Genomic DNA, 55,783 nt, shown 5'->3' on the forward strand with positions numbered 1-55,783 from the left:
CTTTCATGATCACCGGCAGGACCACGCCGTAAATGAACAGGTCATAGCCGTCGAAGATCAGCAGCAGGCCGCACCAGGCCATGACCATCCAGTGAAAGGGCGTGAAGCGTGCGTTGTCGATGATCGCTTGGACGTCGAGGGTTCGCATGGCATCTATCTCTGTTGTTTTTGTTGTGTGAAGAAAACCTTGCCGCAGGCGATCTCAGCCGAGATCGCCACCACCGACCGGCAACGTGACGCCGGTGATGTAGGAGGCCTCGTCGGAGGCCAGGAACAGGATCGCGCCGACCTGCTCGTCGATGGTTCCGTAGCGCTTCATCAGGCTGCTGGCGACGGTCTGGTCGACGATCTGTTGGTACCAGGCCTTTTCCTGCTCGCTCTGCTCAGTGCTGTTACGCGGGATACGCCGCGGTGGCGCCTCGGTGCCGCCCGGTGCGGTGGCATTGACGCGCACCCCGCGGCCGGCGGTTTCGAAGGCCAGGCAGGCGGTCAGCGCGTTGACGCCGCCTTTGGCTGCGCCATAGGGCACGCGGTTGACGCCACGGGTGGCGATGGAGGAGACGTTGACGATGGCGCCGCTGCCGCGCTCGAGCATGTACGGCAGCGCCGCGTGGCAGCACCACAGGGTCGGGAACAGCGAGCGCCGCACTTCGGCCTCGATCTGCTCGACCGCGTAGTGCTCGAACGGCTTCGCCCAGATGGTCCCGCCGACGTTGTTGATCAGGATGTCGAGACGGCCGAAGGTCGCCACGGCCTGGGCCATCACCTGGGCACAGTCGGCGTGCTGCTCCAGGTCGGCGATGAGGGTCAGCACGCCCTCCCCGGCCAGCTCGTGGACCAGCTCGGAGCGGTCCACCGCAACCACCTGGGCGCCCTCGGCCTTGAGCCGCCAGCACACGCCGCGGCCGATGCCTTGAGCGGCGCCGGTGACCAGGGCGACCTTGCCTTGGAATCTGTTGTTCATCTGCACTTCTCCGATGCGCCGCTGCCACAGCGTTCGCGGACGAAATAAAAAGGGGGCCGCCCTCACCCGCACGATGCGGGCAGCCCCGTGAAACCTCAGGCCGCCGCCGCGAACTTCTCGTAGTAGAAGTTCGCCGGCGTTATGCCTTGCTCGCGGATGTACTGGCTGACCGCCTCGACCATCGGTGGCGGCCCGCACAGGTACACGTCCACGTCGCCGTCATTGAGGTGGCGTGGCTCGATGTGCTGGGTCACGTAACCCTTTTGTGGGTACTGGCTTTCGGGGTTGGCCACACAGGCGCTGAAGGTGAAGTTGGGAATCTGCGCGGCGAAGGCCTGCAGGCGGTCCAGCTCGACCAGGTCGAAGTCGTTGGTGACCCCGTAGATCAGATGCAGCGGGTGCTCGCTGCCCTGTTCGGCAATCTTCTCCAGCATTGCCGTGAACGGTGCTAGGCCGGTGCCACCGGCCAGCAGCAACAGGGGCCGCTGGATCGGGCGCAGGTAGAAGCTGCCCAGAGGGCCGGCCAGGGTCATCTGGTCGCCCGCCTTGGCTAGGCTCGTGAGGAAACTGCTCATCAGGCCACCCGGCACATTGCGGATCAGGAAACTGACCTCGCCGTCCTTTTGCAGCGAACTGAACGAGTAGGCGCGGGTCTGTTCGCTGCCCGGCACCTTGAGGTTGACGTACTGCCCCGGCAGGAACGCCAGACGGTTCAACGCCTCGCCCTTGATCGACAGGGCAATGGTGCTTTCGGACAACTGCCGCACATCGGCGATGGTGGCCTCGAAGCTGGCCTGCTCGGTCTTGCACAGCTGCGAGGACGCCGGAACGCGGATCACGCATTCGCTCAACGCACGCATCTGACAGGTCAGGACATAACCCTGGGCGATCTCGTCCTCGTTCAGGGCGTCTTCGATGAAGTTGTCGCCCAAGTCGTAGCGCCCGGCCTCGGCCTGGCACTTGCAGGTGCCACAGGCACCGTCGCGGCAGTCCAGCGGGATGTTGATGCCTTGGCGGTAGGCGGCATCGGCGACGGTCTCGTGGCCGTCGGCCTGGATGAAACGGGTGACCCCGTCTTCGAAATTCAGTGCGATCTGGAAGCTCATGGCGTACCTCCGGGGCGAGCCTGGCCGCGGCGCGCCTTGCGGCACCCCGAACGGCCCTCGCCGTGACCTGGAATCAGATGTGGTAGATGTCGATGACCTGACGGACGTAGTCGTTCTTCAGGACCACCTTCTTGGCCAGGATCAGCGGCTGCTCGCCGCGCAGATCGAGGGTGTAGAAGCTGGTACCGAAGTAGCTGTCGGTGGTCTTGTAGCGAAAGCTCAAGGTGTGCCAGTTGAAGCGCACCTGGCATTGGCCATCGCCCTGTTCGACGATCTCGATGTTGCTGATGTTGTGCGAGGTGCGGGTGTCGGGCACCGTGGCGCTGGAGCGCTCGGTCTTGATCCGGAACACCCGGTCCTCCAGACCGCCACGGTTGCCGTACCAGATCAGCGAGATTTCACTCTGCGGGTCTTCGGTGAGCGTGTCGTCATCGTCCCAGGACGGCATCCAGAAAGTCGCATCGGCGGCGTACAGCTCCAGCCATTGGTCCCACTGGGCATCGTCCAGGTAGCGCGCCTCGCGGTAAAGGAAATCGCGCACGGTCTCGTAAATGCTCATTGCACGGCCTCCACGGGGATCAATCGCTGTTCCTGCTCCAATGCCTTGAGCATGGTGTCCTGCCAATACTTGTGCTGCAGCACGAACAGGCCTTCATCCTCGGTGCGCACGCCCGAGAGCAACGGCTTGAGTTCGATCTCCTTGGCCGCCTCGTCGGCGCCCTCCACCCAATGAGTCGCGCCCCGCGACATGTCGTTCCAGCCGGTGCCGGCGCCGTAGCCGGTCTGGCAGGAGCGGAACTCTTCCAGATCGTCCGGGGTGGCCATGCCACTGACGTTGAAGAAGTCTTCGTACTGGCGGATGCGCTTGGCCCGCGCCTCGGCGCTTTCGCCCTTGGGCGCAATGCAGTAGATGGTGATCTCGGTCTTGTTCACCGAAATCGGCCGGGCGACACGAATCTGCGAGCTGAACTGATCCATCAGGTAAACGTTGGGGTACAGGCACAGGTTGCGCGAGTTCTCGATCATCCAGTCGGCGCGGGCCTGGCCGAAATCGGCGGCCAGCTGCTCGCGGCGCTCGTAGGCCGGACGGTCCTCAGGGTTGGCCCAGCGGGTCCACAGCAACAGGTGGCCATGGTCGAAGGAGTAGAAGCCCCCACCCTGCTTGGCCCAGGCGCCGGCGCTCATGGTCTTGATCTCTTCCCCGGCCTCGCGCTGCTTGCGCTGGTTCTGGGTGGCGGCGTAGTTCCAGTGCACGGAGCTGACGTGGTAGCCGTCGGCACCGTTCTCGGCGGTGAGCTTCCAGTTGCCTTCATAGATGTAGGAGCTTGAGCCGCGCAGCACTTCCAGGCCTTCGGGGGACTGGTCGACGATCATGTCGATGATCTTCGCCGACTCGCCCAGATGCTCGCTCAACGGTTTGACGTCCGCGTTGAGGCTGCCGAACAGAAAGCCTCGGTAGGACTCGAAGCGGGCGACCTTGGTCAGGTCGTGGGAGCCGTCGCAGTTGAAACTGTCAGGGTAGCCGGCGTTGGCCGGGTCCTTGACCTTGAGCAGCTTGCCGCTGTTGTTGAAGGTCCAGCCGTGGAACGGGCAGGTGTAGCTTGAGCGGTTGCCGCGCTTGTGCCGGCAGAGCATGGCGCCGCGGTGGCTGCAGGCATTGAGGAAGGCATTGAGCTCACCGTCCTTGTTGCGCGCGATGAAGATCGGCTGGCGCCCCATGGTCAGGGTGAGGAAGTCGTTTTTCTCGGGAATCTGGCTTTCGTGAGCCAGGTAGATCCAGTTGCCCTCGAAGATGTGTTTCATCTCCAGGTCGAACAGGCGCGGGTCGGTGAACATCTCCCGCTTGCAGCGGTAGACACCTTTTTCCCGATCGTCCTCGAGCATGGCATTGACGTAGTCGAATCCCAGGGACATGGCCAGGGTCTCCATTGTTATTGTTCAGGCCAGGTCAGGTTAGGGATTGGGCGGCGGGGGCAATATCCGGATCGTGCAGAGTGCTATCCAGTTTGTGCACGCAGTTCGGTGCGCAGGGTGCAGGGCTTGCGCAATCGCGGGCAAGCCCGCGAGCACAGGTCAATTGCGGCGCTTGAGAGTCTCCGATGGCAGCTCGCCAAAGCGCTGGCGATAGTGCTCGGAGAACCGACCGAGGTGCAGGAAGCCATAGTCCATCGCCAGTTCGGTGACATTGCGGACCGAACAGCTGGCGTCGCGCAGGCAGGCATGCACCTGCTCGAGCTTGCGCTGGCGGATGTACTGCTTGGGCGTGGTGCCCAGGTGGCGGTCGAACAACGCATACAACGAGCGCAGGCTCATGCAGGCCTGCTCGGCCAGGCCTTCGGCGGTGAGTTCAAGCTTGAGGTTGCGGTCGATGTGCTCGAGGATGCGCTCCAGGCTCGCACCCGCCGCGCCCAAGGGTTCGCGCTGGACATTGGTGCTCATCAGCGTCAGCAGCTTGCTGGCGACGATCTGGCTGTAATGGCCCTGTACCCTGGGCAGCGAATCGCTCACCTCGGCTTCATGGCACACCATCGACAGCAGGTTGACGAAGCCGTCGAGTTCTTCCAGCCGGTAGTGGTTGCGCAAGAAACGCACCCCGCCGCTGGGCCGCTGCCAGCGTTGCTCCTCGCAGATCGAATCGAGCAGATGGGTGGGCACCTTGAGGATGAACTTCTCGCAGTCCTCCGAGTAGGTCAGGTCCACCGGCTCGTCCGGGTTGATCAGCAGCAGTTCGCCCGGCACCAGGTAATGTTCACGCTGGTGCCCACGCCACAGACAATTGCCGTTGAGCAGGATCTGCAGGTGATAGATGGTCTCCAGCGCCGGCGATGTGACCCTGACGCTGCCGCCGTAGCTGATGCGGCACAGGTCGAGCTCGGCCATCTTGCGGTGGCTGAGGCTCGATTGGGGATGGGTGGTGCGGGACAGGCCGATGCAATGCTGGCCCACGTGCCGGTTGACATAGTCGGACACGACATAAGGGTCGGCGCGATGAAACACGCTGCTGCGCTCGCTCAACAGGCGGCTTTCCATAGGCAAGGCACTCGGCTTCGTTATTGTTCTGGTCGCCGCGTCCTACGGGCACTGGGGCCAGTGGTTGCGGTCGTTCACGGTCAGTCTATCGAGCCGGTGGAGGGAACATGGAGGCAGGCGACCACCGGCTTGGTGCTCGCCACACACTAAGCAAAAAGCGGGACCTTGGGCAATGCGACTTAAGCAAACGACGTGCGGATAGCGAACGCCCCGCAAGCGAGACGTGTTCGGTTATCGGACAGCGCTTCGCGGGTAAACCCGCCCCCTGAAGGTTACCTACCCTTGTCGACTTCACAACGCTGGCTACTGCACCGGCAGGAAGTTCAGCAACAGCAGGCTTTGCGCATAGTTCAGACCGATCCGCCGGTAGCGTTCGTCAAGCATCTGGGCCAACAGGTCCAACCGCGCGACGATCTTGCCGAACTCCACGGCAAAGCTCAGGTTGCTGCCCTCTTCGGAGATTTCATTGGAAAACAGCAACAATACGCCATTGGCGTCCTGGCGCTGGCTCAGCATCCAGGTGGCCTTCTCGATGTTGCGGGCGGCGTTGTTGACGAACAGCGGGTCGATGGTGTCGGTCATGTAGAACTCGGTGCGCCCGCCATGAGCGGTGATCAGCATGCTGCCAATGGCGTAGATGAAGGCGCCGACACGGTCGCCGCGAAATTCCGGGCTCAAGGCGTAGCTCAAGGCCGCCAGGTCGCGCCGATTGCCAAGCTGTGCCAAGGGTTGGCGCTGCTCGATGGCCAGGCGGATCTGGCGCTCGGCGGTGGCGGCGTCGAGGTAGCCCGATTGCTTCCACTGGTTGGGATTGCGCTGGTAGAGCTTGTTCATCAGCAGGTACAGGCTCTGCAGATTGTCGCGCATGGCGATCGTCGCCATGCGGTCGACGCTGGTCTGGAACAGCTCGCTGGGCTTGCCGTCACCGAGCTGGGTCAGGACATCGCGCCCCTGCTGCTGGGTGCAGGCGCACAGAGCGGTCAAGGCACCTGCCAGAAGCACGCGAGAGAAGGGTTTGGGCAGTGAAACAACCATCGGCACCGGGGTCTGGGATCAACGGCTGGGTCGGGCATCGGCTCAGCCTGGCCATCGATAGAGCGTGCAAATGGAGAAAAGTGCGGCGGGTAAGCGAAACGCTTGTAGTGCAGGGACGCTTCACAGGCCAAACAGCAGACTCAAAGACAGCGCTGCACCGTGGCAGCACCTATCTTGTGTTGCTTGCAATGGCCTGTTCGCGGGTAAACCCGCTCTACAGGGACTGCCGCGTTGTTAACAGCGCCGCAGCACCCCGTGGAGGGTTCACCCGCGAAGCGATCACATGGCGTGACGCAGCATCTCGATGACCTGGGCATGCAATGCCGGATCGCCACAAGCCACCACGCAACCGCCATGCTGCGCCGAGGTGCCGTCCCAGGCAGTGATCACACCGCCTGCGCCCTCGATGATCGGCATCAGCGCCTGCACGTCATACGGCTGCAGGCTGGCTTCGACGATGACATCGACAAAACCCGACGCCAGCATGCAGTAGGCGTAGCAGTCACCGCCATAACGCATCAGCCGCGCCTTGCCGGCAACCGCCTCGAAGGCCGCCTTGCGCGCGGGCGTGTCGAACATGTCCGGAGTGGTACACATCAAGGTCGCCGATGCCAGGTCGACGCAGGCGCGGGTTTTGAGCGGCGTACCGCTGCGCCAGGCACCCTCAGGGGTGCCGACGAAGCGCTCGCCGGTAAACGGCTGGTTCATCACCCCGACCACCGGACGTTCGCCGTCGTTCAGGGCGATCAGCGTGCCCCACAGCGGCAGGCCGGTGATGAACGCGCGGGTGCCGTCGATCGGGTCCAGCACCCAGGTCAATGGGCTGCTGCCCTTGGCCACACCTTGCTCTTCACCGAGGATGCCATGGGCCGGATAACGCGCCTGGATCAGCTCACGCATGGCCTCTTCGGCAGCCTTGTCGGCCACGGTCACCGGGTCGTACAGGCGCCCGCCCTTGTCCTCGACGTCCAGGCTTGCACGGAAATACGGCTTGATCGCCGCAGCGGCGGCATCGGCCAACTGCTCGGCGAAGGCGCGGAATTCGCCAATCTGTTCAACGCTCAGGGACATGGATCGGGCCTCGATGTAGGAGAAAAGGCTCGCATCATACCCCAGTCGCCGGGCACTGGAGGCATCGACACAGGGCCTACCAGCCACCAGGGTCTAGACTGAGAGAGGAACTTGGGCGCCGCTTGGCGCGTAAACCGGCACGGGCGGTTTGGGGGCCGCCACACGTGGAGGTATGAGATGAGCCAGTTCAAGCGATTGTTCGTGATGCTCGGCCCGCAGATGCGCCATACACCTGCCCTGCAAAGGGCCGCGGCGCTGGCTGAATCCAGCGGCGCCCTGCTGGATATCAACGTGTTTGTTGACGATGTCGACACCTTTGGCTTGATGAGCGATACCCGCGAGCGTGAGCGGCTGCTCGAGCACAACCGACAGTGGCTGGCCGACGAAGTCGAACAGCTGCGCAACGCCGGACTGGATGTGTCCACCGAGCTGCTGCTGACTCGCGACCCGCTGGGCAGTGTGCTGGAACAAGTCGAGCGCCTGGGATGCGATCTTTTGATCAAGGACGTTCAGCACGAACCGGTGCTCAAGCGCCTGCTGGTGACGCCGTTAGACTGGCAACTGCTTAAGGACAGCCCTGTCGCCGTGCACCTGGTCAGCGACATCCGCCTGCCCCTGCCCCGGCAGATCGCTGCCGCGGTCGATCTGAACTGCCATGGCGCAGGCGAGCATCTGGATGAACAGGTCATCCGCTGCGCCCATGCCCTGGCCCTGCAGTGCAACGCCGAACTGCACCTGCTGCATGTGTGCGACGCGGCCAAGACCCACATCGCCGACTTCGGCGCCGGCACGGTGACCATGCCAGGCTTTGACGGTAGCGTGCGCACGGCCCAACGCGCCGCTTTCAATCGTCTGGGCGATCACCATCAGATCGATCTTGAACGTCGGCACTTTTTGGAGGGGCCGGCCACGCGCGCGATTGCCCAGTTCGTCAGCCATAGCCGAATCGACGTGATCGTCATGGGCAGCCATCGTCATGATGCGATGCAGACCTTCCTCGGCGGCACCACCGCCCATGTGGTGGAGCATCCGTTGTGCAATGTGCTGGCGATCAAGGCGGTGCGCTGACATGCAGAGACGTTGCAGGCGTGCAGAAGCCGTTGTCTTGCGAGCCTACGCTGGCCAATTCGCGGGTAAACCCACCCCCACAGGATTGGCGGTGATCCCTGCAGGAGCGGGTTTACCCGCGAACACCGGCGCAGCCGGTGCCAGGCAAAGCCTAGCGCTCCTACAGCCGCACTCTCCCTCAACGGGTATCAGAAGCCCTTGCTGTAGTACAGCGAGTAGGACTCGATGCCGTCGTTCGGCTGCTTGAGACCGGCGTTGGAATAGTGCATTGCGCGCACACCGATCTTCTGTTCGGCCGGCAACTTCAGGCCAAAGCCGATGCGGTCTTCGAAGTTGACCGAAGAGCCCAGGCGCTGATCGCCCACATCGGTCTTGGAAAATGCCGCAAGACCAATACCGGCTTCGATGAAGGGGGTGTAGGTAAAGCCGCTGAACTCATAGACGAACACCGGGCTGAACGACAGCGAGTGTGCGCCGCTGGCCTCGCCGCCCTCCCAATAGGTGTAGGCCGCATCCCAGTAACCGGTCAGGTGGCCAGTGTTGCTTTCGAACCACTTCTTGTCCCAGTCGAAGGAAAGGCCGATACGGTAGGTCATATCGCCTTGGCCGGTGGCGCCAACGGCACCAGACACTTGTGCGGCCTGGGCCATGTTGGCGCCGGCCAAAGCCAGGACGGCGGCAGCCAGCGAAGCGGCGAGACGGGTTTTCATCTATGAATCTCCTGATGGTCTTCACGGACAAGCCAGCGCAATGCCTGCCGGCTTGATTCCAGATTGGGGGCTTATGCCCCTCCTTCTTAGTGCCCTGAACCGGGTGCATCCAACCAAGTTACAAGACGTAATACTTTTTGGATTATCGGCCAACCTAACAAAAAGTTGAAAGGCTATTTGCCGCTTGTTGATAAAACACTCTGTTGCATATTTGTAAACAATTGAGCATGTCGCACTGAATCTAATACCGCAGCGTCCGAAGGTCGCTCAGAAATATTTTAAACATGCTGACGAATTCCCCCTCGCAAATGCTGTCGGCAGTCCCCGTTCAGTCATACACCGACTCCTCGTGTTCCCCCAACAAGCGCCGCTGCCTGGGCGTCGCTTCTTCCAGCACTTCAGGGTTGAAGTGCCAGTCCAAGTAGGGAGAGAACTTCTGCGCAACCATGCGCCGGCCGTAGTGCACTTGCAGCATGTCGCGCATTGCGGCGCTATGGTTGGCACCGCCGCCATGCCACAGGTCACTGCGAAACACCAACGCGTCGCCGGCGTGACACAGCACATCTCTGGCACCTTGCCCCTGCCAGCTGTTCTCGCCCTCCTGGGGCGGTCGACCGGCGAAATGGCTGCCCGGCACGACCCGGGTCGGGCCAACGGACTCATCGATATCGCACAAGTACAACTGGGCGGTGAGAATCTGGACTGGCTGGCTGTAGTCCTTCCGAGCGCGGATCCAGTCCGGCAACTCGATGGGCAGGTAATCCAGGTGCAGCTCCATGCCGGGGTAACCGGGATGACTGCGCCAGGCGGTCTGGCCAATCACATGACAATCCTGCCCCAGGACGGCCTCGGCCAGATCGATCAAGGGCGCAAGATCCAGAAACGACAACCACAGCGGATTGCGGTTGAACACACATTTGTAGTGTTCCAACAGGCCTTGGTAGTCCCAGTGAAGTGGCTGCAGGTCGTCGATGGCGCAGCGCAGCAAGGCAATGCGCAATGGCTCCAGGACGCCCGGAATCAGCACGTAGCCGTATTCATCTAGCGATTTCAACTGAGTTTCCAGGTTCATGGCCATGCTCCGGCAGGCGCTCTGCTGAAATATCAGAAGGAGGCGGAATCAAGATCGTTCAAAAAAAATATAGGCCCGATCGGTACCTCCAACAGGCAGCCACGATCAGGCCTGTGGTCTGGATCCGACAGGAGCACAGATGTACTCCTGGATATTCAGGGACGCTTTACCGCCAGTGCAAACTCACGTTGGCGGGGGATTTGCCGCTCACGCTCACCTGCTGCTGCACGGTCTGGCCGTCGGCATTGCCGGTGACCCGGTATTGCCCTGGCGGCAGTTGCACGAACAACAGCGGGCCGACGTCCTGCAACGCCAGGACCTGCTGGCCTTGGGCGTTCTGGATATCCACCGTTGCGCCGCTCTGGAACTTGCCCTCCGGGCCGACAGACAAGGTGACATGCAGGTCATAGCCGGGGGTGCGACGCAAGGCATTGGCTTCATCCTGGCCGATCCCGCCTTGCAGATAGCGCACGCCGTTCTGCTCTTGCGGTTGCAGTTGCACCGCTTGCGGATCGATCGGCGCATTCAGGTCGGCAGCGGCCGCAAGGGTCCAAGGCAAGGCCATGGCCACCAGCAAGGCGGCGCATAGCCCGTAATGATGTTTGCGCATGGTGCATTCCTCCCTGCGAGGGATGGTCTACACAATGTTCGACGCCATAGGGCCAGGGGTGTTCGAGCAGAGGACAGCCGTCGGTCAGGCCGCGCGCCGCTCCTCCAGCAGCTTGACGAACATGCTCAGGCTGCGCGAGACCGTTCCTCGGCGCCACACCAGCCAAGTCTTGAGGTAGCGAAAATCCTCGGACAGCGGCCAGACGCTCACCGTGCTGCATCCCGGCATGCTGTCGAGCATGCTGCGCGGCATCAAGGCCAGGCCGGCCCCGGCGCTGACGCAGGCCAGCATGCCATGGTAGGACTCCATCTCATGGATCTTGCCCGGCACCGCCTGGTCCTGGACGAACCAGTTCTCGAAGTGATGCCGATAGGAGCAGTTGGCCCGGAAGGCATAGATGCTCTCGCCGTTCACATCCCGGGCCCTGCCCACCGGGGCATGGTTGAGCGGTGCGATGATGACCATTTCCTCCTCGAACACCGGCATGCCTTCCAAGGTCGGGTGTAGCACCGGGCCGTCGACGAACGCCGCCACCAGGCGCCCGGACAGCACACCCTCGAGCATGGTGCCCGACGGCCCGGTGGACAGGTCCAGGTCGACCTTGGGGAAGCGCTGGTTATAGGCCGCCAGCAGCCCTGGAATGCGCACCGCCGCGGTGCTCTCCAGCGACCCGAGGGCAAAAGTGCCCTGGGGGTCCTCGCCAGCCACGGTCAGGCGCGCCTCATGTACCAGGTCGAGAATGCGCCGCGTGTATTCGAGAAAGTTCCAGCCCGCCGGCGACAGCCGCAACCGGCTTTTCTCGCGGATGAATAGCTCCACGCCCAGGTCCTCCTCCAGCTGCTTGATGCGCGTGGTCAGGTTCGAGGGGACCCGATGGATCTGCTGCGCCGCAGCGCTGATGCTGCCGTGCTCGGCCACGGCCTTGAAGATTTCCAGTTGCACCAGGTCCACGGTCTTTCTCCATTCGTGAATGTTTCACTCATTATTATTCAGTTTTCATTAAAACCGCACACCACTAGTCTGGGCGCCAGTCGGATACAACAACGAGGAGCCCGCCATGAGCGAGATCAGCAGCCTGACCCATGCCATTTCCGTCGACCCGCACAGCGGTGAGCGGATCGGCCATTACCCCTTCGACACCGACGCCGCACTGGAAGCGGCGCTGCAACGCGCCAAGAAAGGCTATGGCCAGTGGCGCCAGGTGTCGCTGGGTCAGCGCAGCGAATACCTGCTCGCCTTGGCAGATGCCCTGCAAGCCAATCATGAAGCCTTCGCCCAGATGATCACCCGCGAGATCGGTAAGCCGATCACCCAAGCCCGCGGCGAAGTCACCAAGTGCATCGGCCTGTGCCAGTGGTACGCCGAACACGGTCCGGCCATGCTCGCGCCAGAACCCACCCAGATAGAAAAAGCCCGCATCGAATACCGTCCGATGGGCCCGATCCTGGCGGTGATGCCGTGGAACTTCCCGATCTGGCAGGTCCTGCGTGGCGCGGTGCCCGCGTTGCTGGCTGGCAACACCTATGTCCTCAAGCACGCACCGAACGTGATGGGCAGCGCCTACCTGCTGCTCGACGCCTTCAAGCAGGCCGGGCTGCCCGAGGGCGTGTTCGAAGTGGTCAACGTCACGCCCGAAGGCGTCACCCGGGCCATCAATGACCCGCGCATCGCCGCCGTCACCCTCACCGGCAGCGTGCGTGCCGGCATGGCCATCGGCGCCCAGGCGGGTGCGGCGCTGAAAAAATGCGTACTGGAACTGGGCGGATCGGACCCGTTCATCGTCCTGGCCGACGCCGACCTGGATGCGGCGGTCAAGGCGGCCGTGATCGGCCGTTACCAGAACACAGGCCAGGTCTGCGCAGCGGCCAAGCGCATGATCGTCGAACAAGGCGTCGTCGAGGCATTCACCCGCAAGTTCGTCGAGGCCACCCGCCAGCTGAAGATCGGCAACCCCCAGGACGACGACACCTACATCGGCCCCATGGCCCGCTTCGATCTGCGCGACGAACTCGACGGCCAAGTCCAAGCGACCCTGGCCGAAGGCGCCACGTTGCTGCTCGGCGGCAACAAGGTCGAAGGCGTGGGCAACTACTATGCACCCACTGTGTTCGGCGACGTCACCCCCGAGATGACCGCCTTCAAGCAGGAGCTGTTCGGCCCTGTCGCGGCGATCATCACCGCCCGGGATGCCGAGCATGCGGTAGAACTGGCCAACGACAGCGAGTTCGGACTGGCCTCGACCCTCTACACCGCCGACCTCGCCCTGGCCGAGCGCATGACGGCCGCCCTGGACACCGGCGGCGTGTTCATCAACGGCTACTGCGCCTCCGACCCCCGTGTAGCCTTTGGCGGTGTGAAGAAGAGCGGTTTCGGCCGCGAACTGTCGCACTTCGGCGTGCGCGAGTTCTGCAACGTGCAGACGGTGTGGCTGGATCGCAACTGATCCTCTGCCGTACCCTTTGGTTGCGCCGGTTCAGCCCCGGCGCAACCAGTCGATGAAGCGGGCGAACAGCTCCGACTGGGAGTTGATCTCGAGTTTGAGGTAAAGGTTCTTGCGGTGCATACGGACCGTTTCCGGCGAGATGCCCAACTCGATGGCCGTGGATTTCACCGAGTGCCCACGCAGGATCATGTGCGCCACCTCGCGCTCCCGGTCGGTGAGCACCTGGCAGCCAAAGCTGTCGAACGCTGCCTGCAAACCGCCCGGCTCGGCGGCGTGCGGGGCTTCCAGCAGGTGCGCGCGGGCATAGCGCCCCAGCAGCTCACGCACCATCGGCTCCACCGCCCGCAGCACGTCCAGCTGCGCAGCGCTCAGGCGTGTGCCGCTGCAGCCCTGGAACAGGCTCAGCGAGACTTTGCGGTCCTCGGCGATATCGGCGATGAAGTAACTGTCTTCGCTGCAGCCGGTACCCAGGTAGTAGGCCTTGTAGTAGTCGCTGTCGAAGAAGTTGTCCGGCGCGATGTCTTCCAGGTGATAGAAGCCTTCAGCCAGCCCGTTCTCCACCGCCAGGCAGAACGGGTCGAGCAGGTAGCCTGCGGCGAAATAGCGATTGAGCACTGCATCGCGATGGCATTCGGGAATGCCCTGCTGGTACAGCAACCGCGGCGCCCGCCCCCGGCACTCCAGGCTGATCATCATCGACTCCACGCAAACCAGTTGGCCGATGGCGGCGGCCAGATGGGCCAAGGCATCGGGCGTGTCGCTGTGGGCGAACGCGTGCTGCAAGGCCGCATGCCACTGCTGCAGGGCGCCGAAAGTCAGGGTGATGGGGGTGTCGGGGGTAGGCTGGGTCATGCCCGGCAGTCTAGCCTGCCGGACATGCTCGCGCACAGCCTGTCTCAGGTGGGTCATTGGCCGTGGTACAGCCCTTCGCTGCGCAGTTCCTGGGCGGTGTCGAGTATGCACTGACGGAGGATCTCGACGATCTCGTCGACCTGGGCATGGGTGATCACCAGCGGTGGTGACATCACGTTCAGGTGCATGATCGGCCGCACCAGCAGCCCCTTGGCCTGGGCTTTGCGGTGGATGCGCTCGCCGATGTTCACCGCGTCGTCGAACAGCGCCTTGCTAGCTTTGTCGGCCACGAACTCGACACAGGCCATCAGTTTCAGGCAGCGCACATCCCCCACCAGCGGCAGGTCGCGCAGGCTAGCCAAGCGCTGCTCCAGGTAGCCACCCACGTCATTGACGTGATCCAGCAGACGCTCGCGCTCGATGATCTCGATGTTCTTCAACGCTGCGGTACAGCACACCGGGTGGCCGCTGTAGGTGAAGCCGTGGGTGAAGCAGCGGCCTTTGCCTGGCTCGGCGATCACCTGCCAGATCCGCTCGGAGAAGATGCATGCCCCCAGCGGCAGGTAGGCCGAGGTCAGGCCCTTGGCGGTGGTGATGATGTCCGGTTGCACGCCGAACAGCTCCTCGCTGGCGAAGAAGGTGCCCAGGCGCCCGAAAGAGGTCACCACTTCGTCGGCGACGAACAGGATGTCGTAGGTCTGGCACAGTTGCCACATGCGCAGGAAGTAGCCTTCGGGCGGGATGATCACCCCACCTGAGCCCATGATCGGCTCGGCGAAGAAGGCCGCGACGTTGTCCGGGCCCAGCGAGAGGATCTTGTCCTCGAACTCGGCCACCAGGAAGTCGAGAAACTCGGCCTGGTCCATGTCATCCGGGGCGCGGTAAGGGTTGGGGTTGGAGACGTGGTGAATCAGCGGGTGTGCGTAATCGAACTCCGGCACCCGGTCGGCGGCCTTGTTGCCGATCGACATGGTCAGGGTGGTGGAGCCGTGGTAGGCGTTGTAGCGGGCGATGATGTGCTTCTTGTTCGGCTTGCCACGGCAGTTCTGGTAGTACTGGATCAGCCGGTAGGCGGTGTCCACCGCGGTCGAGCCGCCGGTAGTGAGAAACACATGGTTCAGGTCGCCGGGGGCCAGCTGGGCGAGCTTCTGGCACAGCGCGATGGCCACGTCGTTGGCCATGTCGGAGAACGGGTTGGAATAAGCCAGCTTGCGCACCTGGTCAGCGATGGCCAGGGCCATTTCCTCACGGCCCAGGCCGATGTTGGTGCACCACATGCCGCCCACGGCATCGAGGAAGCGGTTGCCCTCGGTGTCGCGGATATAGGCGCCCTCCCCGGCCACGATGTTCAACGCGCCTTGCTCACGGTGCTCGTCGAACATGTGATAGCCGTGCATGTAGTGGGCCTTGTCGGCCTCAACCAATGCGTCCTGGGCAGGTGTCGAAGCGAATGCTTTGCTGGGCATGGCCATAGGGCAGCTCCTTGGCAGAATACGAAGAAAGAGAACTCAGTAGCCGGTCTTGACCGTGCTCCACACCCGGGTAATGGCACGCATGTCCCGAGGGGCTTGGGTCTTCTGGGCGAACAGACGCCCACGGGTGGCGTCGTCGGGGTAAATAGCCGGATTGTCACGGATGTCCGCCTGCACCAAGGCCGTCGCGGCGCCATTGCTGTTGGCGTAGTGGATGTAATTGGTCACCTTGGCCATGGTCTGCGGCTGCAGCAGGAACTCGATGAAACGGTGCGCATTGGCCACGTGGGGCGCGTCCTTGGGCAGGTAGAGGTTGTCGAACCAGATCAGCGAGCCTTCCTTGGGAATGAAGAAATCCAAGGTGATGTTCTTTTTCGCCTCTTCGGCACGGGCCTGAGCGGTGGCGTAGTCACCGGACCAGGTCAGGGCCATGCAGACATCCCCGTTGGGCAAACTGGTGAGGTAGTTCACCGAATCGAACTTCTTGATGTAGGGGCGGATGCCCATCAGCAGCTTCTCGGCGGCCTTCAGGTCAGCGGGTGCGGCGCTGTGCGGGTCCTTGCCCAGGTATTGCAGGGCCAGCGGTATGACTTCGCTGGGTGCGTCCATCAAGGTGACGCCGCAATCGGCGAAGCGCGAGACGATCTTGGGATCGAACAGCATGGCCAGCGAGCCGATCGGCGCGTCGGGCATGCGTGCCTTGATCTTCTCGACGTTGTAGGTCACCCCGGAGCTGCCCCAGGTGTAAGGCGCCGAGTACTTCAAGCCTGGGTCGTAGCCTTGCAGCTCATCGACCACCTTGGCATCGAGGTTGTGCCAACTGGGCAATTGACGCTTGTCCAGAGGCTGGAACACCCCCGCCTGGATCAAGGGCGGCACCAGGGAGGCATTGAGCATGACCAGATCGTAGCCAGAGCGGCCGGTGAGCAACTTGGTCTGCACGGTCTCATAGCCATCGAAAGTGTCGTAGATCACCTTGATGCCTGTGGCCTTCTCGAAATCGGCCAGGGTGGTTTCGCCGATATAGTCGGTCCAGTTGTACAACCGCAGCGTATTGCTGGTGTCCTCTTGCGCCGCTTGCGTGGCGGTAGCGGCGCACGTCAGCAACAGACTGCCAATCACCTTCAGTGCCTTGCCCATAGCAACTCCATCGTGTGACTGCTCGGGATGAGCCGGTGGACCTACTATCGGGACAATCGGCGAAGGGGAACATACCCCGAATGTGTGGGTCACCCGGATTCTGGGGGCGCTGCGCGGCCCATCGCAGGCGTGGCACCGGTATTTTCATTCCCACCGCGAGTCGCGTAGAGTTTTTCCAAGCGACCAAGGGCTGCATCACTCATGGACAAATACACGCCGCGCCAGTGGCTCCCCCACGAAAAGCCCAGCCTGCCAGGTTCGCCCTCCACTCCCCTGCACGCCCCCGGCAAACGCCTGGCCTATGGCGCGGTCGGTCTTTTGGTGGCGATCACCGGTGGCCTGGGCAATGCCCTGGTCACGGCCAATCTGTCCTTCCTACAAGGTGCCCTGGGCGCGACCAGCGCCGAGATGGCCTGGCTACCCGCCGCGTTCGTGATGACCAACGTCTCGATGAACCTGCTGCTGGTGAAGTTTCGTCAGCAGTTCGGCCTGCGTGCCTTCACCGAAGTGTTCCTGGTGCTCTACGCCCTGGTCACCTTCGCCCATTTGTTCGTCAACGACCTGAACTCGGCCATCGCGGTGCGCGCCGCCCACGGCATGGTCGGTGCGGCCCTGAGCTCGTTGGGTCTTTACTACATGATCCAGGCCTTCCCCGCCCAATGGCGACTCAAGGCCATGGTGTTGGGCCTTGGCGCCTCGCAACTGGCGGTGCCCCTGGCCCGGGTGTTTTCCGAAGACCTGTTGCAAATCGCCGAGTGGCGGGGCCTCTACATGTTCGAACTCGGCCTCGCGCTGGCCGCGCTGGGTTGCGTGCTGCAGCTCAAATTGCCACCGGGCGATCGCTTCAAGACCTTCGAACCTTTGGATTTTCTGACCTTCTCGCTGATGGCCAGCGGCACCGCCCTGCTCTGCGCCGTGCTTTCGCTCGGGCGCATCGACTGGTGGCTTGAGGCGCCCTGGATCGGCGTAGCCCTGGCGTCGTCCATCGCCCTGGTGTGCTCGGGCCTTGCCATCGAGCACAACCGCACCAACCCGTTGTTGATGACGCGCTGGCTGGGCAGTGGCGCGGTGGTGCGACTGGCCTTGTGCGTGGTGCTGATCCGCATGGTCACGTCTGAGCAATCCACCGGCGCGGTGGGCTTTCTGCAGGCCCTGAACATGAGCAGCGAACAGATGCGCAGCCTGTACTGGATCATGCTGCTGGGCGCAGCCACGGGCCTTGCCACCAGCGCCCTGACCATCAACCCAGCGCACCTGGTCACACCACTGTTCATCTCGCTGGCGGCGATGGCCACCGGGGCCTTCATGGATTCGAGCTCCAGCAACCTGACCCGGCCCGAGCAGATGTACCTGAGCCAGTTCCTGCTGGCCTTCGGCAGCACGTTCTTCCTCGGCCCATCCATGGCCCTGGGCATCAGTCACGTACGGGCCAACCCGCGCAACCTGGTGAGCTTCTCGGTGATGTTCGGGATCTGCAACAACCTCGGCGGGCTGATCGGTGCAGCGTTACTCGGCACCTTCCAGACCGCGCGGGAGAAATTCCATTCCAGCAACCTGGTCGAACGCCTGAGTGCGCTCGAACCGCTGGTCAATGCCAGGGTCCAGGGCGGCGGTGCCGGTTACGCCGGCCTGATCGCCGACCCCGCCTTGCGCACCGAAGTCGGCACGCGTCTGTTGGCCAGTGCGGCGACCCGCGAGGCCAATATCCTGGCCTACAACGATGTGTTCATGCTCATCGGTGCCATTGCCGTGGCGACCATGATCTGGATTCTGATTCGCAGCTACTGGCTGCGCCGCGCGGCGCAGCCTATAGCCTCCCCCGACACCTCCAGTGGCGCTTCGACCTGATGACCCAACCCACCCAGTCCACCACCACCACCGCCATCGCCGAAACCCCGGAGGGCACCGCCCCGCCCAGCGGGCCGGGCGATCAGACCCGCACGCGCCGTGTGCGCCTGCTTTCCTCACTCAGCTTCGCCTGCGTGGCGCTGGCCGGCATCCTGCTGGTGCTCTATGCCTGGCGCCTGCCGCCGTTCAGCAGCGCCATCGAAAGCACCGAGAACGCCTTGGTCCGTGGCCAGGTGACGATCATCGGCCCACAACTGCCCGGCTATATCGTCGAGGTGCCGGTGCACGACTTCCAGTTCGTCAAACGCGGCGATTTGCTGGTACGCCTGGACGATCGCATCTACACCCAGCGTCTGGCTCAAGCTATCGCACAACTGCAACAGCAACAGGCGGCGTTGGCCAACAACCTGCAACAGCGCAAGAGCGCCGAGGCGGCCATCACCCAGCGCGAGGCCGCCATCCTCGATGCCACCGCCCAGGCGGACAAGGCCCAGGCGGACCTGCGCCGAAACCAGGCACTGGTCAGCGATGGCTCGGTGTCTCGCCGGGAACTGGACCTGAGCCGTGCCACCCACGCTGGCGCAGTCGCCAACCTGGAACAGGCCAAGGCGGCACTGGAAATCGCCCGGCAGGACAAAGAAACCGTAGTGGTCAACCGCGCGGCACTGGAAGCGGCCGTGGAAAACGCCAAGGCCTCGGTGGAGCTGGCCCGCATCGACCTGGACAACACCCGTGTGACCGCCCCGCGCGACGGTCAGCTGGGGCAGATCGGCACGCGCCTGGGCGCCTATGTCAACTCGGGAGCACAGTTGATGGCGCTGGTACCCGACACGCTGTGGATCATCGCAAACATGAAGGAAACCCAGATGGCCCACGTGCGCATCGGCCAACCGGCCACCTTCACCGTCGATGCGCTCGACCACCTTGAGCTGCGGGGGCAAGTGCAACAGATCTCGCCGGCCACAGGCTCCGAGTTCGCCCTGTTGCAGGCCGACAACGCCACCGGCAACTTCGTGAAGATTGCCCAGCGCATTCCAGTGCGCATCACCGTCGATCCCGACCAGCCGGATGCCAAGCGGCTGCGGCCGGGGATGTCGGTGGTGGTGAGCATCGACACCCGCGAGTGATCCGCCCGCTCAGGGCGTCCAATCCACAGCGTGGTCCTGCAGGTAGGTGTCCACCGCAGCGCCCACCGTGGGCTGGAAGATGTCGCTACCGATGTGGCTCAGCACTTCAAGGCGCAGCAGCTTGTCCCTCACCGGGTCCTTGACCTCGGCAAAATGCAGCTCCACACCGGCCTCGCGCAGGGTCTGCTCAAGTTCCACGAGCATGTCGGCGGAGGTAACGTCCACGCTGGTCACCGGTTCCGCCGCGACCACCACCCGCCGCACCTCGCCGTCCGACCGGGCGACGGCCTCCAGCACGCAGCGCTGGAACAGCTCGGCATTGGCGAAAAACAGCGGCGCATCCCAGCGAAACAGCACCAGGCCCGGCACTCGGCGTGCATGGGGGTAGCGGGACACATCGTGGTAGCCACGGATGCCGTCGACCCGGCCCAGCACCGCGTAATGCGGCCGCCAGCCGTCCCAGAGAAACTCGATCACCGCGATGACCACCGCAAGGCCGATGCCCGGCACCGCGCCAAACACCGCCACCCCGACGAAGCAGGTGATGGACAGCCAGAACTCCCAGCGTTGGATGCGGTAGATCCGCGCCAGGTCCTTGAACTCGAACAGCCCGATGGCCGCGGCGATCACCACCGCCGCCAGGGCGCTTTGCGGCAGGTGGCGCAACAGATCAGGCGCAAGCACCAGCAACGCCGCCACGCCCAGGGCGCCGAACACACCGGCCAGCTGGCTGCGCGCCCCCGCCGCCTCGGCCACCGGCGTGCGGGACGAACTGCTGCTGATGGGAATGCCCTGGAAGAACCCCGACGCCAGATTGGCCAGCCCCAGCCCGACCATTTCCTGGTTCGGGTCGACCTGGGCGCGGGTCTTGGCGGCGTAGGTGCGCGACAGCACGCTGGTGTCGGCGAACGACACCAACGCCACCGCCGCGCCACCGATGACCACGGTGGCCAGGTCATTGAAGCCGATCAATGGCAACGCGAACCCTGGCAGGCCCTGGGGCAACGATCCCACCACCTTCACCGCGTGGGCGGCCTCCAGCCCCATCAGCCCGGATATCACAGTCGCGACCACTACGGCGATCAGGATGCCCGGCAAGCGCTCCCAGCGCTTGAGCAGCAGAATGATCACCAGCGTACCCGCCCCCAGGGCGAAGGCATGCCAGTTGGCCTTGCCGTCCAACAGCGCGTTGACCAACTGCAGCGTATCGCGCAGCGGCCCGGTGCTCTGCCCGGAGATGCCGAACAACTTGGGCGCCTGGCTGACCAGCACCGCCAAGGCGATGCCGTTCATGTAGCCATAACGGATCGGTTTGGACAGCAGCTCGGTGATGAAGCCCAGGCGCAACAGGCCCGCGCCGATGCAGATCAGCCCCGACACCAGCGCCATGGCCGCTGCCAGGGTGACCGCCCGCCCCGGGTCGCCCGCCGCCAACGGCAACACCACGGCCAGGATGATCGGCACCAGCGCCGAGTCCGGGCCCAGCACCAGGATGCGGCTGGGCCCGAACAGGGCGTAGGCCAGCAAAGGCACGATCGTCGCGTACAGGCCATGGATGCCCGGTACGCCGGACGCCTGCGCGTAGGCGATGCCGACCGGCACCAGCATGGCGGTGAGCACCAGCCCTGCGACCAAGTCCTTGGGCAGCCACGCCATCGGGTACTGACGCACCACACGCAAGCCCGGTATCCAGCGCTGCCAGCCACGGTCGACCGGCTGCGCCGCATAGGCCAAGGGCTTTGGCGGTGGTGTCGAGGTGTCCATGCCCGCCTGGCCTCAGTATCGCTCGGAGACCATCTTGAACGGGTACGGCACCGCCTTGTACTTGCCGATCTTGCCGCGCTTGGGCAGGGCGATCTTCTGCTTGGCACTCAGATCCTGGTAAGGGATCTGCTGCAGGAAGTGGCTGATGATGTTCAGTCGCGCCTTGCGCTTGTCTTCGGAGCGCGCCATGAACCACGGTGCCCAGGACGAATCGGAGGCTGCGAACATATCGTCGCGGGCGCGGGTGTAATCGTCCCAGCGGGTGTAGGACTTGATGTCCATGGGCGAGAGCTTCCACAGCTTGCGGCCATCGTTGATGCGATCTTGCAGGCGGCGGGTCTGCTCCTCGGCGCTCACCTCCAGCCAGTACTTGATCAGGATGATCCCCGAGTCGACCATCATCCGCTCGAACAGTGGCACCACGGCGAGAAACTTGTGCGCCTGCTCTTCGGTGCAAAAGCCCATCACCCGCTCGACGCCGGCGCGGTTGTACCAACTGCGGTCGAAGATCACCACCTCGCCGGCGGCCGGCAAGTGGGTCAGGTAGCGCTGGGCGTAGATCTGGGTTTTCTCGCGCTCGGTCGGCGCCGGCAGCGCCACCACACGAAAGACGCGAGGGCTGACCCGTTCAGTGAGGGCCTTGATCGTTCCGCCCTTGCCGGCGCCGTCGCGCCCCTCGAAGACCACGCACACCTTGAGCCCTTTGGCCACCACCCACTGCTGGAGTTTGACCAGCTCCACGTGCAGGCGCTTGAGCTCCTGTTCGTAGGTTTTGCGCCCCAGTTTCTCCGGCAGCTCGTCCTTGTGCTTCTTGTTCACAGCCTTGGCCATCGCCTACTCCCCTTGCAAACCGTTGGTTGTCCCGGCAGCGCCGGTGACGCCTGAGCCTGGCCCCTGAGTGCGGCAGGTCAGTGGAGTATGGATGAGCCGTGGCACTTTGCCTGTGGGCAGGACAGGATGCCGCAGCCGCGGCCTATAGCCACCAGGCCAGCACCGCTGGCAGCCAGGCGAAGGACAGCACCGTCGAGCACATCACCAGGTTGGCCACCTGTTCGGGTGACCTGTTGGCGCGCACCGCCAACAGGTAGTTGAACACCGCCACCGGCATGGAAGACTGCACCACCAGCACCGCACGCTCCAACGATTCCAGCCCCAGCGCAGTACCCACGCCCCACCCCACTGCCGCCCCCAGCACGATGCGCAGACCACCCAGTAACAGGCCACTGCCCACGTGGTGCAGGCGGATGCTGGCCAGGGATACGCCCAGGGTGAGCAACATCAAGGGGATGGTCATGCCGCCGAGCAGGTCTGCAGTGTTGGCCAGCCAGCGCGGCAGCTCCAGGTCCAGGAAGATGATCGGCAGGGCCCCGGCCAGGCTGATCACGATCGGGTTGCGCAGCAGGGCCTTGAACGACGCGCTGGCCCCGGACATGGCGATGCCTAAGGTGAACTGGAAGATCGACAAGGTCAGAAAGAACGCCACCGCCAGCGCCAGGCCATGTTCGCCGAAGGCATACAGGCTGATCGGCAAGCCCATGTTGCCGGTGTTGGGGAACATGAATGCCGGCATCAGCACGCGCCAATGCTGGCCCGAAGCGCGGCTGACGAGAAACCCGGCCAGCGCCATGCCCAACATGCACAGCACGCACGCGACGGCCATGCTGGTGAAGGCTGCAGGGTCCAGTTGCGTGCGACTGAGGGTCGAGAGCACCAGTGATGGGGTGCCGACCGTCATGACGATGCGGGCGATGAATTCGGTGGGGTAGTCCAGACCACGGCGGGCCCAGCCATAGCCGATGCCGGCGACGATGAAAACAGGCGCCAGGACGGCGAACAACGAAGCCAGCATGAAGCGGATCCCCCAGAAGTCGAAGCGACATTATGCGGTTTTCCTCCCAGAACGGTGAAAACGCGTTGGCCCAGACCCGGTCCGGTGCGGCTTCTGGTCGCAGGGCCCGGCCACCGCCCAGGCTTTAGAATCGCGCCTCCTTTTCGCCCCCCGGCCATGCCGTCAATGCAGACGGTTGAGCCGCACCTCGCTCGCACCGACAGCCAGGCATACCCGCGCAGCCCTTGCGCCCACCGAAAAGGCACACTTTCGGCGTTTTCCAACTAGAGGTAACTATGTCTCCGCGTTTGCTGGCCATGGCGCTGGCACCCCTGCTCGGGCTGTTCATCATTGCCCTGGGCAACGGCTTCCTGTCCTCCCTCACCACGTTGCGCCTGGGCTCCGCCGGCGAATCGGCCACCATGATCGGCATCGTCTCGTCGGCCTATTTCATCGGCCTGACACTCGGGGCGGTCTTCAACGACCGGTTGATCCTGCGCATTGGTCATATCCGTGCCTACACCAGCTTCGCCTCGCTGATCGCCGCGACCATCCTGCTGCAGGGTCTGTTCTACGACACCACCTGGTGGTTCGCTTTGCGCCTGATCAACGGCTGGGCTGCGGTCGGTGTGTTCCTGGTCATCGAGAGCTGGCTGCTGCTGGCCGGCGATCCGAAGATACGTGGCCGTCTGCTGGCGCTGTACATGATCGCCTTCTACGGCGCCGGGGTCCTGGCCCAGGCGACGCTGGGCGAAGTCACCGGCTGGGGCGAGACCGCACCGTTCATGGTCGCCGGCATGCTCGCCACCCTGTCGGTGCTGCCGATCGTAATTCTGCCGCGTGTCTCGCCGCTGCTCGATCAGGTCGAACCGCTCAAGCCGCGGCAGCTCCTGGGCATCGCCCCGACCGGCTTGGTCGGCTGCTTTGGCTCGGGTGTGGCCATTGCCGGGATCTACGCCCTGCTGCCGCTGTACCTGCAACGCATCGGCCTGGGCGTAGGCGAGGTGGGCAACATGATGGCCTGGGTGATCCTCGGCGCCATGTTGCTGCAATATCCTGTTGGGCGTTGGTCCGACCGCAAGGACCGGCAAAGCGTGCTGGTCGCCCTGGCGGCGATGTGCACCGTACTGTCGGTGGTGATTGTGCTGCTACCGGCTGAGTCGCAGTGGTTGCCAGCGATGCTGTTCTTGCTCGGCGGCGGCGTATTCGCCTTGTACCCGGTGGCGGTCAGTAGCGCGGCCGACCGTGCCCCAGCCGATGCGCTGGTGCCCATGATCCAAGGCCTGCTGCTGATCAATTCGCTGGGCTCGTCGATGGCCCCGCTGGCGATCTCTCCGGTGATGAACGTCTACGGCGAGACGGGGCTGTTCTGGGCCTTTGCGGTGATCAACCTGGCGATGGTGGGTTTCTTCCTGTGGCGCCGCGGCAAGCGCCCGGCCCCGGAACACCCCGCGCCCTTCGCGCCGACGGCCACCTTTTCACCCACTGGCGCCGAGCTGCGGGTGACCGAAGAGCTGATGCATGCGGCCCAGGAGCATCCGCCGATGGGCGAGACAGCGAACGGCGAGACCCCGTCGTCGCGCACAGAACCCTCCTCCTGATGGGCTGACCCGGCAAGGCCCTGTGGGAGTGTCAGGCCGACGCTCCCACTTGCCCCCTCTCCCCTTACCATCCGTCGCCTGAAGGGCACCCTGCCCCGTCTCCCATGGCCGAACGCAGGACAATCATCCCGACAGGAGATTCGCCATGGTTCGTTTCCAGCCCCTGTTCCTCGCCCTGTGCCTGGGCCTGACCACCACTGCCAGCCTGGCCGCCACCGATATGAACGGCACCGACACCCACCCCAAGGCCGACCACTCCTCCGGTGAGCATTCCCAAGGCACCACCGGGAGCCAAGGCAACAGCGTCAACGACCCTGATAGCACCCGCGATAACGACAGCACCGATACCAACTCCAGCTCTGACGTGCCCGATGGCACTACCGGGGGCTCCAATAACACCGGCGAGGCCACCGGCACCGGTGCAGGCGCCTCGGGCGGTGCTGCCGAGGATCAGGACAGCCGCTGAGCAGACGTTGGATTGGCCTGGGATAGATGCCGGGCCAAACCCGATGGCATGAGGTGCCGCTCTGGATCGTGTTGTGGGTTCAACCGCCAAGAGGGCACCTCAGGGCCGCCCCACAAGGGTCACCGCCAGTAGCGCGGGTCGTCCACCACCTGTTCATGGGCCTGGAACAACACCGGCAACTGCTCCTTTAGAAAATCCAGCCAGGTGCGGACCTTGGCGTCCAGGTAATGCCGCGACGGGTAGATTGCATAGATCTCCCGCTGACGCAGCCGATGGGGCGCGAGCAACCGGCACAGGCGGCCTTGCTCGATGGCCTGGGTAGCCGAGTAATACGGCAACAGGCCGATGCCCATGCCAAGCTCCGTCGCCTTGAGCATGGCGTCGGCCACATTGGTCAGGAAGGTGTCCTGGGGCACGATCACGCAAGGGTCTGCCCCTTCGAACGACCAGTCCTCCTCGAACAACGGGTCCACTGTGCGCAAGCACACATGTTGGTGCAGGTCTTCCGGGCGCTGAGGCACGCCATGACGTGCCAGGTAATCGGGCGAAGCGCAGAGAATGCTGTGGATGCTGCCCAGGGGGATGGCGATCAGTTGCGAGTCCGGCAGGCCCTGGCCGATGGCGATCACCACGTCCTGGCCGTCCGCCAGCGGGTCCGGGTTGCGCTGGGACAACGTGAGTTCCATGACCACTTCCGGGCAGGTGGCGTTGTAGCGGGCCACCAGCGGCATCATCAATAGCCCCAGGCCATGGGTGCAATGCAGGCGCAACCGGCCACGGGGCGTGAGGTGGGCTCCGCGTGCCTCGTCCATGGCTTCTTCGGTCAGCAGCATGATCTGCCGCGAGCGTTCGAGGAACCGCTCGCCCGCCTCGCTCATGCGCAGACGTCGGGTGGTGCGGTGCAGCAGGCGGGTCTGCAGCTGGTTTTCCAGCTCCGCGACGATCCTTGACACCTGGGCGGCAGAAATGTCCAGGGCGTTGGCGGCGGCGGCGAAACTGCCACATTCCACAACCCGGGCGAAGGTTCGCATGGCGTGCAGCATGTCCATGATGTGTCTTTCCCTGTGACCTATTCGTGCATTCGAGGCAGGAATCTATCACGGATCAGAGTCTTTATTGGCGATACCCAAGAAATACATCATGAGTCAACGCCAAATGAGAACATCGCCATGAAACCTTCGATCGCCTTCTTCACCTTGTTCGCCGCTCTGGTTTCGTTCGGTGCCGTTGCCGATCCTGCGAACAGCCAGCCCGTAGCGGCCACCAGCGAGACCTATGAATATGGCATGCCCTTGGACGTGGCCAAGGTGATTTCCATCACCCCGGCGAGCAATGCGGCCGATTGCGCGGTGGGCACCGCCCATATGGTCTACATCGATCACCAGGGCCACACCCACAAGGTCGACTACCGGGAAATGGGCAACTGCTCGCAGCTGTAACGGGAGTTACGCCAGCAACTGCTCGATCCAGCGCACCTGTCGAGCCACTTCCTGGGCCTTTTGTGCCGGCACCGCCTGCCGGGCACGGGCGAAGTGGGCCATGACCCGCTGCTTGCGTTGCAGGTTCAGGCCCCACTTGGCCAGAAACGCAGGGCTGCGCTCCTGCATCAACAACGGCCCGAAATACAATTCCTCTGGGGAATACGCCACCGCCTGACACGGTTCGGCCACGATGATCTCGTAGGTGAACTCGTTTTCCTCAAGCAACTCCTCGCAAACGATACGGTAGTCGTTTTCCATCAGCCACTCGCGCAGGGTGCCTTCACGCACGTTCGGCTGCAGGATCAACCGCTCCTTGCCGCTCAGGCGATGCTTGCCCCGCTCGAGGATCTCGCGGATCTTCTCCCCGCCCATGCCACACAGGCTGATGGCGTCGATGCGATCCTGCGGCTCGATGGCTTCCAGACCGTCGGCCAGGCGCACGGTGATCGCCTGCTCCAGGCCGTTCTTGCGCACCTTGCGCTGGGCCGAGCGAAATGGCGTCATCGCTGCCTCGCCGGCCACGGCGGCTTCGATACGGCCACGCAGCATCAGCGCCACCGGTAGGTAGCCGTGGTCCGAGCCGATATCGGCCAGGCGTGCCCCAGCCGGCACATGGGCGGCCACGCGCTCCAGGCGCATCGACAATGTCTGTTCGTTCAACCCTTGCCCCTTTTTCGCAATCACTCGACCGGCGCCAGTGGCCGGTTCGGGGCGCGATTCTGACGAGCAATGCCCGGCATTTCAAATACCGCCGACCAGAGCCACCGCTCGACCCGCCTGGGCCGCTCGCGTAGGCTTGCTGGTTTCCTTCCGTTGCAAGGCAAATACCCTCATGGCAAACGCAGACATCACCTTCATCCCGGACCCGGACCCGGAGTCCATTTCCTCCGACGTCGCGGATTTTCGCGGCCTGCTGGTCACCACCCAGATCCCGACCCGCGCCGACGGCAGCCTGGAGCTTGGCGGCATCGTCGAGCAGAGCGAATGCACACTCCAAGCCCTCAAGGACGCCCTGGAGCGCGCCGGGAGCTCCATGGACCGCGTACTGCACCTGACCATCTACCTGACCGACATGGCCGATCGCCCGGCGTTCAACGAGGTGTACCAGCGTTTCTTCGCCAAGCCTTGGCCTGTGCGCGCGGCGGTTGGCGTAGCGGCCCTGGCGGTCGAGGGGATGCGGGTGGAAGTCACGGCAATGGCAGCCAAGGCCTGAGCCGGTCCTCACAGCAGGGCGTCATAAAAGCCCCGCCTACCACACGGGTCGGGCCAGGCCCTGTGGGAGCGGGTTTACCCGCGAATGCGGTCGCGAAACCACCAGCGCACCCGCGGGTTGCCCTGCGCCCCCACCACGCGGGGCACGCCATCGGACAGCCGATGGATGCCCCCGGGCCATTTCACCGGTACAATGCGCGCCTTGACCGTGACAGCCCGACCCTAACGACATGTCCCTCCCAAAGAATCACCTGGAACTGCTCAGCCCCGCCCGTGACGTGGCCATCGCCCGCGAAGCGATCCTGCACGGCGCTGACGCCATCTATATCGGCGGCCCGAGCTTCGGCGCCCGCCACAACGCGTGCAACGAAGTCAGCGATATCGCCGAGCTGGTGGAGTTCGCCCACCGCTACCACGCGCGCGTCTTCACCACCATCAACACCATCCTGCATGACAACGAGCTCGAGCCTGCCCGCCAGCTGATCCACCAGCTGTACGATGCAGGCGTCGATGCGCTGATCGTCCAGGATTTGGGGGTGATGGAACTGGACATCCCACCGATCGAGCTGCACGCCAGCACCCAGACCGACATCCGCACCCTGGAGCGGGCCAAGTTCCTCGACCAGGCCGGCTTCTCCCAACTGGTATTGGCACGCGAGCTGAACCTGCAGCAGATCCGCGCCATCGCCAGCGAAACCGACGCGGCCATCGAGTTCTTCATCCATGGTGCCCTGTGCGTGGCCTTCTCCGGCCAGTGCAACATCTCCCACGCCCAGACCGGGCGCAGCGCCAACCGTGGCGACTGCTCCCAGGCTTGCCGCCTGCCCTACACCCTCAAGGATGACCAGGGCCGCGTGGTAGCGTTCGAGAAGCACCTGCTGTCGATGAAGGACAACAACCAGACCGCCAACCTGCGCGACCTGGTCGATGCCGGCGTGCGTTCGTTCAAGATCGAAGGCCGCTACAAGGACATGGGCTATGTGAAGAACATCACCGCCCACTACCGCAAGGAACTCGACGCCATCCTCGAGGACCGCCCGGACCTGGCCCGCGCCTCCAGCGGTCGCACCGAGCATTTCTTCGTGCCGGATCCGGACAAGACCTTCCACCGCGGCAGCACCGATTACTTCGTAACTGACCGCAAAATCGACATTGGCGCCTTCGACTCGCCCACCTTCACCGGCTTGCCGGTGGGCGTGGTGGAAAAAGTCGGCAAACGCGACCTTCACGTGGTCACCGAGGTGCCGCTGACCAACGGCGACGGCCTCAACGTGCTCGTCAAGCGTGAGGTGGTGGGCTTTCGTGCCAACATCGCCGAACCCAAAGGTGAATTCGAAGAGGACGGCCAGAAGCGCTATCGCTACCGCGTCGAGCCCAACGAAATGCCCGAAGGCCTGCACAAGCTGCGTCCGAACCATCCGCTCTCGCGCAACCTGGACCACAACTGGCAACAGGCGCTGCAACGCACCTCCGCCGAACGTCGTGTGGGCGTCGAGTGGCACGCCGTGCTGCGCGAACAGCGCCTGGCGCTGACCGTCACCAGCGAAGAAGGCGTCAGCGTGCAGGTCGCACTGGACGGCCCGTTCGGCGAAGCCAACAAGCCCCAGCAGGCTTTGGACCAATTGCATGATTTGCTCGGTCAACTGGGCACCACCCAGTACTACGCCCATGCCATCGAGCTGGACGCCCCGCAGGCGTACTTCATCCCCAACTCGCAACTCAAGGCCCTGCGCCGCGAAGCCATCGAGGCGCTGACCGAGGCCCGGGTCAAGGCCCACCCCCGTGGCGGGCGCAAGGCCGAGACCACTCCGCCGCCGGTGTATCCGGAGGCGCATCTGTCGTTCCTGGCCAACGTCTACAACCAGAAGGCCCGCGACTTCTATCATCGCCATGGGGTCAAGCTGATCGATGCCGCCTTCGAGGCGCACGAAGAGCACGGCGAGGTGCCGGTGATGATCACCAAGCACTGCCTGCGCTTCTCCTTCAACCTGTGCCCCAAGCAGGCCAAGGGCGTCACCGGCGTACGCACCAAGGTCGCGCCGATGCAGCTGGTGCATGGCGATGAAGTGCTGACCCTCAAGTTCGACTGCAAGCCCTGCGAGATGCATGTGATCGGCAAGATGAAAGACCACATCATCGACCTGCCAAGCCCGGGCAGCGCCGTAGCCCAGGTGGTCGGACACATCAGCCCGGAAGACCTGCTCAAGACCATCCCGCGCGCACCGCACTGATGACGGAACTGGGGGCCCTGTGCCCCCTTTTTCGTGCCCGCTCACGACGCTTCGAAATTGGTACTGTGGTACACCAAATACCACTGTAAATGATAATACCTATCAGTTAAGATCCGCAGCTCCCGCCCTCCCTAGGATCGTGCTGTCGATGCGTCGTACGTTCGTTTCTCTCTGCCTGATTCCCGCTATTTCTCCCGTTGCACTGGCCGACTCCCAGGCCTCGCCGACTCTTGAATTGCAAGCGGTCAACATCGATGCCACCAGCGACCTGGAGCGCGCCGACGGTCCGGTGATCGGCTACAAGGCTACGCGCTCAGCCAGTGCCACACGCACGGACACCGCGCTGCACGAGACGCCTCAATCGATCAGCGTGGTACCCAGCGATGTGCTGCAAGACACCGCCGCCACCCGCTTGCAGGATGGGCTGGACTATGCCGGTGGTGTGGGACGAGCCAACAACTTCGGCGGCCAGGGCCTGACCACCTTCACCGTGCGCGGCTTTACCACCGGCGAGTTCTACCGCAATGGTTTCCCCATCAACCGCGGCTACCCCAACGCGCCGGATGCCAACACCGTCGAGCGTCTGGAGATCCTGCGCGGCCCGGCTACCAGCCTTTACGGCCGTGGCGACCCCGGTGGCACCTTCAATGTGGTCAGCAAGCAGCCTCTGGCCGAACGCAAGGTCACCTTGGGCAGCCAGTTCGATGACCAAGGGATGCACCGCGCCACCCTCGATGCCACCGGTCCGCTCGACGAGGAAGGTCGCCTGGCCTACCGCCTGAACGTACTCGGCGAAGGCGGCGAGACCTTCCGCGACGACGTGCAGACCGAGCGCTACGACGTCGCACCCGTGCTCAGCTGGCAGGTCAACGACACCACGCGCATCGTCTTCGAAGGCGATTTCATGCGCAACAACCACCCTCTGGACCGCGGGCTGACACGCTTTGCCAATCAGCGCGACCAAGCTTCGCGCGATACCAACGTCTGGGAAAAAGGCTCCGACAACCTGCTGCACAACGACAACAACATGGCCCAGCTGCGCTTCGAGCATCAGCTCAACGAGGACTGGACCCTGGGCGGTGGCATGCAGTGGCTCGACGGCACGCTCAAGGGCAATGCGGTGGAAGCCAATGAACTGCAAGCCGATGGCCGTACCCTCGGGCGCAATTTCAGCTATCGGAAACTGCAATGGACCGATCGGGACTACCAGCTCAACCTGACCGGGCACTTTGAAACCGCAGGTTACGCCCATACCTTGCTGACCGGCATCGAATACGAAGACTACGACTACCAATCCATCATCCGGCGCTCGGCCAAAGGCAGCACGGCCTACCCGATCGACCTGTTCGATCCAGTCTTGGGCCAGCCACGCCCTGCCCTCACCCGCACCACTACCGACGACAAGGAAAACCTCAAGACCTGGGCAGCGTTCATCCAAGACCAGGTGGCCCTCACCGACCGCCTCAAGGCCCTGGCGGGCTTGCGTTTCGAGCGATTCGAACACCAGTACGACAACTACCTGCCGGGCGCCGCTGACTGGACCGCCGCCGATAACGCCGTCACCCCTCGTCTGGGTCTGATGTACGACCTGACTGACACGGTCGCCGTCTACGCCAACACCGCCCGCTCGTTCAAGCCCAATAGCGGTGCCAGCCGGCAAGGCCAGGGCTTCGACCCGGAAAAAGGCAAATCGTACGAGGTGGGTGTGAAGTGGGAGGCGCTGGATCGCCAGTTGAGCGTCGATGCGGCGATCTACCATATCGTCAAGGAAAACGTCCTGGCCAACGACCCGCTGGACCCAACCGGCACCTACAAGGTGGCCGCCGGCAAAGTACGCAGCCGCGGCCTGGACATCACCGTGGCCGGCAATCTCACCCCCGAGTGGCGGATGATCGGTGGCTATGCCTACGTCGATGCCGAAGTGACCAAGGACACCAGCCTGCCGACCGGCACCCGCCTGGCCAACATTCCGCGTAACAGCTTCAGCCTGCTCAATACCTATGAGTTCCAGGATGGAGGCCTCAAGGGGCTGGGTCTGGGCATGGGCGTGAAATACGTGGACGACCGCGCCGGCCAGACCGCGACGCAGACCTACACCATGGAGCAGTACACCGTGGTCGATCTGCTCAGCTTCTATCAGGTCAACGAGCACGTGCGCCTCAACCTGGACCTGAAAAACCTGTTCAACAAGGAATACGACGAAGGCGCCTTCAACAGCTACGTCTACCCCGGTGCGCCACGCACCGTGCAGGCCGGCGTGAGCTACACCTTCTGAATCCAGGGCTGCTGTGCAGCCCTTTCACGGCGCAAGGCCGGGGCTACAGGGATCGCGTGATCCTGTAGGCACGGCCTTGCTTCGCGAAAGAGCCGCCAAGCGGCCCCAAATCGGGTTTACAACAAGGCCAGGTCCCGTGCCGTACGGTCCACGGCGATCTTGGTCTTGGCCACCAGTTCATCGATGTCACCACGGCTGGCCACCAGGGCCGGCGCCATGATCATCCGGCCCAGGGTCGAGCGTATGATGACGCCTTCCTCGAAACCATAGGTCCGGCATTGCCAGGCCAGGTCGTTCTCGTTGGCGAAGCGCTTGCGGGTGGCCTTGTCCTCGGCGAACTGCAGCGCCGCGACCAGGCCGGCGCCCTGGATCTCGCCAATCAGCGGGTGATCACCGAACACCTCGCGCAGGCAACGCTGCAGGTACGGGCCGGTGTCGTCCTTGACCTGACGCACGATGCCTTCATCGCGCAGGGCCTTGAGGTTGGCGATGGCCACGGCCGCCGCCACCGGGTGACCGGAGTAGGTCAGGCCGTGGGCGAACACCCCGCCGCGCTCCACCAGCGCCTCGGCGATACGCTTGCTCAACACCAGGCCGCCCATGGGCACGTAGCCAGAGGTCAGGCCCTTGGCGATGGACAGGGTGTCCGGCTGGAAGCCGAAGTGCTGATGGGCGAACCACTCGCCGGTACGGCCAAAGCCACCGATCACTTCGTCGGCGCACAGCAGCACGTCGTACTGGCGGCAAATGCGCTGGATTTCCGGCCAGTAGCTCTCTGGCGGGAAGATCATGCCGCCGGCGCCCTGGAACGGTTCGGCGATAAAACCTGCAACGTTCTCGGCGCCCAGTTCGAGGATCTTTTCCTCCAGTTGCAGGGCGCAGCGACGACCGAACTCGGCAGGGGTCAGATCGCCGCCTTCGGCGTACCAGTACGGCTCGTCGATGTGCGCGACATCGGGGATCAGCCCGCCCATCTCGTGCATGAATTTCATGCCGCCCAGGGCCGTGGCGGCCAGGGTCGAGCCGTGATAGCCGTTCCAGCGGCCGATCATGATCCTCTTCTCAGGCTTGCCCATCACCTGCCAGTAGCGGCGCACGGTGCGGATCAGCACTTCGTTGGATTCGGAGCCGGAGTTGGTGTAGATGGCATGGCTGTAGTGCCCCGGCAGCAGGCTGAACAGCAGCTCGGACAACTCGATCACCGCCGGGTGGGTGGTGTGGAAGAACATGTTGTAGTACGGCAACTGGTCCATCTGTGCGGCGGCGGCAGCGGTCAAGTCCTTGCGGCCATAGCCCAGCTGGGTGCACCACAGGCCGGACATGCCGTCCAGGTAGCGCTTGCCGTCGTTGTCCCACAGGTGCAGGCCTTCACCCCGCACGATGACCCGCGGGCCTTCGGCGTTCAGCGCCTTCTGGTCGAGGAAGGCATGGATGTGGTGGGCGGCATCGGCGTTCTGGTAGTCGCGGGTATCGCGTTGCGGCTGGAAAGGTGCGTTCATTGTTGTTCTCCGTAGAAATATCAGCGCAGCTGGAACCAGGTGGTTTTCAGTTGGGTGTACTTGTCGAACGAATGCAGCGAGAGGTCGCGGCCGAAGCCGGACTGGCGGCCGCCACCGAACGGCACCACCACATCCAAGGCATCGACGGTGTTGACCGACACGGTGCCTGCCTTCAGACGCCGGGCCACACGGTGGGCGCGGTTGAGGTCATCGCTCCATACCGAGGCGGCCAGGCCATAGATGCTGTCATTGGCCAGGCGCAGGGCCTGCTCTTCGTCCTCGAAGGTGCTGACCGCCAGCACCGGGCCGAAGACTTCCTCGCGGGCCAACGCCATGTCGGCGCTCACTCCGGTGAATATCGTCGGTGCGATGAAGTTGTCCGAGCCGTTGATGCTCAGGCGCTGGCCACCGCACAGTAGACGTGCGCCGTCGGCCTTGGCTTGGTCAATGGCCGCACTGATGCGTGCGCTTTGCCCGGCATCGACGATGGCCCCGGCGCGGCTGGCCGGATCCAAGGGGTTGCCCGGCATCCAGTCGCGGGCTTTGGCCAGCAAGCGTTCGACGAACTCGTCGTGGATCGAGCGCTGCACGTAGAGGCGCGAGTTGGCCGAACAGACTTCGCCTTGGTTGAAGAAGATGCCGAAGGCTGCCTTTTCCGCCGCCAGGTCTAGGTCGCGGCAGTCCTCGAACACCAGGTTCGGGCTCTTGCCGCCACATTCGAGCCAGACCTGCTTGAGGTTCGATTGCGCCGAGTACTGCATGAAGTACTTGCCCACCTGCGTGGAGCCTGTGAACACCAGGCAGTCCACATCCGGGTGCAGGCCCAGGGCTTTACCGGCCTGCTCGCCAAGGCCTGTCACCACGTTGAGCACCCCTTCCGGCAGGCCGGCCTCCAAGGCCAGTTCGGCCAGGCGCAGGGCAGAGAACGGCGACTGCTCGGCGGGCTTTAACACCACGCTGTTGCCGGCAGCCAAGGCCGGCGCGACTTTCCAGGCGGCCATGTCCAAGGGGAAGTTCCAGGGCACCACCGCCCCCACCACCCCCAGGGCTTCGCGGGTGACGGTGGCCAGCGCGTTGCCTGCGGTCGGCGCCACCTGGTCGTAGAGTTTGTCCAGGGCCTCGCCATACCAGGCAAAGACGTGCGCCGCACCCGGTACATCGATGGTGTAGGCATCCATGACAGGTTTGCCCATGTTCAGCGAATCGAGCAGGGCCAGTTCCTCGCGGTGGGCCAGCATCAACTCGGCCAGGCGCAGCAGGACGCGTTTGCGGGCCGTGGGCGCCATGCGGGCCCAGGGGCCTTGCTCGAAGGCCCGACGGGCAGAGCGCACCGCCTGATCGACCTCTAGCTCGCCACAGGCGGCAACCTTGGCCAATAGCTGGTTAGTGGCCGGGTTGATGGCCTCGAAGGTCGCGCCCGAGCAGGCAGCCACGCGGCGGCCGTCGATCAACGCGGTGTCGATGAAGCTTTGTTGCGCAGCGCGCTGCTGCCAATCGCTCAATGTATGCACGCAGGACTCCCTTGCGACCGCCTGGGCGGCCGCTGGTTATGGTTGTAGGTGGGGTGATGCGGTAAGCCGGTCAGCGCCTTCGCAGGTAACTTTCCAGCGGATCCTTGCTCAAGCCTTCCTGGGCCTGGGCCAATGAATCGATGAACAACGAGAACAGCTCGGACTGCTTGGCGATGTCCAGCTTGGTGTAGAGGTTCTTGCGGTGGGTCTTGACCGTGTCTTCGCTGATCCCCAAACGTTCCGACAGCGAGCGGGTCGAGTGGCCGCGCAGCAAGTATTGGGCGACCCGGCATTCGCGCTCGGTCAGCAGGGAGGAACCGAAATTGTTCAGGGCGGCGTTGATCTGCCGGCCTAAGGCGCTTTCGAAGCGTCCGCCCAGGCTGTCGGCATCCAGCTGGCCCCAGTGCCGGCGCACGACCGCCACCACCCACGGGGCGATGCGTTTAAGGTCGGCGACCTGCGCCGCGCTCAGGCGCCGGGTGCTGCCCAGGGCCACGGCGATGGTCAGTTGCGCATCGAGCGGGACGATGTAGTTGAGCTCGTCCTCAAGGTGCGCGTGCTGGTAGAACGACAGGTAGTACTCGCTGCGCTTGAAGTGGTCCGGTGCCACATCGCTCAGGCGATAGCAGCCAGGGGCCAGCCCCTCCATGCAGGCGCGGTAGAACGGGCACAGCAGGTAATAACCTTCGAGGTACTTCTGCACGTTGCCTTCAGGCAACCAAGGGCCCTCTTCGTCTTTCTCGAACAAGGCCGAAGGCAGGCCCTTGCGTGGGTAGAGGAACACTGTGATGGCCTGGCATTGGGCCAGGCAGTTGAGCGCGCCGAACAGCGCTTCGACGAAGCCTGGCGTGCCGATGGCCTCGATGACACGGGCCATCTGCTCGTACCAGTCGGGCGATTTCAGCTGGTCTTTGCTCATGTCTCAGGTCCCCGCCAGGGTTGTTGTACGTGTTCGTGGCTGGCTGGGATTGTTTCACGCACTGACCAGGGCGACCATCACCCTTCGGGGTGAGCTGCCGTTCGTACCGCCGCAGTGAACGCATCCCTCGGCCCACGAACCTAATGCCAGGCAAGCCATCCCGTCTCGGAGGCCAGTCATGGCAGATCCCAAGCAGCCCAATGATCCCGATCCCTATGTGGACAACATCCCTCACAATCCCGGAGAACCGGTGCCACCACCGGAGAAGGAAGCCCCCGACTGGCCGGAAGGCCAGGTCCCCCCAGAAGAGCAGTCCGATGGCTGAGTGCCGTATCGGCCCATTCGCGGGTAAACGGCCAAGCCCCACAGGACCGTTGGTCGCAGGGCATGCACGAAAAACCGATCGCACTCGTCCCATCAAGGCTCTCAATCCATGAGAGGTGCGGCAACGGCTTCGCCTCCACTCCTGTGTTCGGCCCGCGTTTCTGGCGGGCCCTTTTTTCGAACCCGAGGAGGTCACCATGCACACCACATTGCAGATGGGCGGCGGCAACGTCCAGGACGACTGGCCAGAACTCAACCCTGATCAGCGCAACGACCGCGCCGATGATCCCGATACCGATCCGGACCTGGAAGACGACGGCAACCGCCCCGGCGTTCCAGCCAGCGACCCTGAATCGGGGGCCTGAACGTACACGGGGCAAACCTGCGTCCCTGCAGCTGCAGGAATGCAGACTTGCCCCGCATGGATCAGCCGCAGATCAGGCGGTCGCCGCGTCTTCCTGGGTTGAGCCAAACTCAGGTTGTCCCTGGCCGTCGCCTGGGCCCGACAGCGGTACGAAGGCCGGTCCGCTGCCCGATAGTCGCCAGCTCACGTCACTCAGGCCATAGCGCTCGGCCATGGGCCGGCTTACCTTGCGGATCTTCTCTCGGCCGAACTTCGGAATGATCCCCACCCCAGCATCGCAGCTTGCCCAATGCCAGGCCTCGGCATTGTCCATGCGCTCCAGACGGATGATGAAACTGCGCGGCTGGCCATGCAGCCGGTAGTCGATGATGTACAGCTGTGGGGTTGGCATCGTAGGGGCCCTCCTCTTCTCCATGGATGACATCCAGATGGATCAAGGTTTTGCGCGAAGATTCAAAAGATTGTCGAACAATTCGAATGAGTGGCCCGATACCTGAAGCCTGCTAGGCGCTCGGCGCGGCGCCAGGCACCAGAATGACCTTTCGGCAACGCTCCTGCTGCTCATCGAACATTTCGTAGCCACGCACCGCCTCTTCCAACGCCAGGCGATGGGTGACGATGGCTGAAGGGTCGAGCCGCCCCGCTTCGATGTGCTCGAGCAGCTCAGGCAGATAGCGCTGCACGTGGGTCTGCCCCATGCGGAAGGTCAACCCCTTGTCGAAGGCATCGCCGAACAGAAAACCGTGGATGAAGCCGGCATAGACACCCGGTACGCTCACCACGCCCCCTCGACGCACCGCCGCCATGCTCTGGCGCAGCGCCTTGCCACTGCTGCCTTCGAGTTTCAGCGCGGTGAGCACGGTCTCGGTGGTGCTGCCCTTGGCCTCGAAGCCCACCGCGTCGATGACCCCATCCACGCCACGCATGCCCGCGGTCTGGCGGATGATAGTGTCGGCCGGGTCGTCATCATGGGTGTAATCGATCGGAATCACGCCATAGGCCTGGCGTGCGTACTCCAGCCGATAACCGCAGCCATCGACCATGAAGATCTGCTCGACGCCCAGCAGACGTGCGCAAGCCGCCGACAGCAGGCCCACCGGCCCCGCCCCGTAGATGGCCAGGGACGCGCCCTGCCCGACCTCGGCGTTGAGAACCGCCTGCCAAGCCGTCGGCAGGATGTCCGAAAGAAACAACACCTTATCGTCCGCCAACTGCCCCGGCACCTTGAACGGCCCGACATTGGCCTTGGGCACCCGTACGTAGTCGGCCTGGCCACCGGCCACGCCACCATAGAGGTGGCTGTAGCCGAACAAGGCAGCCCCCGGCGGAATGCTTTTCTTGTTGAGGATGGCGCCGCGCCCGGTATTGGTGGTCTCGCAGGCCGCGAACAAATCATGCTGGCAGAAGAAGCAGCTGCCGCAGGCGATCACGAAGGGAATCACCACCCGGTCGCCGGGACGCACAGCGGTCACCTCGCTGCCGACCTCCTCGACAATGCCCATGAATTCGTGACCCAGTATGTCACCGGACTCCATCGCCGGGACCTTGCCGTGGTAAAGGTGCAGGTCTGAGCCACAGATTGCCGTGGCGGTCACCCGCAGCACGATGTCGTCGTTCTGCTCGATGACCGGGTCCGGTACGGTGTCGACCCGAACGTCTCCGGCGCCGTGGTAAGTGAGTGCGCGCATGCTTCAATCTCCCATCAGAACAGGAACGACCCTGGGCAAGCGGAACGAGGCCACTTGCCCAGGGTCGGTGCCCGGCAGGTACTACACCGGGCTGGAGCGGGCGTGCGTCACTGATTGCGACCGCCGCCGTGGCTGTGCTGGCCACCTTTGCGGCCGGCCTCGGAAGCGCGCTCCCGGTCGTTGGCAAAGTTGCCCCCGGAGTTCTGCCCGCCTTTGTGGCCTGCGCGGGAGGCTTTTTCGCGGTCGTTGGCGAAGTTGCCCGGGTTGGTTTCCTTGGTGCCGCCACGTTGTCCGCTGTTTTCTTGATCACGAGCCATGTCGTTTCTCCTTACAGGTGGATTAGCTGGGCACGGAATCGCACCGTGCAGTAGTTCCGAACCGGTCAGGGCAGGCTCTGCTCAATCGGTCTGTCGAGGCTCGGACGAGTGGCGCCAAACAATGCTTGAGTCAAACATTTGTACGCGAGTCTTCGGGTAGAAGATTTTTTGGCACTTCGAAAGTGGCGGCGCGGTCATACAGGGACGCCCATTATTCCTCGACCAGGAACCGTGCCATGATCCATGCCCACCCCGCCCACGCCTGCCGACAACTCGCCCTGGAACAGAACCGCCGTCTGCTCCAGCAAGCCTACCAACTCGACCACACTGCCTTCGCCTTGCTTGACCGCCCAGGGCTCGATGCCGGCCGCTTCGACCGCTACCAAACATTGCGGCGAAAGGCGGCCGAACGCTACCAGGAGGCATTGGAGCACCTGGCGCTGATCGAGCGAATGTTCGACGCGGGCAACGAGGCCCAGGAGCACTCGCCGCGCCGTTGAGAGCGGGCCTATAATCGCGCATCAACCGCCCGGCGATGCTTCGATGGGCCGAATCGTTAGGTATGCAGAAGGCTGCACCCATGAAGTCATCCTCCAAGCCCGCCGTCGCCTCGCCTCAGAATCCGACGTTGAGCCCGAGCCACCTGGACTTTCCGGTGGTCGGCATCGGCGCTTCGGCAGGTGGGCTGGAGGCGATCTGCACTTTCTTCAAGCAAATGCCCGCCGATTGCGACATGGCCTTCGTGGTGGTGCTACACCTGTCGGCGGACCACCAGAGCGTTGCCGACCGCATCATCCAGGAAACCACGGCCATGCCGGTGCGGCAGGTCAGCGAACCGGTGCCGATCGAGCGCAATCATGTCTATGTGATTTCACCGGCCAACCGCCTGTCCACCAACGATGGCTACCTGCGTGTCAGCCCGGCCAACCGTCGCCGGGGCGATCATGTGGCGATCGACCTGTTCTTCCGCGACCTGGCCGATGTGCACAAGGACCATGCGTTTTGCGTGGTCCTCTCCGGCACCGGCGCCGACGGAGCGGTAGGTTTGTCGCGGATCAAGGAACAAGGCGGCGTGACTCTGGTGCAGTCCCCCGATGATGCCCTCTACGACAGCATGCCGCGGGCGGCACTGGAGACGGGCATGGTCGATGCCGTGCTGCCGGTGGCCGAGATGCCGCAAAAGCTCATGGAGCTATGGCGCAACGCTCGCCAGGTGAGGCTGCCGACCATCGAGGACGACACCCTGCCCCCTGCCCTGGGCACCCGTAGCGGCGACCCCGCCCAGGCCGAACCGCTGCTCGATGAAATCCTCCTGCTGCTGCGCACCAATACCGGCCATGACTTCCAGCACTACAAGCGTGCCACCGTACTGCGGCGCATCGAGCGACGCCTGCACGTCACCGGGCAGCCGAACCTGGCTGCCTACCAGCGCTACCTCGAGCAGCACCCGGCCGAATCCGCCGAGCTACTGGCAGACATGCTGATCGGCGTGACCAACTTTTTCCGCGACCGCGAAGCGTTCGAATCCCTGGAGCGCCATGTCCTGCCGGAGCTGGTCAGCGATGGCGAAAGCGGTGAGGGACCAAGCGAGGTGCGTGTCTGGTCGGCCGGCTGCTCCACCGGTGAAGAGGCGTACAGCCTGGCCATGCTCGTATGCGAGCAACTGGCGCTGGAGCGGCGCGCAGCGAAGGTCCAGGTGTTCGCCACCGACCTGGATGAGCGTGCCATCGGCACCGCCCGTACCGGCCTCTACCCGGAGTCGATCGTCACTGATGTGCCGCCGGCCCGGCTGCGCCAGTTCTTCATCAAGGAAGACCAGCATTACCGGGTGCGCAAGGAAATCCGCGAAAAAGTGCTGTTCGCCCGGCACAACCTGCTGTCCGACCCGCCGTTCTCGCAAATCGACCTGATCGTCTGCCGCAATCTGCTGATCTACCTGGATCGCGAGGTGCAGCGCGACATCCTGCAGATGTTCCACTTCGCCCTGCGCCCGGGCGGGCACTTGTTCTTGGGCACCTCCGAATCGGTGGATGTGGCCAGCGAGCTGTTCATTCCGGTGGACAAGCGCAATCGTATTTTCCGCGCAAGCCCGGCGAGCCCTGCCATTCGCTCTTCAGGTCGGCTGCTGCCCGGCGCCGAAGTGTCCGCCGCCTTGCAGGACAGCCAGGCCAAGCTACGCCCAGGCCGCAAGCTCTCCTATGCCGAGGTGCATCACCGCGCCCTGGCCAAGCGCACCCCGCCCAGCCTCATTCTCGATGGCGACGGCAATATCCTGCACATGAGCGATGGCGTCGGGCGCTTCCTGCACCTGGTCGGCGGCGAGCCCAGCCGCAACCTGATCAACCTGGTGCTGCCACAACTGCGCCTGGCCCTGCGCAGCACTTTGTTCCAGGCTCGCCAGGGCAACGAGGCGGTGACCTCCCGCCCGGTCGAGCTGGGCCAGATGCAGGTGGAAATCGCCGTGCATCCGCACAAGGACGAACCCAGCGGCAGCGAATGCCTGCTGGTGGTGTTCGAGGAGCGCGTGCCCGACCCTTCCCTGCTGCCAACCAGCGCCATTCGCCAGACCGACAGCATGGTCCTGAACAACCTGGAGCGCGAGCTGCAACGCACCCGCCTTCAGTTGCAGGAAACCATCGAGCAATCGGAAATTTCCAGCGAAGAGCTGACCGCCTCCAATGAAGAAATGCAGGCGATCAACGAGGAGCTGCGTTCGGCCAGCGAGGAGCTGGAAACCAGCAAGGAAGAGCTGCAGTCGATCAACGAAGAACTACTGACCGTCAACTACGAGCTCAAGAACAAGGTCGAGGAGACCGACAAGGTCAACGACTACCTGAGCAACCTGATTGCCTCCACCGCCATTGCCACGGTGTTCGTCGACCGCAACCTGCGCATTCGCTGGTTCACCCCCCGCGCCGCCGACATCTTCAACATCCTGTCCGTGGATACCGGCCGCTCGCTGCTCGACATCACCCACCGCCTGGATTACCCGGAGTTGGCCGACGACGCCCGCGCCGTGGCCCAGGGCACCCCGTCCATCGAGCGCGAAGTGTGCGGTGAAAACCAGCACTGGTACCTGGCCCGCCTGCTGCCTTACCGGGCCAACGAGCAGAAGATCGACGGCACGGTGCTCACGTTCATCGACATCAGCAAGGGCCGCGCCGCCGAGGAGCGCCTGCGCCTGGGCGAAGAACGCATGCGCCTGGTGGCTGAAAGCACCCATGACTTCGCCATCATCCTGCTCGACGAACACGGGGTGATCACCGACTGGAACACCGGTGCCACGCTGATCTTCGGCCACACAAAAGACGAGGTGGTCGGCCGCCATTACGAGCTGATCTTCACCGAGGAGGACCGCGCCAACAGCGTGCCCAGCCGAGAGCTGCGCGGTGCCCGCCTCAACGGCCGTGGCCAGGACGAGCGCTGGCACGTGCGCAAGGACGGCAGCCGCTTCTTCTGCAGCGGCGAAGTTTCCCTGCTCAAAGGCAGTAGCCTGCTTGGCTACGTCAAGATCGCCCGCGACCTGACCGGACACAAGCGCCTGCACGACGAGCAGAGCAAGCAACTGGCCGAATCCCAGAGCAGCAGCCACATGAAGGACGAGTTCTTCGCCATCATGTCCCATGAGCTCAAGCACCCGCTCAACCTGATCCAGCTCAATGCCGAAATCTTGCGCCGCCTGCCTTCGGTGAAGAACACCGGCGCCGCCAGCAAGGCCGTCGGCACCATCTGCGAAGCCGTCGCCAGCCAGGCGCGCATCATCGACGACCTGCTCGATGTGGCACGCATCCGCACCGGCAAGCTCAAGCTCAAGACCGAACCTGTGAACCTGTGCACCATCCTGCGTGACATCCATGCCGTGGTGCGTAGCGAGCAACACCCGTGCGACGTGGTGCTGGAGTTGCCGGCAGACGACAACGCCCTGTTCATAGAGGGGGACATCACCCGCCTGGAGCAGATCATCTGGAACCTGCTCAACAACGCGCTGAAGTTCAGCCCCGCCGGTAGCGAGATCCGCCTGGTGCTGTCCAGCCACGGCGAACAGGCGCAGCTGCAGGTGATCGACCAGGGGCTGGGGCTGAGCGAGGAAAGCCTGGAGAACATCTTCGACCTGTTCACCCAGGCCGCCCCGCAAGTCACCAGCCACAGCCGCGAAGGCCTGGGGATCGGCCTGTCGCTGGTACGCCAGCTGGCCCAAGCCCATGGCGGCAGCGTCCAGGCCAGCTCGCCTGGGCTGGGCAAAGGCTGCACTTTCACCGTCCGCCTGCCGCTGTGCCACTTCAGTCCGCAACTGCAGCACAGCCCAGGCGATCAGCAGATGGCCCCCCGGCTGGACAATACCCGGGTGCTGTTGGTGGACGACTCACCGGATGTACTGGAAATCATGCAACAGCTGCTGGAGATGGAAGGGGCGCAGGTCCATGCCTTCACTGACCCGCGTGCGGCGCTGAAGGCCGCGGCCAACGGGCAGTACGACATCATTCTTTCGGACATCGGCATGCCGGTCATGGATGGCCATGCACTGATCAAGGCACTGCGCGAACACCCGCACCTGCATGACATACCCGCCATCGCCCTGACCGGCTATGGCGCCAGCGCTGACCAGTACAAATCACGCCAGTCAGGCTTCGACCGCCATTTGAACAAGCCGGTGGCCTATGACGAGCTGGTGGAAGCGATCGAGGCCTTGAGCGGCTCGCAGCCCTACTGACCGCTCATCCTGGCGGGTACAACTTCCAGCTGGCACCCAAGGCCCAATTCAGTAGGAATACTGGATTTGCCTGGAGTCTGCATGAAGCCCCTCAAGCATCGCGCCACCGTGATCTGCCGCCATGGCAGGAAAACCCGCAAATGGCTATGGGTGAGAAAGCTCAAAGCCGCCTGGACATTGCCAGGCGGCAAGATCGAGCCAGGCGAGACCCCGGTGGAGGCGGCCGAACGCGAGCTTTTGGAGGAAACCGGGCTCAAGGCCCGGAAGCTGACCTTCCTGATGCGCTATGAGTCGCCCGCCCGGGTGCATTACGTCTTCGAAGCCGAATTCGCCGACGCCCCGCGGCCCACGGCCAGCCACGAGATCGCCGATTGCTGCTTCGCGCATCTGGATCAGGTGCCCGAACTCAAAGATGACATCAGGCTGATGATCCAGTCGCTGCTCGCCTGTGATCGGGGCCTGGCTGAATCCGTGCGTTGATATTTGACCGGTTTTCGGCGGTGCCCCTTCGCGGGTTTACCCGCGAAAAGGGCACATCAGCCCGAATCACGCATGGACACTGTGCTGGCACGCATCGGCCTCGATCGGCATTTCGTCGATGGCGTCGATCATGCCGCTGGCCAGGGCTTCCTTGGCGCCCAGGATGCGCGGATAGGCCATCAGGTAACGCGGCACATCGAGCACTTCGCTGGCCCCCTCGGTCCGTTCGGCCACGATCTGAGCATACAGGCGCAGGTCGTAGTCCAGGCTCATGGCGTATTCGGCCATCCGTGAGTGGTCCACCGAGCCGTGCAAGGTCCAGTGAAACGGATGGAACAGAAACTTGCTCAGCACGCATGCGGTGCGCCGCTCGCCCGCCAGGAACAGAATATTGCCCATGGATTCGACCGTACCCAGGTTGTGGGTATGCACCGGCACCGGCAACGAGCGCAGGAAGTTGTAGAGCGTGAAGCCGTAGCTGCACTCCCCGCCCATGGTCGCGATGTTGATTTGCAGAATATCCGCGCCTTGTTGCAGGGCGCGGGTGCAGGTGGTGATCAGGTTGCCGCAGGTGGATGAATTGATGGGGCCGGTGAAGTGAATGATGTGTCTGGCCATGCTTGCCTCCAAAGTTGGCGGAATCAGTCCAGTGAAGCGGGCAGACGGTCAGTCGGACTCGTCGGTGGCGGCCGGTGGCAAGTCGTCGCAGCCCTCGCCCATCTGCTGGTACTGCTTGCGCAGGGCGTGCAACTTGGCCGGATCCATGTGCTCCAGGTCCAGCAGCGCCTTGTGTGCCTTGTGCGTAGTACGCAGCAGTTCGTCGATCTTGATGTGCAAGACGTCGTTGTCGCGGTTCTGGGTGTTCTGGATCAAGAACACCATCAGGAAGGTGATGATAGTGGTCGAGGTATTGATCACCAGTTGCCAGGTGTCGTTGAAGTCGAACAACGGCCCACTAACAGCCCAGGCCAGGATCAACAACAAGGCGATGGCGAAGGTCAGCGGTCGGCCGGCCCATTTGGCCAGCCATTGGGCGAAACGTTCGAATTTCATGCCGGCGATCCTCCCTTGCTACCGGCATCAGCCCGGCAGCTTGTCCTCGCCTGGCAGGCCCTGCAAGTCAGGGTCGTCGGGCATGACCTCAGGGGCATCCTCGGGTCGCTCGCTGGCCTGGGGAAGCTGGTTCAGTACGCCGAATTCGGTGTCGGTGTTCATAGCGCCGCTCCTCTGACAATGCCGGGTGGACAAAACCGCCCCCGGCATCCGGTGGAATCGCCCAGCGCGGCAAAGTTCAAAAACGATGGCACCAGAGCCAGTCAGAGGCCCAGCGAACGCCCCTTGGTTTGGTGGTCGGCCAGCCAACGCTCCAGCACTGACGCTGGCATCGGCCGCCCGAGCAAAAAGCCTTGGCCCTGGTCGCACCCGACGTTGCGCAGGAATTCGTACTGCGCCTGGGTCTCGATCCCCTCGGCAGTGATCCGAAAGCCCAAGGCGTGGCCCAGGTCGATGATGCCCCGGGCCACCGCTTCGGCGTCGTCATCGCCTGGCAGGTCCTTGATGAACGCCCGGTCGATCTTCAAGTGATCGATCGGCAGTGCCCGCAGATAGGCCAACGACGAATAGCCCGTGCCAAAGTCGTCCACCGCCGTGACCACGCCCATGGCCTGCAATTGCGCCAGCACCGCACAGGCCTGTTGCTGGCTTTCCATCAGCAGGCTTTCGGTGATCTCCACCTCCAGCAGGCTGGCCGGCAGTTCGTGGCGCGCCAGGGCCGTGGCCAAGCTGGCGACGTAGTCGCTGCGCTCGATCTGCAACGCCGCCACATTGATCGCCAGCGGCCCAGGCAGGCAGTCCGCCGCACGCCAGGCCGCCAGCTGGGCGCAGGCCAGCTCCAGCACTCGCTCACCGAGGGGGATGATGAGCCCGGTGCGCTCGGCCAAGGGGATGAACTCGCCCGGCGAGACCAGTCCATGGTCAGGATCGCGCCAGCGCAACAGGGCCTCGACCCCTTCAAGCCGACCGCTGAACAGGTCCACCTTAGGCTGGTACCACAGCTCGAACTCATCGCATTCCAATGCCCGGCGTAGGTTGCGCTCCAGTTCCAGGCGCTGTTGCAGGCGCTCGGTCATCTCCGACTGGTAGGGGCGCCAGGCGTTACGCCCGCCCTCCTTGGCCGCGTACATCGCCGTGTCGGCGTGGCGCAGCAGGCTGTCGGCGTCCTCCCCATGCTGCGGGCACCGGGCCACGCCAATGCTGCCGGTGACCAACGCGGCATTGCCATTGAGGTCGAACGGCCGCTGCAGGCACCGCAGCAAGGCTTGTATCTGGAGATTGACCTGACCTTGGCTGCCCTGAAGCATGAACACGAACTCGTCACCGCCCAGACGGCAGAGCCGATCGGCGCTGTGCAGTTCCTGCAGAAAACGTGCAGTGGCCTGTTGCAGCAATAGATCGCCCATCGGATGGCCGAGGCTGTCATTGACCTGCTTGAAACCATCGATATCGAGCATCAGCACCGCCAGACCATGGCCTTGGGCAATCGCCTCGGCGAGTTGGCGTTGGAACAAGACACGGTTGGGCAAGCCAGTAATGGTGTCGTAATGGGCCAGGCGTTCGAGTTGAGCCTGGGACTGGCGCAGCTCGCGGTTACGCTGTTTAAGCAGGCGCTGGTTGCCGTTGAGCTGAGCGACGAACACGCTGAACAGCCCCGTGCAGGTCAAGGCAAACATGAACAGCGGCGACGTGAACAAGCCCAGCACTGGCCATCCGCCCTGTGGGGCGGCGACCATTTGCCAATGGCCGCCGGGCACCTCCACCATCTGGCTGAGCAGCGGCTCATCGAACAAGTGCGGATCGCCCCAGATCATCGCACCCTCGGCGCCTTTGCCGTCCGTACCGCGGACCGCCACCTGGAAGTCCATGTCCGGTCGCAGGCCCGCAGCCCACAGCAAGCGATCGATATCCGCGACGATCGATACATTGCCCCAGTAGAACCTCACCCCTCGCTTGCCCGTGACGAATACCGGCCGCCGATAGATCAGCGCCCGGCCGCCCTGGAACAGCTGGACCGGCCCGGCCAGCACCGCCTGGCGATGCTCACGGGCCGACTGCAGCATGGGGAACTGGTCGGGCAGGCGACGGTAGTCCAAGCCAATGATGGCGAGGTTACCTTCACGCGGGTAGACATCATTGATCACATCATCCGGAGCCAGGGCGATGTGATGCATGTAGGGCACCGACTCGAGGGCATCGAAGGCCATGCCTTGAAAATGCGCCTCGCTGATACGGCCATCGGTGGCGATCAGTTGCGCAATGCCCTCGGCCTCGCCGAAGGCTGCGCGCAACTGGGCCTCCAGGGCACCGCGCACCCCAGACAAACGCGCTGAGATATTGGCGATCTGCTCGCTTTCCTCACGCTGGTTGTCCAAATGCCCAAGTACCACCGACAGGCCGATGCCGACCACGGCGAAACCGACCGGCAACAGGCGATGGAGCGTGCGCCGCAGCGCGCATTTGGCGGGCGGAGCCGGTTCATCGAGGGAGAGCTGAAGAGTGTTCATGGGCCACGATCGAGTTCGATTGATCCTGTATCGGCGTGCGGGGGGCAAATTTGAGCCACACTGGTGTTTTTCTACGACAGGGTGCATGCTCACAAGCTGAAGCGTTTCACCAAGCCAAAAACAACGTGAGGTGCCGTACCCATGGATCCTTTGCTCGATTCGCTGTTTCCTGCTGCCGACGACATTCCCGAAGCCTGGCGCCTGGGCGCCCCGCTGGAACAACGCGACTACCTGGTCGGCGGCCAACTGCGCCGCTGGGACGGCCCCTTGGCCACGGTGCGCAGCCCGGTCTGGCTAAAGGAAGGCGACGAGGAACGCCAGGTGATCCTGGGCAGCGCCCCCCTGCTCGATGCCGACACCGCCCTCACCGCCCTGGACGCCGCCGTACAGGCCTACGACAAGGGGCGCGGCACTTGGCCGACCCTGCGCGTGGCCGAGCGTATCCAGCATGTCGAGGCCTTCCTGGCGCGCATGCGCGAGCAGCGCACGGCGGTGGTCAAGCTGCTGATGTGGGAGATCGGCAAGAACCTCAAGGATTCTGAAAAGGAATTCGACCGCACCTGTGACTACATCGTCGACACCATCAACGCCCTCAAAGACCTGGACCGGCGCTCCAGCCGCTTCGAGCTCGAGCAAGGCACCCTCGGCCAGATCCGCCGCGCACCGCTGGGCGTCGCGCTGTGCATGGGCCCCTACAACTACCCGCTCAACGAGACCTTCACCACACTGATCCCGGCGTTGATCATGGGCAATACCGTGGTGTTCAAGCCGGCCAAATTCGGCGTGCTGCTGATCCGCCCACTGCTGGAGGCATTCCGCGACAGCTTCCCGCCGGGGGTGATCAACGTGATCTATGGCCGTGGCCGCGAGACGGTCAGCGCCCTGATGGCCAGCGGCAAGATCGACGTGTTCGCCTTCATCGGCACCCACAAAGCTGCCAGCGACCTCAAGAAACTGCACCCACGCCCGCATCGGCTGCGCGCAGCCCTGGGCCTGGACGCCAAGAACCCCGGCATCGTCCTGCCCCAGGTGGACTTGGACAACGCCGTCGAAGAGGCCGTGACCGGCGCCCTGTCGTTCAACGGCCAGCGCTGCACGGCCCTGAAGATCCTGTTCGTCCATGAGGACGTGGTCGAGCCGTTCCTGGACAAGTTCCAACGCAAGCTCGCTGCCCTCAAACCCGGCATGCCGTGGGAGCCAGGTGTGGCCCTGACGCCGTTGCCTGAACCGGGCAAGATCGACTACCTGGACGGCCTGGTGGCCGATGCCACCGCCAAGGGTGCGCGGGTACTCAACGAAGGGGGTGGGCTCAGCCGCGGCTCGTTCTTCTACCCAGCCTTGCTCTACCCTGTCAGCGCCGACATGCGCGTCTACCACGAAGAACAGTTCGGCCCCCTGGTGCCCGTGGTGCCCTACCGCGACCTGCAAACGGTGATCGACTACGTGCTCGACTCCGACTACGGCCAGCAGCTGAGCCTGTTCGGCAACGACCCGCAGACCATCGGCATGCTGGTGGACACCTTCGCCAACCAGGTCGGGCGCATCAACCTCAACGCCCAGTGCCAGCGCGGGCCGGACACCTACCCGTTCAACGGCCGCAAGAACAGCGCCGAAGGCACCCTGTCGGTGCATGATGCGCTGCGCGTGTTCTCCATCCGGACCCTGGTGGCGACCAAGTTCCAGCACGCCAACAAGGAGCTGATCAGCGAGATCATCCGCAATCGTCAGTCGAGCTTCCTGACCACCGATTACATCTTCTGACGCCCGCGCTTAGAGAAAATCGATCTAACCGGCTTGTCGATTTTCTCTGGGCGCAAACGACTCTAAGCAACAGGGCGCCGACCGGCGCCCTCACGCGAAGGAGAATCGAACATGGCAGTCAAACCCATTCCCGAAGGCCAGCACAGCATCACCCCGTACCTGGCCATCAACGATGCCGCCAAGGCCATCGAGTTCTACAAAAAAGCCTTTGGCGCGGTCGAAATGTTCCGCCTGGACGCTCCCGGTGGACGCGTCGGCCATGCCGAGCTGAAGATCGGCGACTCCTCGCTGATGCTCGGCGACCCCTGCGATATGGAAGGCGGTCTGACCGCCAGCCAGAAGCTCGCCGGCGCCGGTGTAGGCCTGCATCTGTATGTGGAGGATTCGGACAAGGTCTTCGCCCAGGCCCTCGCTGCTGGCGCGACACAGCTGCACGCGGTGACGGACCAGTTCTACGGTGACCGCAGCGGCAGCCTGAAAGACCCGTTCGGCAACATCTGGTTCGTCTCTACCCACAAAGAAGACCTCACCCCCGACGAAATCCGCGCCCGCGCCGCGAAGATGTTCAGCGGCAACTGAGCACAGTTGAATGCGCGGCGCGTTTGCTTGAAGCTTGTCGCTCGTAGCTTGGAGCTGCTTCATGCGAATCATCGACAAAACCGCCGCGCAGGTGCGTAGCCTGACCCCGGCCGAAGAGGAACTGTTGGTCGGCTTTGCCACTGGCGCCCTCGCCGGCCCGCGCCTGCTGCAAGCCAACCAATGGCTGATGAAAGTGCGCAGCGCCAACCAGTGGTTGGCCTGCGATTGCCGGCGGGACGCCCTGCCGGTGCTCAACATCACCCTCAACGGCAGTACCGGCACCTTGTTCCTGCGCAACAACCCTGACACCCCCGAGCACGCTCCGGGCTGCCCGTTCACGAAGGTCGAGCGCGAAGCCAGTGAACGCACTGAGCAGGCCCCACAACCTGCCGCGTGGCTGGCGCCCGATACTCCACTGCGTCTGCTGGGCGACTTCCACGCTACCAGCGAAGGTGGCCCAGCCAGCGTCGGAACCGCTACGGAACGTCGCGAACAGCAGCGTTTGCTCTCGGTGCTGCTGACCTGGATGGAAGCCAGCGGGCTCAACGTCTATGCCACGCACCTGAAGAAAGACCTCACCGCTCAGTTCGCCGACCTACGCGGCGTGGCCGCCCGCTACCCGCTGGTCGAGCGTGTACCGGCGAGCAACTACTTGGAAACCCGCCTGGACATGAAGCACATGATGATGCTCAAGTCCCGCCTGCGCGAAGCCAAGGCCTTCGGAAATCATCGCCGTCATGGGTTGTTGCTCGACTGTGTCGACCAGATCAAGGGACGCAAGGTCTTCAACGCCCGCACCGAGGAAGGCTTCGACTTCCAGGGCCATCACCTGTATTGGGACGGCGGCAAGACGCGCGGGCCGTTGCTGGCACTGATGCTCTATTCACCGACCACCGCCGGCAGCCATTTCTACGAGCTGATCCACGTGGCGAGCGTCCCGGTGCTGTCACGTGGGCACCTGTTCCCGGTGTACCGCGACGAAGAGCGCGAGCCGCTCAAAGCCTTGGTGTCGTTGATCGACTGGATGGCGAGCAAGGGGGTCAAGGTGTTGATGCGCAGGCCGGTGATCGGCGGCCAGGTGATGGATGAGCTGGTGCTGACCTCGGATCAGGACCGGGTGCTGTCGGTGTCACTGCTCGAACAACCGATCGGACCTGAGCCAGACACCGAGAACTTCAAGCGCTACGCCGACTTCAAGAGCCTTGAGACCTTCCGCAAGTTCGTCGCCGGCTTCTTCATGCGCGAGCGCTGAAGCCAGCGCGGCCCTCTTCGCGGGTAAACCCGCTCCCAGAGGGATTGCGCACGTGTCCAGGGCGGCGCAATCCCTATGGGGCAGGTTCACCGTTGCTTGAAGCACAGCGCGGTGCCTGTGGGAGCGGGTTTACCCGCCAAAGCGTCAGTACAGACGCCCCAAGACTTGGTCTAGAACGCCGCCTTGAAGATCGCCTCGATCTGCGCCTGGCTCGCAGGGCGCGGGTTGGTCAGCCCGCAGGCATCCTTTAGGGCATTGGCCGCCAGCAGCGGCACATCCTCGACCTTCGCCCCCAGCTCCGCCAACCCCGCCGGGATCCCGATCGCCGCCGCCAGATGCTCGATGGCCGAAATTGCCGCTCCAGCGCCCTGCTCGGCATCCAGCGCACAGACCTTCACGCCCATGGCCTTGGCCACGTCACGCAGCCGTGCGGCGCTGACCTGGGCGTTGAAGCGCTGCACATGGGGCAGCAACACCGCATTGCACACGCCGTGAGGGAGGTCGTAGAAACCGCCCAGCTGGTGCGCCATGGCATGCACATACCCAAGCGAAGCGTTGTTGAACGCCATGCCGGCGAGGAATTGGGCGTAGGCCATGTTCTCCCGCGCCTTCAGGTCGCCACCATCGGCCACGGCCTGGCGCAGGTTGTCACTGATGAGGGTGATAGCCTTCAGTGCACAGGCGTCGGTAATCGGCGTCGCCGCCGTGGACACATAGGCCTCGATGGCATGGGTCAGGGCATCCATGCCGGTTGCGGCGGTGAGGCTCTGCGGCATGCCGACCATCAACGCCGGGTCGTTGACCGATAGGATCGGCGTCACGTTGCGGTCGACGATGGCCATTTTCACGTGCCGCGCCTCGTCGGTGATGATGCAGAACCGCGTCATCTCGCTGGCGGTGCCGGCGGTGGTATTGATCGCGATCAGCGGCAACTGCGGCTTGCTGGAACGGTCGACGCCCTCGTAATCACTGATGTGACCGCCATTGGTGGCGCACAGGGCGATGCCCTTGGCGCAGTCGTGGGGCGAGCCACCGCCCAGGGAAACCACACAGTCGCACCGCGCCTGGCGCAGCAAGGCCAGCCCCGCCTCGACGTTGGCGATGCTCGGATTGGGCTTGGCGCCATCGAACACCACCGAATCGATGTCGCGCATGGCCAGCATGCCGGCGATACGCTCGGCGACCCCGGCCTTGACCAACCCAGGGTCTGTGACGATCAGTGCCTTGCGCAGGCCGAAACCTGCGATGGCGGCCATTGCCTCCTCCAGGCAGTCGATACCCATGATGTTGACGGCGGGAATGAAGAACGTGCTGCTCATGGCCGAACCCTCGCGAAAAGTCTGTTTGTCTTCGAGGATCTGCCTGATTGCAGTGAGGGATGTTGATCCAGCGCAAGGCCACGCCTACAAACGCAGCGCGGCATCTGCCCTGACGCGCTGAAGGACCGCAAAGCGGTCCCTGCGCGCTAGGCTCTGCACGAAAAGTATCCGTGCTCGAGCGCTGTCCTATCCCAGGAACAACCGATACGCCGGGTTGTCGGTTTCATCCCAATAGCGATAGCCCATGTCATCCAGGGCCTGGGGCAGGCCTGGCAGCTCATCGCCCGGGACCTCCAGCGCAGCGAACACCCGCGCCTCGGCCGCACCGTGGTTGCGGTAGTGGAACAGGCTGATGTTCCAGCGCTTGCCCAAGCGCTCGAGAAAGCCCAGCAATGCCCCGGGGCGCTCGGGGAACTCGAAACGCAGCACCCGCTCATCCGCCCCTGGCGCAGCATGGCCGCCCACTGTATGGCGCACGTGCAGCTTGGCCAATTCGTTGTCGGTCAGGTCCAGCACGTTGTAGCCCTGCTCGCGCAGGCTGGCCAGCAGGTGCTCGCGCGGGTCGTGCTGGGGGTGGGTCTGCACGCCCACGAACAGCCGCGCCTCCTTCCCAGGAAAGTAGCGGTAGTTGAATTCGGTGATCTGGCGCTTGCCCAGCGCCTGGCAAAAGGCCCGGAAGCTGCCGGGGCGCTCGGGGATGGTAACGGCGATGATCGCCTCGCGCTGCTCGCCCAGTTCGGCGCGCTCGGCCACATGGCGCAAGCGGTCGAAATTGACGTTGGCGCCAGAATCGATCGCCACCAGGGTCTGGCCTTGGACGCCTTCGCGAGCCACGTACTTCTTGATCCCGGCCACCGCCAGGGCACCGGAGGGCTCGGTGATCGAGCGGGTGTCGTCGTAGATGTCCTTGATGGCCGCGCACAGCTCGTCGCTGCTGACCGTCACCACCTTATCGACAAAATGGCGGCACAACTCGAAGCAATGGGCACCGACCTGCGCCACTGCCACGCCGTCGGCGAACGTACCGACCTGGGGCAGGATCACCCGCTCGCCCGCCGCCAGGGCAGCCTGCAGGCAATTGGAATCCTCAGGCTCGACCCCGATCACCTTGACCTGCGGGCGCAGGTACTTGACGTACGCCGCGATGCCCGCCACCAGGCCACCGCCCCCCACCGGCACAAAGATCGCGTCCAGGGCGCCGGGTTGCTGACGCAGGATTTCCATCGCCACGGTGCCTTGACCGGCGATCACGTCCGGGTCGTCGAACGGCGGCACGAAGGTCGCGCCGTCGCTGTCGGCCAGTTGCAGGGCATGGGCCAGAGCATGGGGGAAGCTTTCGCCATGCAGTACCACGTGCCCCCCGCGCGAGCGCACCCCTTGCACCTTGAGTTCCGGGGTGGTGGTCGGCATGACGATGGTCGCCCGCATGCCCAGCCGCGAGGCGGCCAGCGCCACGCCTTGGGCATGGTTGCCCGCCGACGCCGTGATCACACCGCGCTCGCGCTGGGCTGGGGTCAAGCGCGACAAACGGGTATAGGCGCCGCGAATCTTGAAAGAGAACGTCGGTTGCAGGTCTTCGCGCTTGAGCAGCACCTGGTTGCCCAGGGTGGCCGACAGCGCAGGTGCCAGTTGCAGGGGTGTCTCGATGGCCAGGTCGTACACCGGGGCGCTGAGAATGCGGCGCACCTGCTCTGAAAGCAGCTGCGCGGGCGAGGCGGTGTTACGAGGGCTGACGCTGAGGTTGGTCATCGATGACTCCTGGTGTTTTCGAGGGCCCAGGAGTCGGAAAGAAAAAACCCGCCTCCAGGGCGGGTTCGGTGCACGTACGCGCTAGCCCGCCAATCCGATAATGGCGGTAATAATAATGGCGTGACGCAGCAGGTATGGGTTCATGGGTTGGGAAATTAGCCCGCCACCCAGTAGGAAGTCAACACCTCCTCTTTCAGGTAAATTCCCCGCCAGGCCTTAAGCGCATCAATCCAGCGCTTGGCGACCGACAGTTGACGCCGCGGTAGCGGTAGCAGACGTTCGCCCGACGGGACGCCAGCACTTGGCTGGACCAGTCGAGCAGTCTGGGCTTGACTCTCTGAGAGCGGACACATCCGCTGCAGCACAGAGCCAATCAAACACCAGAGAACTTCAAGGAGTTCCCGTCCAGCATGTTCAAGACCATCGAAGACCAGTTGCGCAAGCAGGTGGCCCCCGCTGCGCTGCGCGCCGAATTCCGCCAGCACGAATTCGAGGCCATGCGCCGGTTCTGCCTGCTGATATTCAGCGTCAGCATCGTCATCTGGCTGATCTTCGACCTGATCGTCAGCTACCTGGGCGATCAGGAATTCACCTGGCGATCGATGGTGTTTCTCGCTGCACTGTGCGCCATCACGGTCGTGCTTGGGTTTATCCGCAAAAGCCAGCATTTCGACGTGCTCAACCTGATGTTCATCGCGACCATCACCCTGGGCATGCGCCTGGTGATCGACGGCATTCCCATTGCCCTGCGCCCCGTGTGGCTGGTGTTGGGGGTGTCGACGGTGCTCTACAGCGTTTCAGTGCTGCCGGTACGGCGTTGGTCGTTCTTCTGCGCCATGGCCATCACTTGGCTGGTGCTCAATCCTTTCCACCACACGCGTATCGAGTTTCTCGAGCTCGAAGGTGCGATGTTGACGAGCTATGCGGTGTTTCTTTGCGGGCTGGTGATCTACGCCTATTTGCGGATGCGCCAAGCCAAGCTGCACAACTTCTACCTGTCCAAGGTCCTAATGGAGCAGGCCTACATCGATGCTCTGACTGAAATCCCAAACCGCCGGTCGTTCATGCTCAAGGCCGAACAGCAGTTGCAACAGGCCCCGTCCGGGCAGTACCTGGCGATGATCGACATCGATAATTTCAAGCGGGTCAACGACCGCTTCGGCCATGACATCGGTGATGAGGTGCTCAAGCGTGTGGCCGCGCACATCAAGGCGACCATGGCCAGCTATGCCTATGCACGCCTGGGCGGCGAAGAGTTCGCCATCTATTTCCAAGGGCTGGACCAGCAAGGTGCCGAGCGGCAAGTGGGAGCGCTGTGTCAGCGGGTGCGCGAAGACCTGAACG

At 63.8% G+C, this 55,783-nt stretch carries 50 protein-coding genes and 1 pseudogene (2 of these 51 only partly in view); 19 read left to right on the forward strand and 32 right to left on the reverse strand.

Annotation, left to right across the window (positions count from 1 at the left end):
- From HMPREF3173_RS13360 to hisN, 8 genes are all read right to left on the reverse strand, one after another.
- Positions 1 to 148: the 5' end (the start) of an MFS transporter gene (locus HMPREF3173_RS13360; protein ID WP_070573764.1), read on the reverse strand. The gene continues 1,181 nt to the left of window position 1, outside the view; the window shows 148 of its 1,329 coding nt (coding positions 1-148); it begins with the start codon at positions 146 to 148; the stop codon falls past the left edge of the window.
- A gap of 54 nt (positions 149 to 202) precedes the next feature.
- Positions 203 to 964: a 1,6-dihydroxycyclohexa-2,4-diene-1-carboxylate dehydrogenase gene (locus HMPREF3173_RS13365; protein ID WP_070573767.1), complete on the reverse strand. Its 762-nt coding sequence runs from the start codon at positions 962 to 964 to the stop codon at positions 203 to 205.
- Positions 965 to 1,059: 95 nt separating this feature from the next.
- The gene (gene benC / locus HMPREF3173_RS13370) at positions 1,060 to 2,070 is read right to left on the reverse strand and encodes a benzoate 1,2-dioxygenase electron transfer component BenC (RefSeq protein ID WP_070573769.1); all 1,011 of its coding nucleotides are present in this window, start codon (positions 2,068 to 2,070) and stop codon (positions 1,060 to 1,062) included.
- A 73-nt stretch (positions 2,071 to 2,143) separates the two neighbouring features.
- Positions 2,144 to 2,629 carry a benzoate 1,2-dioxygenase small subunit gene (benB, locus tag HMPREF3173_RS13375; RefSeq protein WP_043210788.1) on the reverse strand — a complete coding sequence of 162 codons (486 nt, stop codon included), beginning with the start codon at positions 2,627 to 2,629 and terminating at the stop codon, positions 2,144 to 2,146.
- The gene (gene benA, locus HMPREF3173_RS13380; protein ID WP_043210865.1) at positions 2,626 to 3,984 is read right to left on the reverse strand and encodes a benzoate 1,2-dioxygenase large subunit; all 1,359 of its coding nucleotides are present in this window, start codon (positions 3,982 to 3,984) and stop codon (positions 2,626 to 2,628) included. Before benA ends, benB begins: the two co-directional genes overlap by 4 nt.
- Positions 3,985 to 4,143: 159 nt before the next feature.
- On the reverse strand, positions 4,144 to 5,100 hold the full coding sequence (locus HMPREF3173_RS13385) for a helix-turn-helix transcriptional regulator (protein WP_070573772.1): 957 nt from the start codon (positions 5,098 to 5,100) through the stop codon (positions 4,144 to 4,146).
- 303 nt (positions 5,101 to 5,403) lie between these two features.
- A complete protein-coding gene (locus tag HMPREF3173_RS13390) occupies positions 5,404 to 6,135 on the reverse strand; it encodes a hypothetical protein (protein WP_070573774.1) in 732 nt (243 codons plus the stop codon).
- Positions 6,136 to 6,414: 279 nt separating this feature from the next.
- A complete protein-coding gene (gene hisN / locus HMPREF3173_RS13395) occupies positions 6,415 to 7,206 on the reverse strand; it encodes a histidinol-phosphatase (RefSeq protein ID WP_070573776.1) in 792 nt (263 codons plus the stop codon).
- Positions 7,207 to 7,383: 177 nt separating this feature from the next.
- Between hisN and HMPREF3173_RS13400 the strand changes: the two genes are divergently transcribed.
- On the forward strand, positions 7,384 to 8,274 hold the full coding sequence (locus tag HMPREF3173_RS13400) for a universal stress protein (RefSeq protein ID WP_043210780.1): 891 nt from the start codon (positions 7,384 to 7,386) through the stop codon (positions 8,272 to 8,274).
- A 188-nt stretch (positions 8,275 to 8,462) separates the two neighbouring features.
- Here the strand turns inward: HMPREF3173_RS13400 and HMPREF3173_RS13405 are convergent, their stop codons facing one another.
- From HMPREF3173_RS13405 to HMPREF3173_RS13420, 4 genes are all read right to left on the reverse strand, one after another.
- Positions 8,463 to 8,924 carry an acyloxyacyl hydrolase gene (locus HMPREF3173_RS13405; protein WP_371906675.1) on the reverse strand — a complete coding sequence of 154 codons (462 nt, stop codon included), beginning with the start codon at positions 8,922 to 8,924 and terminating at the stop codon, positions 8,463 to 8,465.
- Between the two features lie 388 nt (positions 8,925 to 9,312).
- Positions 9,313 to 10,056 (reverse strand): phytanoyl-CoA dioxygenase family protein, encoded by a 744-nt coding sequence (locus tag HMPREF3173_RS13410; RefSeq protein ID WP_070573779.1) that lies wholly within the window; start codon positions 10,054 to 10,056, stop codon positions 9,313 to 9,315.
- Between the two features lie 166 nt (positions 10,057 to 10,222).
- Positions 10,223 to 10,666: a flagellar hook assembly protein FlgD gene (locus HMPREF3173_RS13415; protein WP_043210775.1), complete on the reverse strand. Its 444-nt coding sequence runs from the start codon at positions 10,664 to 10,666 to the stop codon at positions 10,223 to 10,225.
- 84 nt (positions 10,667 to 10,750) lie between these two features.
- Positions 10,751 to 11,617 (reverse strand): putrescine utilization regulator PtrR, encoded by an 867-nt coding sequence (locus HMPREF3173_RS13420; protein WP_043210773.1) that lies wholly within the window; start codon positions 11,615 to 11,617, stop codon positions 10,751 to 10,753.
- Positions 11,618 to 11,723: 106 nt separating this feature from the next.
- On the opposite strand from HMPREF3173_RS13420, the gene HMPREF3173_RS13425 reads away from it, so the two are divergent.
- A complete protein-coding gene (locus HMPREF3173_RS13425; protein WP_070573781.1) occupies positions 11,724 to 13,109 on the forward strand; it encodes an aldehyde dehydrogenase family protein in 1,386 nt (461 codons plus the stop codon).
- 30 nt (positions 13,110 to 13,139) lie between these two features.
- Here the strand turns inward: HMPREF3173_RS13425 and HMPREF3173_RS13430 are convergent, their stop codons facing one another.
- From HMPREF3173_RS13430 to HMPREF3173_RS13440, 3 genes are read right to left on the reverse strand one after another with little or no spacing between them, the layout of a single operon-like run.
- Complete coding sequence (locus HMPREF3173_RS13430; protein ID WP_080642099.1) at positions 13,140 to 13,961, reverse strand: helix-turn-helix transcriptional regulator; 822 nt, start codon at positions 13,959 to 13,961, stop codon at positions 13,140 to 13,142.
- A 53-nt stretch (positions 13,962 to 14,014) separates the two neighbouring features.
- Entirely contained in the window at positions 14,015 to 15,433 is a 1,419-nt protein-coding gene (locus HMPREF3173_RS13435; protein ID WP_070573784.1) for an aminotransferase, read from the reverse strand.
- Positions 15,434 to 15,469: 36 nt separating this feature from the next.
- Positions 15,470 to 16,573 (reverse strand): polyamine ABC transporter substrate-binding protein, encoded by a 1,104-nt coding sequence (locus tag HMPREF3173_RS13440; protein ID WP_070573786.1) that lies wholly within the window; start codon positions 16,571 to 16,573, stop codon positions 15,470 to 15,472.
- Positions 16,574 to 16,774: 201 nt separating this feature from the next.
- Here HMPREF3173_RS13440 and HMPREF3173_RS13445 point away from each other — a divergent pair, with 201 nt between their 5' ends.
- Positions 16,775 to 18,421, forward strand: coding sequence for an MFS transporter (locus HMPREF3173_RS13445; protein ID WP_070573788.1), 1,647 nt, complete (start codon positions 16,775 to 16,777; stop codon positions 18,419 to 18,421).
- Positions 18,421 to 19,548 carry an HlyD family secretion protein gene (locus HMPREF3173_RS13450; RefSeq protein WP_070573790.1) on the forward strand — a complete coding sequence of 376 codons (1,128 nt, stop codon included), beginning with the start codon at positions 18,421 to 18,423 and terminating at the stop codon, positions 19,546 to 19,548. Before HMPREF3173_RS13445 ends, HMPREF3173_RS13450 begins: the two co-directional genes overlap by 1 nt.
- Positions 19,549 to 19,557: 9 nt before the next feature.
- Here the strand turns inward: HMPREF3173_RS13450 and HMPREF3173_RS13455 are convergent, their stop codons facing one another.
- The 3 genes from HMPREF3173_RS13455 to HMPREF3173_RS13465 form a co-directional block, all read right to left on the reverse strand.
- Entirely contained in the window at positions 19,558 to 21,312 is a 1,755-nt protein-coding gene (locus tag HMPREF3173_RS13455; protein WP_070573792.1) for a SulP family inorganic anion transporter, read from the reverse strand.
- A gap of 12 nt (positions 21,313 to 21,324) precedes the next feature.
- Positions 21,325 to 22,143 (reverse strand): polyphosphate kinase 2, encoded by an 819-nt coding sequence (gene ppk2, locus HMPREF3173_RS13460; RefSeq protein ID WP_070573793.1) that lies wholly within the window; start codon positions 22,141 to 22,143, stop codon positions 21,325 to 21,327.
- A 142-nt stretch (positions 22,144 to 22,285) separates the two neighbouring features.
- Complete coding sequence (locus HMPREF3173_RS13465; RefSeq protein WP_070573796.1) at positions 22,286 to 23,161, reverse strand: AEC family transporter; 876 nt, start codon at positions 23,159 to 23,161, stop codon at positions 22,286 to 22,288.
- A 275-nt stretch (positions 23,162 to 23,436) separates the two neighbouring features.
- On the opposite strand from HMPREF3173_RS13465, the gene HMPREF3173_RS13470 reads away from it, so the two are divergent.
- Positions 23,437 to 24,741, forward strand: a complete 1,305-nt coding sequence (locus HMPREF3173_RS13470) for an MFS transporter (RefSeq protein ID WP_070573798.1) — start codon at positions 23,437 to 23,439, stop codon at positions 24,739 to 24,741.
- Between the two features lie 145 nt (positions 24,742 to 24,886).
- The gene (locus HMPREF3173_RS13475; RefSeq protein WP_070573800.1) at positions 24,887 to 25,207 is read left to right on the forward strand and encodes a hypothetical protein; all 321 of its coding nucleotides are present in this window, start codon (positions 24,887 to 24,889) and stop codon (positions 25,205 to 25,207) included.
- 119 nt (positions 25,208 to 25,326) lie between these two features.
- Here the strand turns inward: HMPREF3173_RS13475 and HMPREF3173_RS13480 are convergent, their stop codons facing one another.
- The gene (locus HMPREF3173_RS13480) at positions 25,327 to 26,256 is read right to left on the reverse strand and encodes a LysR family transcriptional regulator (RefSeq protein WP_043213317.1); all 930 of its coding nucleotides are present in this window, start codon (positions 26,254 to 26,256) and stop codon (positions 25,327 to 25,329) included.
- 120 nt (positions 26,257 to 26,376) lie between these two features.
- Between HMPREF3173_RS13480 and HMPREF3173_RS13485 the strand changes: the two genes are divergently transcribed.
- Complete coding sequence (locus HMPREF3173_RS13485; RefSeq protein WP_070573802.1) at positions 26,377 to 26,646, forward strand: DUF2790 domain-containing protein; 270 nt, start codon at positions 26,377 to 26,379, stop codon at positions 26,644 to 26,646.
- Between the two features lie 6 nt (positions 26,647 to 26,652).
- On the opposite strand, the gene HMPREF3173_RS13490 is transcribed toward HMPREF3173_RS13485, so the two are convergent.
- Complete coding sequence (locus HMPREF3173_RS13490) at positions 26,653 to 27,348, reverse strand: tRNA (adenine(22)-N(1))-methyltransferase (protein ID WP_070573804.1); 696 nt, start codon at positions 27,346 to 27,348, stop codon at positions 26,653 to 26,655.
- Between the two features lie 172 nt (positions 27,349 to 27,520).
- Between HMPREF3173_RS13490 and HMPREF3173_RS13495 the strand changes: the two genes are divergently transcribed.
- From HMPREF3173_RS13495 to HMPREF3173_RS13505, 3 genes are all read left to right on the forward strand, one after another.
- The gene (locus tag HMPREF3173_RS13495) at positions 27,521 to 27,901 is read left to right on the forward strand and encodes a RidA family protein (RefSeq protein WP_070573807.1); all 381 of its coding nucleotides are present in this window, start codon (positions 27,521 to 27,523) and stop codon (positions 27,899 to 27,901) included.
- Between the two features lie 229 nt (positions 27,902 to 28,130).
- Complete coding sequence (locus HMPREF3173_RS13500) at positions 28,131 to 30,131, forward strand: peptidase U32 family protein (protein WP_070573810.1); 2,001 nt, start codon at positions 28,131 to 28,133, stop codon at positions 30,129 to 30,131.
- A 148-nt stretch (positions 30,132 to 30,279) separates the two neighbouring features.
- Positions 30,280 to 32,406 (forward strand): TonB-dependent siderophore receptor, encoded by a 2,127-nt coding sequence (locus tag HMPREF3173_RS13505; protein WP_070573812.1) that lies wholly within the window; start codon positions 30,280 to 30,282, stop codon positions 32,404 to 32,406.
- A gap of 116 nt (positions 32,407 to 32,522) precedes the next feature.
- On the opposite strand, the gene HMPREF3173_RS13510 is transcribed toward HMPREF3173_RS13505, so the two are convergent.
- The 3 genes from HMPREF3173_RS13510 to HMPREF3173_RS13520 form a co-directional block, all read right to left on the reverse strand.
- Positions 32,523 to 33,905 carry an aspartate aminotransferase family protein gene (locus tag HMPREF3173_RS13510; protein ID WP_070573814.1) on the reverse strand — a complete coding sequence of 461 codons (1,383 nt, stop codon included), beginning with the start codon at positions 33,903 to 33,905 and terminating at the stop codon, positions 32,523 to 32,525.
- Positions 33,906 to 33,925: 20 nt separating this feature from the next.
- Complete coding sequence (locus tag HMPREF3173_RS13515; RefSeq protein ID WP_070573816.1) at positions 33,926 to 35,416, reverse strand: aldehyde dehydrogenase; 1,491 nt, start codon at positions 35,414 to 35,416, stop codon at positions 33,926 to 33,928.
- 70 nt (positions 35,417 to 35,486) lie between these two features.
- On the reverse strand, positions 35,487 to 36,335 hold the full coding sequence (locus HMPREF3173_RS13520; RefSeq protein WP_070573817.1) for a helix-turn-helix transcriptional regulator: 849 nt from the start codon (positions 36,333 to 36,335) through the stop codon (positions 35,487 to 35,489).
- Positions 36,336 to 36,513: 178 nt separating this feature from the next.
- On the opposite strand from HMPREF3173_RS13520, the gene HMPREF3173_RS24610 reads away from it, so the two are divergent.
- Together HMPREF3173_RS24610 and HMPREF3173_RS24615 are read left to right on the forward strand one after the other, a co-directional pair.
- A complete protein-coding gene (locus HMPREF3173_RS24610) occupies positions 36,514 to 36,660 on the forward strand; it encodes a hypothetical protein (protein ID WP_167358054.1) in 147 nt (48 codons plus the stop codon).
- Between the two features lie 196 nt (positions 36,661 to 36,856).
- A complete protein-coding gene (locus tag HMPREF3173_RS24615) occupies positions 36,857 to 37,024 on the forward strand; it encodes a hypothetical protein (protein WP_167358052.1) in 168 nt (55 codons plus the stop codon).
- Positions 37,025 to 37,096: 72 nt separating this feature from the next.
- Here HMPREF3173_RS24615 and HMPREF3173_RS13525 read toward each other — a convergent pair whose 3' ends face one another.
- The 3 genes and pseudogenes from HMPREF3173_RS13525 to HMPREF3173_RS13535 form a co-directional block, all read right to left on the reverse strand.
- A complete protein-coding gene (locus HMPREF3173_RS13525) occupies positions 37,097 to 37,414 on the reverse strand; it encodes a DUF6555 family protein (protein WP_256544482.1) in 318 nt (105 codons plus the stop codon).
- Positions 37,415 to 37,526: 112 nt separating this feature from the next.
- A complete protein-coding gene (locus HMPREF3173_RS13530; RefSeq protein ID WP_043213335.1) occupies positions 37,527 to 38,711 on the reverse strand; it encodes a zinc-dependent alcohol dehydrogenase in 1,185 nt (394 codons plus the stop codon).
- A 107-nt stretch (positions 38,712 to 38,818) separates the two neighbouring features.
- Positions 38,819 to 38,974, reverse strand: a pseudogene (locus HMPREF3173_RS13535) (general stress protein); the annotation flags it as partial.
- Between the two features lie 290 nt (positions 38,975 to 39,264).
- Here HMPREF3173_RS13535 and HMPREF3173_RS13540 point away from each other — a divergent pair.
- The 3 genes from HMPREF3173_RS13540 to HMPREF3173_RS13550 all read left to right on the forward strand — a co-directional run bounded on the left by HMPREF3173_RS13540 (position 39,265) and on the right by HMPREF3173_RS13550 (position 44,219).
- Entirely contained in the window at positions 39,265 to 39,528 is a 264-nt protein-coding gene (locus HMPREF3173_RS13540) for a hypothetical protein (protein ID WP_070573819.1), read from the forward strand.
- A gap of 80 nt (positions 39,529 to 39,608) precedes the next feature.
- A complete protein-coding gene (locus HMPREF3173_RS13545) occupies positions 39,609 to 43,739 on the forward strand; it encodes a CheR family methyltransferase (RefSeq protein WP_070573821.1) in 4,131 nt (1,376 codons plus the stop codon).
- A gap of 81 nt (positions 43,740 to 43,820) precedes the next feature.
- Positions 43,821 to 44,219 carry an NUDIX domain-containing protein gene (locus HMPREF3173_RS13550; RefSeq protein WP_070573823.1) on the forward strand — a complete coding sequence of 133 codons (399 nt, stop codon included), beginning with the start codon at positions 43,821 to 43,823 and terminating at the stop codon, positions 44,217 to 44,219.
- Between the two features lie 66 nt (positions 44,220 to 44,285).
- Here HMPREF3173_RS13550 and HMPREF3173_RS13555 read toward each other — a convergent pair whose 3' ends face one another.
- The 4 genes from HMPREF3173_RS13555 to HMPREF3173_RS13565 form a co-directional block, all read right to left on the reverse strand.
- On the reverse strand, positions 44,286 to 44,837 hold the full coding sequence (locus HMPREF3173_RS13555) for an ATP-dependent Clp protease proteolytic subunit (protein WP_043213344.1): 552 nt from the start codon (positions 44,835 to 44,837) through the stop codon (positions 44,286 to 44,288).
- A gap of 48 nt (positions 44,838 to 44,885) precedes the next feature.
- On the reverse strand, positions 44,886 to 45,272 hold the full coding sequence (locus HMPREF3173_RS13560; RefSeq protein WP_070573825.1) for a low affinity iron permease family protein: 387 nt from the start codon (positions 45,270 to 45,272) through the stop codon (positions 44,886 to 44,888).
- A 27-nt stretch (positions 45,273 to 45,299) separates the two neighbouring features.
- Positions 45,300 to 45,434: a hypothetical protein gene (locus HMPREF3173_RS25015; RefSeq protein WP_256544483.1), complete on the reverse strand. Its 135-nt coding sequence runs from the start codon at positions 45,432 to 45,434 to the stop codon at positions 45,300 to 45,302.
- 101 nt (positions 45,435 to 45,535) lie between these two features.
- A complete protein-coding gene (locus tag HMPREF3173_RS13565) occupies positions 45,536 to 47,779 on the reverse strand; it encodes a putative bifunctional diguanylate cyclase/phosphodiesterase (protein ID WP_070573827.1) in 2,244 nt (747 codons plus the stop codon).
- A 141-nt stretch (positions 47,780 to 47,920) separates the two neighbouring features.
- On the opposite strand from HMPREF3173_RS13565, the gene HMPREF3173_RS13570 reads away from it, so the two are divergent.
- The 3 genes from HMPREF3173_RS13570 to HMPREF3173_RS13580 all read left to right on the forward strand — a co-directional run bounded on the left by HMPREF3173_RS13570 (position 47,921) and on the right by HMPREF3173_RS13580 (position 51,371).
- Positions 47,921 to 49,540, forward strand: coding sequence for an NADP-dependent glyceraldehyde-3-phosphate dehydrogenase (locus HMPREF3173_RS13570; RefSeq protein ID WP_070573829.1), 1,620 nt, complete (start codon positions 47,921 to 47,923; stop codon positions 49,538 to 49,540).
- Positions 49,541 to 49,651: 111 nt separating this feature from the next.
- On the forward strand, positions 49,652 to 50,119 hold the full coding sequence (locus HMPREF3173_RS13575) for a VOC family protein (protein WP_070573831.1): 468 nt from the start codon (positions 49,652 to 49,654) through the stop codon (positions 50,117 to 50,119).
- A gap of 61 nt (positions 50,120 to 50,180) precedes the next feature.
- Complete coding sequence (locus tag HMPREF3173_RS13580) at positions 50,181 to 51,371, forward strand: hypothetical protein (protein ID WP_070573833.1); 1,191 nt, start codon at positions 50,181 to 50,183, stop codon at positions 51,369 to 51,371.
- 170 nt (positions 51,372 to 51,541) lie between these two features.
- On the opposite strand, the gene yiaY is transcribed toward HMPREF3173_RS13580, so the two are convergent.
- Both yiaY and ilvA read right to left on the reverse strand, forming a co-directional pair.
- Entirely contained in the window at positions 51,542 to 52,690 is a 1,149-nt protein-coding gene (yiaY, locus tag HMPREF3173_RS13585) for an L-threonine dehydrogenase (protein ID WP_070573835.1), read from the reverse strand.
- A gap of 186 nt (positions 52,691 to 52,876) precedes the next feature.
- On the reverse strand, positions 52,877 to 54,439 hold the full coding sequence (gene ilvA / locus HMPREF3173_RS13590) for a threonine ammonia-lyase, biosynthetic (RefSeq protein ID WP_070573837.1): 1,563 nt from the start codon (positions 54,437 to 54,439) through the stop codon (positions 52,877 to 52,879).
- Between the two features lie 410 nt (positions 54,440 to 54,849).
- On the opposite strand from ilvA, the gene HMPREF3173_RS13595 reads away from it, so the two are divergent.
- On the forward strand, positions 54,850 to 55,783 hold the 5' portion of the coding sequence (locus tag HMPREF3173_RS13595) for a GGDEF domain-containing protein (protein ID WP_070573839.1). It continues 158 nt past the right edge of the window; 934 of the gene's 1,092 nt are visible here — the first part of the coding sequence; the start codon lies at positions 54,850 to 54,852; its stop codon lies off the right edge, out of view.

The organism is Pseudomonas sp. HMSC08G10, from assembly GCF_001808425.1.
In the GTDB taxonomy this organism is placed as follows: Bacteria; Pseudomonadota; Gammaproteobacteria; order Pseudomonadales; family Pseudomonadaceae; genus Aquipseudomonas; species Aquipseudomonas guariconensis.

Bases quoted from the DNA above. Each gene is read 5' to 3' on its own strand.
- HMPREF3173_RS13365 (WP_070573767.1), bottom strand. From the start codon at position 964: ATGAACAACAGATTCCAAGGCAAGGTCGCCCTGGTCACCGGCGCCGCT.
- benC (WP_070573769.1), bottom strand. From the start codon at position 2,070: ATGAGCTTCCAGATCGCACTGAATTTCGAAGACGGGGTCACCCGTTTC.
- benB (WP_043210788.1), bottom strand. From the start codon at position 2,629: ATGAGCATTTACGAGACCGTGCGCGATTTCCTTTACCGCGAGGCGCGC.
- benA (WP_043210865.1), bottom strand. From the start codon at position 3,984: ATGTCCCTGGGATTCGACTACGTCAATGCCATGCTCGAGGACGATCGG.
- HMPREF3173_RS13385 (WP_070573772.1), bottom strand. From the start codon at position 5,100: ATGGAAAGCCGCCTGTTGAGCGAGCGCAGCAGCGTGTTTCATCGCGCC.
- HMPREF3173_RS13390 (WP_070573774.1), bottom strand. From the start codon at position 6,135: ATGGTTGTTTCACTGCCCAAACCCTTCTCTCGCGTGCTTCTGGCAGGT.
- hisN (WP_070573776.1), bottom strand. From the start codon at position 7,206: ATGTCCCTGAGCGTTGAACAGATTGGCGAATTCCGCGCCTTCGCCGAG.
- HMPREF3173_RS13400 (WP_043210780.1), top strand. From the start codon at position 7,384: ATGAGCCAGTTCAAGCGATTGTTCGTGATGCTCGGCCCGCAGATGCGC.
- HMPREF3173_RS13405 (WP_371906675.1), bottom strand. From the start codon at position 8,924: ATGGCCCAGGCCGCACAAGTGTCTGGTGCCGTTGGCGCCACCGGCCAA.
- HMPREF3173_RS13410 (WP_070573779.1), bottom strand. From the start codon at position 10,056: ATGAACCTGGAAACTCAGTTGAAATCGCTAGATGAATACGGCTACGTG.
- HMPREF3173_RS13415 (WP_043210775.1), bottom strand. From the start codon at position 10,666: ATGCGCAAACATCATTACGGGCTATGCGCCGCCTTGCTGGTGGCCATG.
- HMPREF3173_RS13425 (WP_070573781.1), top strand. From the start codon at position 11,724: ATGAGCGAGATCAGCAGCCTGACCCATGCCATTTCCGTCGACCCGCAC.
- HMPREF3173_RS13430 (WP_080642099.1), bottom strand. From the start codon at position 13,961: ATGACCCAGCCTACCCCCGACACCCCCATCACCCTGACTTTCGGCGCC.
- HMPREF3173_RS13435 (WP_070573784.1), bottom strand. From the start codon at position 15,433: ATGGCCATGCCCAGCAAAGCATTCGCTTCGACACCTGCCCAGGACGCA.
- HMPREF3173_RS13440 (WP_070573786.1), bottom strand. From the start codon at position 16,573: ATGGGCAAGGCACTGAAGGTGATTGGCAGTCTGTTGCTGACGTGCGCC.
- HMPREF3173_RS13445 (WP_070573788.1), top strand. From the start codon at position 16,775: ATGGACAAATACACGCCGCGCCAGTGGCTCCCCCACGAAAAGCCCAGC.
- HMPREF3173_RS13450 (WP_070573790.1), top strand. From the start codon at position 18,421: ATGACCCAACCCACCCAGTCCACCACCACCACCGCCATCGCCGAAACC.
- HMPREF3173_RS13455 (WP_070573792.1), bottom strand. From the start codon at position 21,312: ATGGACACCTCGACACCACCGCCAAAGCCCTTGGCCTATGCGGCGCAG.
- ppk2 (WP_070573793.1), bottom strand. From the start codon at position 22,143: ATGGCCAAGGCTGTGAACAAGAAGCACAAGGACGAGCTGCCGGAGAAA.
- HMPREF3173_RS13465 (WP_070573796.1), bottom strand. From the start codon at position 23,161: ATGCTGGCTTCGTTGTTCGCCGTCCTGGCGCCTGTTTTCATCGTCGCC.
- HMPREF3173_RS13470 (WP_070573798.1), top strand. From the start codon at position 23,437: ATGTCTCCGCGTTTGCTGGCCATGGCGCTGGCACCCCTGCTCGGGCTG.
- HMPREF3173_RS13475 (WP_070573800.1), top strand. From the start codon at position 24,887: ATGGTTCGTTTCCAGCCCCTGTTCCTCGCCCTGTGCCTGGGCCTGACC.
- HMPREF3173_RS13480 (WP_043213317.1), bottom strand. From the start codon at position 26,256: ATGGACATGCTGCACGCCATGCGAACCTTCGCCCGGGTTGTGGAATGT.
- HMPREF3173_RS13485 (WP_070573802.1), top strand. From the start codon at position 26,377: ATGAAACCTTCGATCGCCTTCTTCACCTTGTTCGCCGCTCTGGTTTCG.
- HMPREF3173_RS13495 (WP_070573807.1), top strand. From the start codon at position 27,521: ATGGCAAACGCAGACATCACCTTCATCCCGGACCCGGACCCGGAGTCC.
- HMPREF3173_RS13500 (WP_070573810.1), top strand. From the start codon at position 28,131: ATGTCCCTCCCAAAGAATCACCTGGAACTGCTCAGCCCCGCCCGTGAC.
- HMPREF3173_RS13505 (WP_070573812.1), top strand. From the start codon at position 30,280: ATGCGTCGTACGTTCGTTTCTCTCTGCCTGATTCCCGCTATTTCTCCC.
- HMPREF3173_RS13510 (WP_070573814.1), bottom strand. From the start codon at position 33,905: ATGAACGCACCTTTCCAGCCGCAACGCGATACCCGCGACTACCAGAAC.
- HMPREF3173_RS13520 (WP_070573817.1), bottom strand. From the start codon at position 36,335: ATGAGCAAAGACCAGCTGAAATCGCCCGACTGGTACGAGCAGATGGCC.
- HMPREF3173_RS24610 (WP_167358054.1), top strand. From the start codon at position 36,514: ATGGCAGATCCCAAGCAGCCCAATGATCCCGATCCCTATGTGGACAAC.
- HMPREF3173_RS24615 (WP_167358052.1), top strand. From the start codon at position 36,857: ATGCACACCACATTGCAGATGGGCGGCGGCAACGTCCAGGACGACTGG.
- HMPREF3173_RS13525 (WP_256544482.1), bottom strand. From the start codon at position 37,414: ATGCCAACCCCACAGCTGTACATCATCGACTACCGGCTGCATGGCCAG.
- HMPREF3173_RS13530 (WP_043213335.1), bottom strand. From the start codon at position 38,711: ATGCGCGCACTCACTTACCACGGCGCCGGAGACGTTCGGGTCGACACC.
- HMPREF3173_RS13540 (WP_070573819.1), top strand. From the start codon at position 39,265: ATGATCCATGCCCACCCCGCCCACGCCTGCCGACAACTCGCCCTGGAA.
- HMPREF3173_RS13545 (WP_070573821.1), top strand. From the start codon at position 39,609: ATGAAGTCATCCTCCAAGCCCGCCGTCGCCTCGCCTCAGAATCCGACG.
- HMPREF3173_RS13550 (WP_070573823.1), top strand. From the start codon at position 43,821: ATGAAGCCCCTCAAGCATCGCGCCACCGTGATCTGCCGCCATGGCAGG.
- HMPREF3173_RS13555 (WP_043213344.1), bottom strand. From the start codon at position 44,837: ATGGCCAGACACATCATTCACTTCACCGGCCCCATCAATTCATCCACC.
- HMPREF3173_RS13560 (WP_070573825.1), bottom strand. From the start codon at position 45,272: ATGAAATTCGAACGTTTCGCCCAATGGCTGGCCAAATGGGCCGGCCGA.
- HMPREF3173_RS25015 (WP_256544483.1), bottom strand. From the start codon at position 45,434: ATGAACACCGACACCGAATTCGGCGTACTGAACCAGCTTCCCCAGGCC.
- HMPREF3173_RS13565 (WP_070573827.1), bottom strand. From the start codon at position 47,779: ATGAACACTCTTCAGCTCTCCCTCGATGAACCGGCTCCGCCCGCCAAA.
- HMPREF3173_RS13570 (WP_070573829.1), top strand. From the start codon at position 47,921: ATGGATCCTTTGCTCGATTCGCTGTTTCCTGCTGCCGACGACATTCCC.
- HMPREF3173_RS13575 (WP_070573831.1), top strand. From the start codon at position 49,652: ATGGCAGTCAAACCCATTCCCGAAGGCCAGCACAGCATCACCCCGTAC.
- HMPREF3173_RS13580 (WP_070573833.1), top strand. From the start codon at position 50,181: ATGCGAATCATCGACAAAACCGCCGCGCAGGTGCGTAGCCTGACCCCG.
- yiaY (WP_070573835.1), bottom strand. From the start codon at position 52,690: ATGAGCAGCACGTTCTTCATTCCCGCCGTCAACATCATGGGTATCGAC.
- ilvA (WP_070573837.1), bottom strand. From the start codon at position 54,439: ATGACCAACCTCAGCGTCAGCCCTCGTAACACCGCCTCGCCCGCGCAG.